Below are 57671 nucleotides of genomic sequence, written 5' to 3'. Positions count from 1 at the left end.
CCGGTTTCTTCAAAACGGATACCTGAAAGATCGAGCTGGCTGAGTGCCGCCAAATGAGCGGCTCTTTTTACATCCAGCCCCAAATGCCGCAGAACCGTCAAATAAAGGGGTTCACTGATGCCGTTTTCCCGCAGCAGATTGGTCTGCAAAATCTCATCAGGACTGCCATCAAAAAGAACCTGACCGTCATTGATCAGCACAATTTTATCAACAGGGCGGTAGAGAACATCTTCCAGCCGGTGTTCAATAATAATCGTGGTCGTTCCTTCTTCTTGGTGAATCCGATCGATCAAATCAATGGTGTCCTGGCCGGACTTTGGATCGAGGTTAGCCAAGGGCTCATCAAAGAGCAAAATCGGGCTTTCATCAATTAATACACCGGCTAGACTGACACGCTGCCTTTGCCCGCCAGAGAGGTCCTGAGGCCGATGATCAAGCAAATCCGTCAGTTCTAAACGCTCAGCCCAGGTATTGACCTTTTCAACCATCGTCTGATGGTCTGCGCAGTCATTTTCCAGTGCAAAGGCCAAATCCTCAGCCACTGTCAAGCCGATAAACTGACCGTCCGGATCCTGTAGCACAGTTGAGACAAGATGTGACTTTTCATATACAGACAGATTAAAGGAATCCTTGCCGCCAATAGTCAGGCTGCCGCTCATCTGTCCCTTGTAAATATTGGGAATAATGCCGTTTAGACAATGGCCTAAAGTTGATTTGCCGCAGCCGGAAGGGCCGACAATCAGCACTTTTTCTCCCTTTTTCACTGATAAATTGATATGTTTCAGGGTAGGTTCTGCCTGAGCATCATATTTAAAGGAAAAATCTTTAAATTCAATAAATGGTTCCATAAGATATTATCCCTGATTTTCAAAAAGGTCAGTCTTTGGACAGGCTTCCTGACTGTGTCCGTGTTTTAGCATAGACAGCTAACAAAATAGTAGCACCGATACAAATTGTCAAAGCGTTGGCTACGCTGGCCAGCAAGCCCTGAACAAATACCTTGCTGGCAGGCTCATTGAAAATAATAATATCCCCTAAAGGAGCCACAATTCCCCAAGCAATAACATTGATAATAATCTGTACAATGTTAAAAGTCAGCGCATCCTTAGTCGTAAAAAGCCCTTTTTCGACACGAAGACGATTTTTCAAAAAGCCGATGCCCAGACCAACCAGACCGCTTGGAATCACCCATGACCACCAGATTCCGTAGCCGGCAAACATATCTTTAACCATGTGCCCGATAAGGCCGGTAAAAAAGCCGACCGCAGGACCGAAAAGAACAGCCAGAAAGGCCTGAACCGCATACTGCAGCTGAATACTGGTATTGGCAAAAAGAGGAATATTGATAAAAATACCGATAATAACAAACAAAGCTGCACCGATACCGGTTGCGACAACCGCTTTAATAGAATTATTTTTCATGTCTTCTCCTTAATGAATTTTTTTAATTTCAATGCGCCATTGCGGCCCAACCCCGACGTTGTAGGCCTTGGCAAAGGAACCCTGATTGATGGCAACCCCTACACGGTAGAGAGAATTGATATAGATGATGGGCTGACCGACACGGACGGCCGCAAATGACTTGCCGTAAGTGACCTGATTTTGGTAAACCAGCATGTCATTGTTGTAAATGGTCAGCTCAAAGCGATCATCAAATTCGGGCGCAAGCGTATAAAATTCTTCGCGGGTAATCGAGGTCCATAAAGAGCCAAACTGCACATCCAAAATATCCACAGCTCCGCGGACAAGATCTTTCTCAATAACCGTTGTCACCGTCGGCAGCTCTACAATAGCCTCAACAGGCAACTCAGGCCCTACATCTTCAAAGGCAAGGTGACCGCTTGCTAATTTTGCTCCTGTAAAGGCATAGACATCACGTCCATGAAAGGTATAGGACAGTTCTGTATTACGCCGGCGGTTTTCAATTTCCGAAATTTCCCGAACAGCTTTAATGCCGATGTGCTTTTTGATATAGGACAGGGTGCCGTTATCAGGTGTTACGATATACTGATTTTTCTCAGTCAGAGCCACAACACTTTTTCGGTCAGAACCGACTCCCGGATCCACAACCGACACAAATGTCGTGCCTTCAGGCCAATATTCCACCGTTTGAAAGAGACGGTAGGAACCCTCAAAAATATTATAGGGAGTGATTTCATGGGTCAAATTATGAATGCCGAGTGTCGGCTCTTCCTGCAGTGCCACACCAATCATAGCTGATACCGCACCGTCAACCAAACCAAAATCTGACTGCAAAACTAATAAATTATTGCTCATTGAACTGACTCGCCTTCCTTTCAATTCCTATTTTATCACAAGACGGACTTTTGCGGCGCATTCCATTAAAAAAAGATTAAAACAGCTTTGCCTCAGCCTTACGCTCCCGCAAGAAAGCGATTTCTATTATTCCATGCTAAAAACAGGCAACAGATAAGCATCTCTGCCGCTGAACAGCATAGGAGAAAAGTAACTTTTATGATCTTTAGCCTTTTAACCCTCGTAAAGCTCCGGCCTGCGATCGGCAAAAACAGGAATCTGTCCTCGCACCTCCTGAACCTGCTGCACATCAATTTGGCTGCTGAAAATGCCTTCCCTGTCATCCGTTTCCAGCAAAATATTCCCCAAAGGATCAATCACAAGCGAATGTCCGTTAAAGCAATCTTGTGCTCCCCGGCCGATACGGTTGACAGCAATGACAAAGGCTTGATTTTCGACAGCCCGCGCCTGTAGCAGAATCCGCCACTGCGAAATTCTGCCGGCAGGCCATTGGGCAGATACAAATAGAAGCTCTGCTCCCTGACTCATTAATTTGCGGGTCCACTCCGGGAAGCGAATGTCATAGCAGATGACATGGACGGCTTTGACCTTGCCAAGCTCAAAGTGGCTTTCTTTTTGCCCTGCAGTCAAAAAACGATCTTCTGCCATTGGACCAAAAAGATGCACCTTGTCATAGGCATTGACCAGTTTGCCATCTGCAGCAAAGGTATAGGCAGTATTGTAAAATTTACCCTGCCGCTTGACAGCGACAGAGCCTGCCACCAAGGTTACCTGATGCTCCCCAGCAAACTGGCTGAGCCAGGCGATGCTGTCTTTTCCATTTTCATCAGCAGTCTCTTCCAGCTCGTCCAAAGCATAGCCGGTATTCCATAATTCCGGCAGAACCATGACATCAGGATTTTCCGCAAGCGCTTCTTGCAGGAGTTTCTGAACCTTTTCTTTATTGAGCTGGGGTTGGCCGTCTCTGACATCAAACTGTATAAGACTTACCTTCAAAAAATCACCTCCAAAATCATCACAGCCACTTTTAGCTAAAACACAGCCGCTTTATCAGCGGTGGCTGACTTTTCTTGTCAGCGTATCGCCGATAAACTGAATACTAAAAATAAGCAGCAGGATGATGAGAGTTGCAACCCAGGTCACATCATTGTTAAACCGATTATAACCGTAAGAAATGGCAACATTTCCAAGTCCTCCGGCTCCGATAGCTCCCGCCATAGCCGTTTCACCAACTAGTGAAATCAAGGTCACTGTTGACACACGGATCAAGTCCGGAAAACCTTCACTGAGATAAACCTTGACAATATCCCAAAAAGTAGCACCCGAAGCCTGAGCCGCTTCAATCACACCGCGGTCCAACTCAGAAAAGACAACCTGAACCTGACGGGCAAAGAAAGGAAAGGTCGCAAAGGACAAAGGAACCAAGGCTGCTGTCGCCCCCAGATTTGTCTGCATCAAAAGCATGGTCAAAGGTGCCAGTACAGCAATTAAAATGACGAAGGGAATGGCTCGAAAAACAGATGTTATCTTATCAATAATCCAGCAGACTGTCTTGTTTTCAATCACACCGTCAGGCCCCATCAGCACTAAAAGAAGGCCAAAAATCAGACCGACACCGCCGCCGATAATAAAAGGAACAACGGTCATATACAGCGTATTTAAAAGAGCTGTCAGCCAGCCTGCATCTCCTGTCAGACCAAGCTCATAAACATTTGGTAAATAAGTTTGAATTACATGCATTCCTTAAGCTCCCCTCTTTAAAACAGTCACTGCTAAATCTAATGATTTTAAATTATCAAGCGCCTGCTTGATATTAGTCGCATCCCCCTCTAAAATGACAATCATTTCTCCGACAGGTGTGGCTTCTAAAATCTCGATATTGCCGTAAAGAATATTGGCAGTTACCTGATAATGCTTATAAAGATTGTTTAAAATCGGCTCATCTGTGGCTGTACCGGCATATTTCAGCTGCAGTAAGACCGCGTCTGCCGGTAAGTTCTGGACAATATCCTGCTGCTTGATCTTAAGCAGGGCTTCTTCAATACCAGTCGCTGTTTCAATAAAGTCCTTGGTCAGCTCTTCTTTAGGATTAGAAAAAATATCCAAGATCGAACCTTCTTCAATCAGCGCTCCAGCCTGCATGACAGCCACACGGTTGCAGATATCCTTGACAATCTGCATTTCATGGGTAATCATGACGATCGTCAGGCCTAATTTTTTGTTTAAATCCTGCAGGAGTGCCAAAATCTGCTTGGTCGTTTTAGGATCCAAGGCAGACGTTGCTTCATCCGAAATTAAAATCTTAGGATCATTAGCCAGCGCACGCGCAATAGCCACACGCTGCTTTTGCCCGCCTGACAGCTGAGCGGGATAATTATCTGCACGGTCAGACAAACCTACTAAGTCCAGCAGTTCTGCGACTTTTTTGTCTTTTTCCGCAGCGCTTAAGTCTGAATGCCGCAAAGCAAAGGCAACATTCTGCCTAGCAGTCTTTTGTGCCATGAGATTGAAATGCTGAAAGATCATGCCAATTTCATGCCGTTTCTGCCGCAGTTCCTGACTGGACAGCTGAATTTTCCCCTTATCAAAGGTGACATCGTCATCAACCGTGACCTTTCCGGCCGTCGGTATCTGCAAAAGATTGATAACACGCACAAGCGTAGACTTACCGGCACCGGAATAGCCGACAATGCCGTAGATATCGCCCTGATTAATATGCACACTGACATCCTTAACCGCCTCTATTTGGCGCTTTTTTTGATGAAAGGTGATATCAATATGATCGAGTTGTATAATCGCCTTACTCATAACTTCTGATTAGCTCCTTAATTAATTCAATGTGGGTGTAGTAGTCGGCTAGGTTGACATTTTCATCGCCGCCATGATCCCGGCTGTTTGGATTGCCGATGCCAAAAGCCACCATAGGAACGCCTAAAGCTTCATAGACTGTGTGCATAGGCCCCGTGCCTGCTGCGGTTGGCAAAACGGAGACCCCCGCTTCATAAAACTGCTTGCTTAATTCTACAATATTCAAAATGGCCGGAGCACTCATATCGCTGCGGTAGGATTCTTCTCCCAAGGTATAGGTTACTTTGACATGTTCAAATCCCAGTTTTCTCAGGTGGCTGTTGATTTTTTCAAAAACATATTGAGGACTGAGCCCAGGCACCAGACGCATTTCCATCTTAGCACTGGCAGCTGCCGGAAGGATAGTCTTCACTCCCTGACCCTGATAGCCCGAGGAAAGCCCTTCGATAGACAGAGCCGGTTCAAAAAAGTAGGTCTTCAGAAAATCCTGACGCTCTTTTTTCAAAGCCGGAAGTTTCAGGCCGTAAACCCTGCGCAGCCCTTCGCTGTTTTCAAGGGCAAAGCGCTCCACCAAATCCAGCTCGCGCTCATTGGGCTCTAATACCTGATCATAAATACCATCAATCAAAATCCGGCCGTCATCGGCCCGCATGCTGGAAATGGCATTCAGCAGATACCAGGTTGCAGACTCAACAACTGCTCCGTACTTGGAATGAATGTCCACTTCGGCACTGGAAACTGAAAGATTAAAAGTGATAATTCCCTTATTTCCGCCTGTCAGCTCTAACTGTCCAAGGCTGTTTTTAACACCCTGCTCCCAGATCAAGACATCAGCCGGCAGCAGACTGTCCGCATACTTGGACAAATACTTATCAAGGTCTGTCGAGGCTGATTCTTCGGCTCCTTCTACGATAAAGGTAATATTAACAGGAAGATCGCCCACCTCACGCATATATTTTCGGACAGCTGTCAGGCGAGCCGTGATGTGTCCTTTATCATCATCAACACCGCGGCCGTACATATAACCTTTTCTCACGGTCAGCTTAAATGGATCGTCTGTCCAGACCTGATCATCGTCAGCCGGTACAGTGTCGTAATGATTGTAAAAAATAATCGTCTTGGCCTGCGGGTTGGGACTTTTAAATTTAGCAATGACAAAAGGAGCCGTATAGGTCTCATCAATCGTCACCTCCGCACCAACATTGGCAAAAATTTCTCCCAGATAGCCGGCAACATCCTGAAGACCTGTTTGCTGGGCAAATATCGACTTTTTAGAAATCAAGGTTCGCAAAACTTCAAAATAATGCTGAGCAACTTCATCCTGCCAAAACTTAGCAATTTGTTCTTTTTCGCTTGAAACTACCATTGTTCTCCTTTATACGACAAGAGGCTGGGACCGTGTCTCAACCTCTCGCTTTCAGTAATCTGCATTTGACATGTCTAAGGCAGCAATGACTTAAAGAAATGAAGAGCCCTTTAAGACTTTTTCAGCTTGCAAACAAGAAACCTCCGGTCTCAAATACTGTTCCCCACTCATCTGCCCCGCCTTGGCAGGGGCAAAAGCTCCGAAAAATAGTTACGGAGCCCTGCTTTGTCATTTGCTTGCCTTTTTCCTGCTATCACTTACCAGACAGGTTGGTCAACATTTTTTGATGTCTTTTCGATAACTTTCTTAACGGCATCTGTATGATAAACCTTGATTAATTTCTTAATAGCAGCTGCCTTATCTGATTTTTTCCAGTTCTTTTGTGCGGCAATGATGTTAATCCATTGCTTAGAACCGGCATTGACTTTTTCTTTGTAAAGAGACGTTTTAAAATCAATTTTAGCCGGAACAGCGTAACTGTTATTGACAATCGCAGCATCTACAGAAGTCAGGTTTCTGGCTGTTTGGCTGGCATCAACTTCTTTAATATCAAGATCCTTAGAATTGGACTTGATATCTTTGATGGTTGCCAGCGTATCGCCTGATACATCTAACTTAATAAGACCGGCATCCTGAAGGACGTAAAGGGCACGGCTTTCGTTGGTAGGATCGTTAGGAACAGCAATCTGAGCACCATTTGGCAGCTCTTTAACGCTCTTGTATTTGGCTTTGCCGTTTTCAGTTCCTGAGAAGAGATTAACAGGGCTGATATAAGTTTCAGCAACAACCACCAAATCTCCCTTGTTTTCCTTATTCCAGTCATTTAAGAAATTGTAATGCTGGAAGGCGTTGATGTCGACTTCTCCGTTTTTCAGAGCCTTATTGGGCTGAGAATAGTCCGTAAATTCCTTAAACTTAAGTTTGACATTGTCCTCTTTAAGGAGTTCTTCAATCTTGTCCCAACGCGCCTTGTCAGAATCCGTCATGGTCATCACACCGACAGTCAGGGTATTTTTATCGCTTTTTTGACCGCAGGCTGCAAGCAGAAATACTGCTGCCAGGGTCAAACCTAAAACACTTAATGCTTTTTTCAAATTCATTGTCAATCCACCTTTTCTATTAAAGTACACTTATTTTCTCATAATTGCTTATAGCTATCAAATTGTTATTTCAAGCGTTTTCTTATAGTTTTAAACTATATCTATTGTTTGACCGATTCCCTTCTGCTGATAAAAAGGAGCTGAACTTCTCCAGCTTTACATTCGGTCAGTTCGCTCCCTTGTGCCTTATTTAATATCTTTTTTGTCCGGAAGGTAGCTGCCGCCCAGATATTTTTGAGAAATTTTCTCCAGGGTTCCGTTTTCGTAGAGTTTTTTAATCCGCTTGTTCACAAACTTCTGCAGATCCTCTTGGCCCTGTGCAAAAATGAAATAGACATACGGTTTTTGGTCTGCCGGAAGCTCAATGACTTTCAGGTTGTTAAGTCCTTGATCTTTAATAATAGTTTCAGCGGAAATTTTTTCAAAGATCTTAAAGTCATATTTACCATCGCTGAGATTGCGGATCTGATTGGCAATATCTTCCTTGGTAAAGTTTATGTCAACCTGATTGTCTTTGTGTTTTTTATTGAATTCTTGCAGCATAGACACCGTTGTGTTTCCTTGAACCACTTGGGTGCTGTGTCCGGCAATATCATCATAAGACTTAATATCACTGTCCTTAGGCACAACGAGCACTAACGGATTGGAAGCTGTCGGATTGGAATACAAATATTTGTTGGCACGTTCTTTCGTGTAGCTGATGTTGTTCGCACCAATTTGGTATTTGTCACTGTCAAGTCCTGAGAAAATGCTGGTCCATTCAGTCTTTTGGTATTTGACCTTGTATTTATCTGTTCCCTTAAAGACAGCCTTTGCAACTTCAATGTCATAACCTGTCAGTTTGCCGTCTTTTTCATAAGAAAAAGGATTCGTTGTTCCAACAGTTGCCAGCGTTACCGTTTCTTTTGATGATTTCGAACCGGAGCCGCAGGCTGCCAGCAAGAAAAGCGAAGCAGCGGCAAGTACACCTGCTTTAGCAATAGTTTTCAATTTCATAAGTTTCCTCCAAGAATACTGATTGCTTCTATCTTATCACTAATTGAGAACCTTGCCTATTATATTATTTCTATCACGGTGATAAGATATTTCTATCACTGCTCTTTGGCTTTTTTAACGTTAAAAGGCAAATCAGCTTTTATCTGATCTGCCTTGAATTGTCTTTTATTTCACAACAATATTAACCAGCTTATTAGGAACTGCAATGATCTTGATGATATCTTTGCCGGCAATTTCAGCCTGAATCTTATCGTTGGCAAGGGCAATCTTTTCCAGCTCCTCACGGCTGGAATCCTTAGGAACAACAGCCTTAGCCCGAACTTTTCCTTTGATTTGAAGCACAATTTCAATGTCATCTTCAACCAGCTTACTTGCGTCGTAAGTCGGCCAAGCTACATAAGAAATTGACTCTCCGCTTTGTGTCAGCGTTTGCCAGAGCTCCTCAGCTAAATGCGGAGCAAACGGCGCTAATAATTGAACAAAGCCTTTGGCATAATCAGCAAAGAGTTCCTCTTCTTTATTGGCAGCATTGACAAAGATCATGAGCTGAGAGATAGCCGTGTTAAAGCGCATAGCTTCAAGATGTTCTGTCACCGTTTTGACCGCTTCATTGTAAACCTTATCTAAATGACCGTTGTTGTGTTCAACAATATCTTTTGACGTCAGCAGGCGGTAAACACGGTCAAGAAACTTGCGTGACCCTTCAAGACCTTCTTCGCTCCAAGCAATAGAAGCATCCAGAGGCCCCATAAACATCTCATAAACACGCAAGGTATCTGCGCCATACTGTTCAATAACATCATCCGGATTGACAACATTTTTGAGCGATTTAGACATCTTGGCGGGCGCTTGTTCCAGCTCTTCTCCTGTCTCAATGTTGAAGAAAGAACCGTCACGTTTTTCGACTTTATCAGTGGCTACCAGGGCTCCGCGGTGGTCACGGTAGCTTGTTCCCAAAATCATTCCCTGATTAAAGAGTTTTTGGAAGGGTTCCTTGGTCGGTACAACGCCGAGATCATAGAGAAATTTATGCCAGAAACGCGCATACAGCAGGTGAAGCACCGCATGTTCGGCCCCGCCGACATAGATGTCAACCGGCAGCCATTGCTTAAGCAGGTCTTCGTCGGCTAATTTTTGATCATTGTGCGGATCAACATAACGCAGGAAATACCAGCTTGAACCGGCCCACTGCGGCATGGTATTGGTTTCGCGGCGGCCTTTAACACCGTCCTCGCGAGTGACTTGCAGCCAGTCTGTCAAGTTAGCCAGCGGTGACTCTCCTGTTCCTGAAGGCCGGATGTCTTTGGTTACCGGCAAAACAAGGGGCAATTCATTTTCTGGAACTGCAGTTGAGGTGCCGTCTTCCCAATGGATAATCGGAATTGGTTCACCCCAATAGCGCTGACGGCTAAAGAGCCAGTCGCGCAGACGGTAAGTCACTTTCTTATTGCCAACACCTTTTTCTTCCAGCCAGGCGACCATCTGATCAATAGCGGCAGCCTTATCAAGACCATCTAAAAATTCGGAATTGATATGAGGACCGTCTTCGGTGAAAGCAGCTTCTGCAACATTGCCCCCCTCAAGAACCGGAATAATCTCAAGATCAAACTGTTTGGCAAATTCCCAGTCACGCTCATCGTGAGCCGGAACAGCCATGATAGCCCCCGTACCGTAGCTTGCAAGTACATAGTCAGCAATCCAAATAGGAATTTCTTTGCCATTGACAGGGTTGACGGCATAGCTGCCCGTCCAGACACCGGTCTTTTCCTTGGCCAGGTCTGTACGCGCAAGATCAGACTTGAGGCTGGCCTGATGTTTATAGTCAGCAACAGCTTCTGCCTGAGCCTCACTTGTAATCGCATCAACCAGCTCATGTTCAGGCGCCAAAACGGCATAAGTTGCCCCAAACAAGGTGTCAGGACGGGTCGTAAAGACGGTAAAGTCCTTGTCTGTGTCCTTGATCTTAAAGGTCACATTGGCACCGGTTGACTTGCCAATCCAGTTGCGCTGCATGTCTTTGATCGATTCGGGCCAGTCAAGGTCTTCTAAATCCTCCAGCAAACGCTCTGCATAGGCCGTAATTTTCAGCATCCATTGGCGCATAGGCTTGCGGACAACAGGATAGCCGCCGCGTTCTGAGGTGCCATCAGGCAGGACTTCTTCGTTGGCAATGGCTGTGCCCAATTCTTCAACCCAGTTGACAGGGACTTCTGCTTCATAGGCCAAGCCTTTTTCATACAATTTAGTGAAAATCCACTGGGTCCACTTGTAGTAATTAGGATCAGTCGTATTGATTTCACGATCCCAGTCATAAGAGAAACCAAGCGAATTGATCTGCCGTTTAAAGGTTTCAATATTTTTAGCGGTAAATTCAGCAGGACCATGGCCCGTATCCATGGCATACTGCTCAGCCGGCAGGCCAAAAGCATCCCAGCCCATTGGGTGCAGGACATTATAGCCTTGCGCACGCTTGAAACGGCTGAGAATATCCGTTGCCGTATAGCCTTCCGGGTGTCCTACATGGAGCCCTGCTCCGGATGGATAAGGAAACATGTCCAGCGCATAAAATTTAGGTTTTGAGGCATCCGTCCCGGTTTTGAAAGTCTTATTTTCAGCCCAGAAGGTCTGCCATTTCTTTTCAATTGCTTTGTGATTATAGTAAACCATAATATTCTCCAAAAAATATAGTCTTCATTATTATAGCACGAAATGACTAAAGAAAAAAGGCGAAAAAAGAGCTCCTTCTCCGCCTTTTCGGTTGCTAATAGGTAAGACTGCGCGGCTTCAGCAAGCAGCTGCGAGCCGCTCTGTAATATCTGCAGCGAATAAATCCACTGTGGGTACTATCAAGCGATTTCTTCACTATTGCACTTTTTACAGCTGCTGTGTCAGCCAGTTTTGGGCCCCGATCAGCTCAATCAAATCAAGCTGGGCCTCTGTCCAAAGCATGTCTTCTTCTTCATCTTTGTAATAATCTTTCAAAAGATCATAAGTGGCATAGTCTGTCTTAAAATCTTCAAAAAGACCGTTCGCTTTTAGGGAAGCAAGCCCCTCTTTTGAAACGTCAAGGTCATGTTTCAAATAATCAATAGGATTTTGAAAAAGCGGTTCTGACTCTCCTGCTTCCATCTTCAGTTCTCCGCCCAAGTCCAAGATACGGTTGATGAATTGATTCATAAAATCGCGTTCTTCTTTGGCGTGGCCGTCATATTTTGTTTCCAGTTTGCTAAAACCGAGCGCTCCAAAAATTCTGGCTTGCATCTGATGGTGGGTTGCCTGCGTATTCATCGCTGTTACAAGATTTTGCAAATATGAAACTGCTTCTTTTGTCATAAAAAACTCCTTTCAAATTGACCATATACACTTTACGTCTTAAATTTTATCACTTTAATTTTTTAAATCAATTTTTTGTTTTTCCTGCTTTTGCCCTGTTCACTCGAGCACCATTACATCAGATGTGAGCCATCAGTAACTGTGAACACATACAATCAAGCAAATGGTAAGATTTACAGCCTTCTTTATTTCGCTAAGTAGCTCTGCAGCTGGTCCATAGCAGCTTGAGTGTCCGCCAGTCCTAACTGGTATATCTCATCAAATTTATCAGGATTTTTCTCCAGACGGCCGATTTCAACCGTACGGCTGGGACGAAGAGCGAAGAGCTCCCCGCCTTTTTCCAGATCAATGATATGCTCGACTGTCGCATTATAGTGCTCAGGACGCTTAGAAGCTGCCTTGACAAAATCAGGGTATTTACGATAAAGGAGCTTGTACACTCGGCCGCTGGATGGTTTTTTGCGGTAGTCAATCGGGCGCGTTAAAACTACAATCAGCTTATCAAAACCCAGACTTCTGGCAAAATCAACCGGAATAGAATCAGACAGCCCGCCGTCCAAATACTTTTTGCCATTCCATTCGACAATTTTCGATGCTACCGGCAAGGCAGAGCTGGCTCTCAGAGCTTCCATTTGTTCAAAAACATTATCAATCTTAATATAGTCGGGCTTACCGGTTTCGATATTTGTCGCTACTGCATAAAAAGGAATATCGGCCTGCTCAAAAGTTTTTTCGTCAAAAACATCCAGCTCCATGGGAATCTTATAATAGGTGAAGTCCTTATTAACCACATTGCCGGTTGTCAGCCAGGAGCGCAGGCCCATATAATTAGGATAAGAGATGTATTTTTTGTTGTAACGCAAGGCACGGCCGCGCTGTCCTGATACATAATTAACCCCAAAAAGAGCACCGGCGGACACTGAAACAATACCGTCAACCCTAATTTTTGCATCTAAAAAGGCATCCAGCACCCCAGCCGTATACAGACCGCGCATGCCGCCGCCTTCCAAAACCAAACCAACAGACATCTAATCCCTTCTTTCACGAATCAATGTCTTTATTATAACAAAAGATGGCAAGAAAATGTTGTGCCGGGGCTTGATGGAACCTCATCTGTCAGCAAAAATACCGGGCTAAACGATTTTTCTTTGCTGAAAGAATGAAACCAAAAACAGGACCAATGGCCTAATTTTTTTCTGGAGCGCCTGCTGGCCTTAATATGAAAAGAAGCTGAAACAAACGTTCCAGCTTCATCTTGCTTACAGTTCTGCAATCTGATACAATTCCAGTTCGGCCTGTGTTTCTGAACCAAACATGTTAATCATGATTTTAACCTTGTTGTTTTCAATTTCAACAACACGGCCTTCCTGCCCCATAAAGGCACCATCAATGATTTGAACCACATCGCCTTCTTTGATATTGGTATCAATGACATCCACTGTTTGCCCCATAGACAGCAAGATTGAACGAATTTCTTCTTCAAGCAATGGCGTCGGTTTGGAACGGTTCCCGTGCGACCCCACAAAACCGGTGACATTTGGTGTATTACGCACCACAAACCAAGCCTCATCTGTCATAACCATTTCAACCAGAACATAGCCCGGAAAACGGTTTTCTTCGATTTCTTTGGTTTTTCCGTTTTTTTCAACATTGACCGTCTGTGTGGGAATTTCCACGCGCAGGATATTATCCAGCATGTTGTAGGTCTGCGCCCGCTGCAGGAGATTTTCCTTAACCTTATTTTCATAGCCTGAATAGGTCTGCAGAACAAACCAGCCCTTATCAAATGAATCTATCATAATAATTTCCTCCATTATAAAAAAGCCTGTGCGGCTTTTGGAACTTTTACTGTATTATACCATAAAGGGCCTAAAAACGACAGGTTTTTTTGTATTCCCGGCAATAAAAACAAAAGCGCAGCCGCTTGACTGCGCTTTTTCCGCAAAGTAAACAGTCAGATCTTCCAATAGTCGGAAGAAGTCACCCTATCTTCTGCTTAAAATAGTTTCATTTCCTCTGATTAAAAACGATTCAATAAATCTGTTAAACCAAGGTTCAGCAGCTTATCAAACAAAAAGATAACTAAGGCAAAAAATGCCGAGTACTCAAGGATTGAAATAAAATCATGCCAAGACTGCTTGCGTGTCGGCCAAGTAGTATGTTTTAGAACCGAAAAGACGCCTCCGATAAATTTCATCGCTGTTTCTCCTAACGTGTTTCTTTGTGCAGTGTGTATTTCTTACAATATTTACAAAATTTATTAACTTCCAGCCGATTGGGTTTGGGGTTGCTGCTCACTCCGATCGAGTAGTTGCGCGAACCGCATTCCACACAGGCCAGACTTGCTTTTTTCTGTGCCATAATGCCTCCATAGCCTTTTTATTTTAACATGGTTCTATTATTCTTGCAAGTTTACTCAAAATAATCGACTACCTTATCCCAAAGGTTTTTAGCCTTATCTGTCAGATTGGCATCATCCACTTGCTTCTTGATTGAATCTGTAGCATTTTGCGCTTTCTCCCGGATGCTGTCAATAATGTCCTGTGAATCTGTATTTGTTTGGTCAGAAGCATCATCCGGATCGTAAGTTGACTGAATACCGTCTTGGAAATAGGCGTTTTTAACCTTAAATTCCGTTCCTTTCGTATAAGGCAAAATATAACTTGCCTGCGTGCTAAAGATATTCGATGCCGTTCCTGAACTGGAATCACTCAGGTAGTGCTTTTCGTCAGTTTCGTTGAAGCCCAGCCACTGGCTGATAACAACATCAGGTGTATAGCCGATGACCCATTGATCACTGGCAAGGTTGGCATCAAAATTAGTTTCAGTTGTCCCTGTTTTACCGGCTAAGGTATAGCCATAAACATTGGCATTAACCCCGGTACCGTTTGAAAAGGTTCCAAGCATCATACTGGTCATCTTATCGGCGACAGATTTACTGATAACACGCTTGTCGTTCGGTGTAAATTTCTTCAGAATTTCCCCGCTGGCCGTTTCAATGCGAGTAATCAGATGGGCTGTCGGCATAACGCCGCCATTGGCAAAAGCCGAATACGCCTGAGCCATCTCAAGCGGATTGGTCGTAACACTGCCGCCCAAGGCAACGCCTAATTCTCTTTTGGCATCATCCATATTTAAACCAAACTTCTTACCGTAAGAGAAGGCTTTATTAATGCCTAATTTATCAAGCGTATAGACCGCAGGGATATTATAAGAATTAGCCAGAGCCTGATACATGGGAACATCTTCTGTTTCAATATTGCCGTAGTTATTCGGCTTATAGCCGTCAAAATCCCTGGCTCTGTTTGGCAGGAGCTTATCCATAGACCAGCCTGAAGCAATGGCCGGAGCATAAACCGTCAAAGGCTTAATCGTTGAACCCGGACTTCTGCTGGATTGTGTGGCATAGTTATAGCTTCTAAAGGTCACATCCTTGGTACTGTTAACCCGGCCGACCATGCCTCTGACGCCGCCGGTTTTAGGATCAAGAGCCACACTGGCAGCCTGAGCGCTGCTGTTATCATAGGGCGAAACAGGAAAGAGACTGTCCTCATCAAAAGTCTGCTGCATACCGGTCTGGTAGTTCTGATCTAGTTCCGTATAAATTTTGTAGCCGTTATTGACAATATCTTTTTCACTGATGCCGTAAACAGAGCTGGCTTCACTGATAACAGCATCAAAATAAGACGGGTACTCATAGTAATCTGTTTTAGCTACATAGGTATCGCTCAAGCGATTGCCCATACCGACACTTTGCGCTTCGCTAGCCTGATTTTGAGAAATTTTTCCGGCAGCTACCATATTTTGTAAAACGGTGTCGCGCCGGTTGGTCGCATTTTCAACCGAATAAAGCGGGTTATAGATGCCGGGTCCCTTAAGCATTCCTGCCAGAGTTGCCGCCTCATCCAGCGTCAGCTGAGCAGCGGTTGTCCCAAAATACTTCTGGCTGGCATCTTCAACCCCCCAGACGCCGTTGCCGAAATAAGCATTGTTGAGATACATGGTCAGGATTTCTTTTTTACTGTATTTTTTAGTCAGTTCCAAAGCCAGGAAAAATTCCCGTGCTTTTCTTTTGACCGTTTGTTCCTGAGTCAAAAAGGCATTTTTAGCCAGCTGCTGAGTAATGGTGGATCCGCCTCCGGAATACCCTAAAGTGAGCACCGCCAGAAACATCCGCTTGTAATTAATACCGCTGTTCTCATAAAAACTTCTGTCCTCGGTTGCAATCACCGCATTTTCTAAATCGTCAGAAATAGCATCCAGTTCAACATACGTTCCTTTTTGGCCATAAAGCGAGCCGGCCTGCTTTTCATTTTTGTCATAGATGACCGTCGTTGCTTTTAAGGCCTGCTGCAAGTTAGAAACATTGGTCGTTTTAGCCAAGTAAAAGAGGTAAGAGCCCGTCAAAAGAACAAAGGTTCCCAGCGCAATCAGCAAAATTTTTCCGACGTGATAACGCCGCCAGTATCTGCGCACCAAGCCGTTTTTAGCCAGACCGATCTTAGCTAAAAAGGCATTGACTTTCCCCGTGTCCGCTTTTTGGCCGTAGCTGCGGTGATAGCCGCTGTCAGCGTCTTCCTGCTCTTCCTTTAGAGCTGCAGCTTTCTCCTCTTTGCGGCGTTCTTGTTCAGCCTGATATTGTTTAGGAAAAAATTTCTTTTTTAACAATTCTAATATACTCATGCACCTATTATATCAATTTTGGCGAAAATGATATAATAAAATTATGACTTTTACCGTAAAAATTACCAATCCCTATCCCAAGGGGACTGTGAAAGAACTTTTAGAAGAACGTTTGCTGATTCCAAGGAAAATCAGACATTTTCTAAGAACCAAGAAGCATGTTTTTATCAATGGCGAAATGATCAATTGGCAAAGCCCTGTTAACACAGGAGACCTGATTGAGTTAATCTTTGATGACAGCGACTATCCGACTAAAACGATTCCCATGGGAAACAAAGATTTAATAGACTGTCTTTACGAAGATGAGCACCTGATTATCGTCAATAAGCCTGAGGGGATGAAAGTACACGGCAATGAACCTAAAGAAATAGCTCTGTTAAACCATGTGTCCAGCTACACAGGACAGACCTGCTATGTGGTCCACAGGCTGGATATGGAGACCAGCGGAGCTGTCCTGTTTGCTAAGAATCCGTTTATCCTGCCCATCGTCAACCGCCTGCTGGAAAACAAACACATTCAGCGTGAGTACTTAGCTCTAACGTCCGGGCAATTCCCCGAAAAAAGCCTTGTTTTTAAAGAACGAATCGGGCGCGACCGCCATGACCGGCGTAAGCGGGTAGTTGACCAAAAACACGGTCAAGCAGCCATCACTCAGGTTTCGCTTGTAAAACACTGTGCTAATCATACCAGCCTGATCAAATGCCGGCTTCAAACAGGCCGTACCCACCAAATTCGCGTCCATCTGGCCTATCACGGCTATCCGCTCATAGGAGATCCTTTGTACAGTCATCAAACGGCAAACAGGCTCATGCTGCACGCTCACCAATTAAGTTTTACACATCCTCTAACGCTCAAGAAAATTAAAGTCCAAGCACGATCAGACAGTTTTGAAAAAGAGCTTCCAAAACTAAATTCTCTCTAAAATTTCATCATAGAATAATATCACTTTTCATTTTTGTAAAATGATATAGAAACGATCAAAGCCTAACCTGATACTTTCCGATGTAGCAAAAGAGGCAGAAATATTGAGTTTCTGCCTCTCGGAGATTTTGAGACCTAGGCTCAAAATCTAGGTATGGAATTCCGAAGGAAGTCGCTACCGTCCGTGCTACCTAAGGAAAGTATCATAACAAAATATTACTTTTTGAGAAATTAGACTTTTTCTACTTTTGACTGGGCATAGAAATCAAACCGGCCGGGCTTTTCAAATACAGCTAAATTCAAAAGCGTCCAGTTTCTATTTTTTGGTTAAACTGATGCCTGTTTTAGGAGCACCGCTGGTGTCATCACTTTCCCAATAAACCGTTGTAATACTTGTGCCGTTGATTTTGACACCATAGGTATAGTGATCATTGGCACCGATATCATCTAAAACCGTAAAGGCTGCTTTATCGCCGGATTGATAGTAATAGCGATAAGTACCGTCTGAAGTTTCATCAGTTTTTTCAACCTTGGCCGTTTTGGTTGTATCTTCTTTCTTATCATCCTTATAGTCAGTCTTTTTCGTCACAGTTCCGTCTTCCGAGAAGGTCATCGTCACTGTCTTATCATCTTCCTTAGTCTCCCAAGTTCCAATCAGTTCCTCCGGCAGCGGTGTCGGACTTTTCACCTGATTATCTTCACCGACCATTGTCGGGCCGCTGATTGATTTAATGACGCTATAGCCTTTTGCTGTTCTTTTGACCTTGATCTGACCGGTAAAGCTTTGAAGCAGGTGACCTGAGGTTTTCTTTTCTGGATCCGTTGCTTCATCATAGTAATAGTCATAGGTAGCTGCATAAGACAGATTATAAGTTTTGACACCTGTTTGGTGCAGGTCACTCAGCGTCGCAGAAGTAATAGCAAAACTGGATGGTTTCCGGCTGTCTGTCAGCATTTTTTGCTTAATGCTGTCTTTTAAAGCACTGTAAAATTGATTTTCTGCACCTTTTTCAAAAACAGTATTTAAATCCACAGGATCCTGACCGCTGGTAGCGTAGGCCGAAAATTTCTCAAAAGCAGACTTGAGCAAATTCTGAGCAGTCGCATCATCCAGCTGATCCGCAACATCCAGCTGAACGGTGCTGCCGTCAGCAATATCAAGGAGCGACTGCTTCTTGGATTTTATTTCCCCGTCTGAAAAGGTCTTTTTAACATAGACAGGCTTGGTTCCCATGACAGGATAGTCACTGACTGCATATTCTCCATTGGAAAGTGAGGAGACCTTCTTTTTGCCGAAATAGAGGTCACCGTTTGCCAGATTGCTTTTGACCGTGAAATTCTTAAAGGCCAAAGTCATATCAACTGTCTTATGCTTGCCATCATAGTCTTTGCTGAATTCAACTTCTTTGCCATTATGCAGACCATTAAGGGTAAAGCGGTAATCCCCAACCGGTAAATGGCTAAGCGTCAGATGGTACTGATCAGAATTGCTGGTTGCAACTTTTTTATCATTCAAAAGGACATCCAAGTCTGATACATTTGTCTTCAGCTTTAATTTTAGCGGCTTCATTGCCAGCCGATAGTCTGGAAAAAAGAAGAAACGGCGCCCGATACGTTTGAGATAGACCGTATCAGAACTGTCAGCCGTCAATAATTTTCTGCGCAGGCTGCGTTGGGAAGCTTTCGTTTTTAAAGGTAAAAATTTGGTATACTGTGCTTCATCATTAGTAATCAGCTCATTGGTGTCATCCCAGACCATGTATTCCTTGATATTTTCAAAAGTTTTGCCCGAAGCGCTCCGAGCCCTGATATAACGATCCAGCGTAGCTGTTTTAGAATAATGAAGACTTCCCCATAAACCGAAGATGACTAAAAGAACCCCAATAATCACGAGAGTGGTACGTATGGGCTTTTTTTGGAGCAGCCTTTTGACTGCCTTCTGGATTTTTTCAAAAAGCGGCCCCAGCAGATTCGTTGCCTTTTGCAAGAATTGCTGCCATTCTTTCTTCAATTTTTCCATCTTTTACTCCTCACAAATACTGACTGACCAATTGATTTTTACCATCTGAGCTTCTTTTTTTCAGCACTGGAAAGAAATGCAGATAAACCTATTGAGTCTGCAAACAGATATCAAGACAGCGCTGTTCTTTTCATCTGTTCTCGCATTATACTTTTTTTCTTTTTTTAAATTATAACAAAATGATAACAAAACAATCAAAATCAACTGTTTTTTAAAGCAAATATCTTAACTGTCTCTTATGGAAGGCTCACTTACAAACGGCCGGACAGGTATTTGCTCCGGCTTCCCCCTTTCGCAGTAAAAGAGCTTGGGCTGTTTTAATCTCATAAATTAACGATCTTACAAGGCAGTCAAATCCTCTCTCGATCAATATCAATAAAACAAACAAAGCCGCAAAATCAATAAGATTCTGCAGCTCAATTTTTTATTTCATTTTAAATTACATCATACCGCCCATCATGCCCGGATCCATGGCTGGAGCAGAAGCAGGAGCTTCCGGTGCCGGATGATCAGCAACAACTGCTTCTGTGGTCAAAATGAGACTTGCCACTGAAGCGGCATTTTGCAGAGCTGAACGCGTCACTTTAACCGGATCAATGATACCTTCTTTGATCATATCAACCCACTCGCCGTTAGCGGCATTAAAGCCTGTTCCTACAGGGCTGTTCTTCAATTTGTCAATAACAACTGAACCTTCGTAGCCGGCATTTTTAGCGATTTGACGTACCGGTTCTTCCAAGGCACGCAGGACAATGTTGCGGCCTGTTGCAGCATCGTCTTCCAAATCAAGGGCAGCAACTTTTTCAATCACATTGATCAGGGCTGTACCGCCTCCCGAAACAATGCCTTCTTCAACCGCAGCGCGTGTCGCATTCAGAGCGTCTTCAATACGAAGTTTCATCTCTTTTAATTCTGTTTCAGTAGCTGCGCCGACTTTAATGACAGCAACACCGCCTGATAATTTAGCTAAACGTTCTTGCAGTTTTTCACGGTCAAAATCTGACGTTGTTGTTTCAATTTGCGATTTAATCAGCGCAACACGGTTTTCAATCGCTTCTTTGCTGCCTGAACCTTCAACGATAACTGTTGAATCCTTATCAACTGTTATGCGGGCTGCTTGACCGAGAGCATCCATTGTAGCATTTTTAAGCTCGAGGCCGAGATCTTCAGTGATGACCGTACCGCCTGTCAGAATAGCAATATCTTCCAGCATAGCCTTACGGCGGTCACCGAATCCCGGAGCCTTAACGGCTACAACGTTGAAAGTACCGCGAATCTTATTCAGAACTAAGGTTGGAAGGGCTTCACCATCCACATCGTCAGCAATAATCAAAAGCGGACGGTTGGTTTTAAGCACTTCTTCAAGCAATGGCAGGATATCTTGAATATTTGAGATTTTCTTATCAGTAATTAAAATATAAGGATTTTCAAGATCGGCAACCATTTTTTCATTATCAGTTACCATGTATTGAGACAGGTAGCCGCGGTCAAACTGCATACCTTCAACAACTTCAAGTTCTGTTTCCATACCGCGTGACTCTTCGATGGTGATAACACCGTCATTGCCAACTTTTTCCATGGCTTCAGAGATATATTCCCCAACTTTTTCAGAGCGTGATGATACAGCTGCAACCTGAGCAATAGCGTCCTTGCCGGAAACAGGCTGAGCAATGGCTTGTAAACCTTCAACTGCTGTTGCAACCGCAGTTTCGATTCCCCGGCGGATACCGATTGGGTTGGCACCGGCAGTGACATTTTTGAGACCTTCGCGAACAATCGCCTGTGTCAAAACAGTTGCCGTTGTCGTACCGTCACCGGCAATATCATTGGTTTTTGAGGCAACTTCTGAAACCAGCTTAGCTCCCATATTTTCAAAATGATCTTCTAATTCGATTTCCTTAGCGATAGTTACCCCATCGTTGGTAATCAAAGGGGAGCCAAATGACTTTTCAAGAACCACATTGCGCCCTTTAGGGCCTAAGGTCACTTTAACGGTATCTGCCAAAGTATCCACACCGCGCACCATTGCAGAACGGGCATCTGCTGAAAATTTAATATCTTTTGCCATAATCTAATCCTCTTTATCTAAATCTAATAGTCTGTCTTTCTCATAAGACGCTTTTACTGTCAAAACGTTAAAAACGCCATCATCAAGCATCTAAGTATATGTTACAGTCTTTCTGATTAGTCCTGAATGACAGCTAAAACATCTGCTTCACGAATAATCAGATAGTCTTTGTCACCATCTTTAACGGGCGTTCCAACATGATTTTCAAGCAGAACAATATCGCCCTGAGCTATGCTTGGAGCAACCAAGTCACCGCTCAATGTACGAATCCCTTCCCCAACTGCTGCTACCGTTGCTTTTTGCGTTTTATCTTGGCCAGCACCGGCAAGGACAAAACCGCCGACTGTTTTTTCTTCTTCTTTCATTACTTGTACGACCACTCGGTCTCCTAAGGGTTTTAACATAACATACCTCCATAGAATTTTTAGCACTCTATTTCATCGAGTGCTAATTACAATTATTATTTTATCACTTGGTCAGAAATAGTCAAGAAAAAAACTCTACCTTTCGGTAAAGTTTTTTTAGCTTATTTAGACTCAGAAAGTTTCAGCTTTTCCTCAAAATCATCAACAACCTTCTGAACATTGATCCGACCCTTATAGATACCATAACCAAAAACCAACATGGCTAAGATGCCCAAAACTGTCAGCACAATGCCAATAATAAGCCCGATCAGATTAGCTGAAAAGGAATAAATCAAAACGACTCCGATACTGGCAATGATAAACATAAGCGTAAACCAACGTCCCAGATTTTCAATCATGTGCTTTTGGTAAGCTATTTCTTTTTCATAGCCTTTGATAAATTCTTCTTTTGTCAGCATAATCTCTCCTTTTTAACTTAGTATTTCAATCCTGGATCGAAGAATCCTGTCAAGACACCAACAAGAGCAAGGACAACTAACAGCAGCATTACTTTGATTGGTGACATATTCTTCTTGGCCATCAGCCACCAGCAAAATACAGTGACTAAAGCTGTCAGCAATCCCGGATAAACGCCGTCCAGCTGATCTTGGAGCACCAAGAAAGCTTTGCCGGAAGAATTTTTCAATTCAAAGGCTGTCTTAATAGGCACCCAAGTTGCTGCTACCGCACCGACGACCATACCGCCGACGATAGCTACGGCTTTACGGATAGCTTGCCCTTGAGGGCCAACCAGCACTTCAACCGCCTTATCACCCAGTTCATAACCTTTGAAGTAGGCAAAACGCATACCGAAGTAAGCCAAAAGGTTCCAGACAACGATATAAAAGATTGCACCGACCGGTGAACCGCCCGTTGACAAACCAAGAGCAATCCCCAAAATAATCGGAATCAAAGTACCGACAACCAGAGAATCTCCGATACCGGCAACCGGTCCCATCAGACCGGCACGCAGACCGTTGATCGTTTCATCATCAACACCATCAGCACCGTTGGCACGCGCTTCTTCGAGACCTGCAGTAACACCGACAATCAGGGAACCCAATTGCGGTTCAGTGTTAAAGAAGGCTGTATAGGTTTGCATGGAGCGAGCCTTGTCGTCTTCATTGTCATAAAGTTCTTCTACGATTGGCAGCATAGAAGTCAAGTAACCGAACGTCTGCATATGTTCTTGTGAGAAGCAGGTCAGGTTACCATAGTACCAATGATGGAAGGACTTAGTTAGGGTTTTCTTTGAAATTTTCTTTTGAGCCATCTTAGATATCCTCCTCATCGTCATCAAAGTCTAAGCCATCTGCACCAGCCACAGCTGTAGCCTTAGCATTTTTAGCCATTTCCAATTCATAGAACAATACCGCAAAAATCAGGGAAATGACTGCACATGATACCAGGTTTAATCCCAGTGAAGCTGCCAAAGTAAATCCAACAAAGAATGGGACAAAGTCAACAGCTTTTTCAACAATTTGTTTCAAAAGGATGGCAATCCCTACACATGGAAGAAGAGAACCAACAGTAAAGAGGGTCTTCATTGGAATACCATCCAATGGCAGTGCTTCTTTCAAAGCGGTAACTGCACTTGCTCCTAATTTACACATAATCAGAGTAGGGATGAATGAGAAGATGATATGGGAAACCCAAGGAAGTCCCCAGTCCACTGTGTAGAGGCGTTTAAACTGACGCTGTTCAACCGCTTTCCAACCAATGTGCTGCCAAACCAGGTTCATAGTAGCTGTACCGTAGAAAAGCACGGTACCGATAGTTCCTACCAGAGTACCCATTGATTTTGCAAGGTTAGCTGCATCAGCTGAATCAGCTGAGAGCCCTTGTGAGTGAATAGCAACCATTGCCAAAGGAATACCGATATAAGATACGGCACGGACATCGGCTGATACCGTACCACCAGGTGTTACCAGAGCAATGTAAACCAACTGCATGGCAACCCCGCAAACGATACCTGTCTTAACATCTCCAAGAACCAGGCCGCAGACCAAACCGCCGACTAAGGGACGGCCCAAAGTGTAGTTACCAATGGTCGTACCGCCCAGGCCGGGCATTGAAGACAAACAGGCAAACAGACCAAGAATGGCTGCTTGTAACCAAGAAATTGTCATAATATTTCTCCTTTATTTAAGATACAAAGGGCGTGAAGAAAGCGAGAAGAAAATAGGAGCCTCGCGCCATGCGCTTTTGCGCATTAGGCAGGCTATCTTTTTCTCGACGCTTTTAGCCCGTGTTCGATTATCAAGATACGGCAGAGGATTGTTATCTAAGTGCTCCTCACTTGATAACAAACGCCAATCACCATAATGAATTGACTGCCATAGTTTACGACACGAAGTCACATCAGTAGTATCGACTGATTTGACGAAGTTAGTAAGGCCGATAGGCAGAGCGCCATAGCGGCTGCCGTAGTTTATTAGGTGCTTTAGTACCTAATAAACTTTCTGCCTTAATAACCAAATTTAGATTTGAAATCTGACCAATAACCGATTGAAACATCCGGCAAAAGCTGGAATTTTACTTTGTATCCGGCTTTTTCGATAGCTTCAATAGCATCTGCTTCTTCCTGAGTAATTGACTGGTTGTTGCCGAGTTTAACAGCTCCCGGACGGTCGTTGGCAGGACCGACGATAATTTCTTTAATATCTCCCGGAACAAAGCCTTGATCAACCAAAATTTCTTTCATGTCGATAGGGTTTTTAGTAATCAGGAAGTAGCGGCTGTCTGACTCTGCTACTTTTTGCGATTTTTGAGCAAAGGCTTCCTTGGTCCAAACAAAGGTTTTCTTGTCTGAAGCACCCTTATAGGCTTGGATCAGCACCTTATTTTTAGCTGCAGCATCATTAACAGCAATAAGTCCGTCACAAGGGTATTCTTTTGCCCAGCGTGTTACCGTTTGACCGTGAATCATACGGTCATCAATTCTTACAAACGATACAGTCATTTTCTTCTCCTTTTTTAGATATCATCGTCATCATCATCTTCTTCATCAGAAGTGACCTTGAATTCCTGCAAAGCACTTGTCGCTTCACCTAAAACAGTTGTTACAAAATCCTGACCTTCAAGAACATCTTTCATAACCACTGCATTGACTGCCATTGGCAGATTCATGCCGCCTAAAATAACAGCATCATCCAGCTTGCCTAATTCCGCCAAAACGCTGCAGGCTGTCGTTAAAGGACTGCCGCCAACAATATCAGCCAAAACGACAACTGAATCTTCTTCTTTGAGCTCTGAAAGAGCCTCTTTGAAGGATTGAGCAAAATCATCTACAGATTTGCCGTTTTCCAAACCGACAGCTATCACTTGGTCAACCTTATCCTCAGCAAACATGGCTAAAGAGGTTTTCAAGCCCTGCGCAAAGCCGCCGTGACTCACAAGTATTAGGTATTTCATGACTACCCCCTACCTTCTTTTAATTTCATTCTTATTTTATAATTTTTGAAAACGCTTTTGCAGTGTCATTTGTCATCTTTAACCACCTGACAAATGTCATATAGAAAATGACATTTGTCAGATTTTGCCCATGTTTAAAAATAATAAGAACTGCCCGAGCGCCAAAATACAATTAATTTAGCGTAAAAGAATTATAATAGCAGCAAAAAACGAACAGCTGATCCTCGCAAAATTTGCTGTCGGCTGTTCGTTAGGCTGGCTGCTATGCTGCAAACGGTTTTTCACTTCAGTTCATCTTCAATATCTTTTTGGATATCTGATAAATCGCTTTCAACGGTATCTTCCTCCAAAGACTTGGTGATAAGATAGCCCGCTTTTTCATAAATGGTATTGTAGGACTTAAACCTGGGGGTTGTTGTCGCTTTTTTCAGCATACTGTCAAGTGTGCTTACTGTCAGAGCCTTGGCACCAAAGCTGTCATTTTGCAGAAGATTTTTGCTTTCCTGACTGTTCATTACCGATTTTAAAACAGAGGCTCCTTGTGAGTCTTCAAACAGCTCCTGCTGGGTTTTCTTATCGGCACATAAAAGCTTCAGAAATTCCCAGGCCAGTTTAGAATGGGACGTTTTAGCAGACATGGCATACAAAGATGTGCCGGATTGGGTCCTTGCCGTAGAAGATTGCCGAGAAGGCATTTCAACGCAGCTCCAAGAAAAGGACGAATATTTTGATACATGATAAGGATAAGGCTTGTAAGTCCGATACTGAGCCAAGGTCATGGGAAAAAAGGCTACCCTGCCTTCGTCGAAATCTTTCAGTGTTACACGGTAATTGCCGTTTAGATTCTTTAACTTGGTAACTAGGGACAGGGCTGAGCGAACTTTTTTCGTGTTGAAATACGCTTCTGTTCCTGTACTGTTAAACAGTTTGATATTATAAGCCGCCAAAGCCTCCTCCCAGCCGTAGCCAAAACTGCCGTACTGGTCAATCACGCCGTCGCCGTCAGTATCCCTGGTGACTTTTTTACAAATATTATAAAAATCTGCTACTGTCCAATTTGAAGCAGGCAGTTTGATCCCTTCTTTTTTTAATAAATCAATATTGATGCACATCATAACCGGATTGCTTTCAAAAGGAAGTGCAAACTGATTTTTGCCAAAGTGGCCGGCATTATAAGCTGAAGGATAAAACTGAGAGGTTTTCAGTTCTTTTTTAATGCGGCTGTCTAAATTTGCCAGAGCCCCTGTAGAGGCCAAAAGATTAAAGTCGTTCTCAGGAACCATGAAAACATCCGGCTGCTTTCCCTCAACAATCTTTCCGGACAGCCAGGAAGAGTAATCTTCTTTTAAAATCCCGCTTTCATAGCGAACTTCGACATCAGGATGCTTTTTTTCAAAACGGCTGATTGCTTTATCTAAAAACTGGTATTCTTTACCGCTGGGAACATCCCAGCTGCTGCCGGCATAGACTCCTAAGCGCAAAATTTTCTTTTGCCTTGATTGAACGGCAAAAAAGCTCAGCACTGCTGTTAAAAGCACTAAACCGCCAATCACAAAAAATCTGTAACGCCGAATCCATTGTTTAATCATTATCATCTCCGAAATACCTGGTGGTAACACCTGTCTGCACTGCCCAAATGGCTAACTGCGTCCGATCACGCAGATTTAGCTTAGACAGAATGGTCGACAGATAATTGCGAATGGTTCCTTCCGACAGAAACAGCTTGGCCGCAATTTCTTTATTGGAAAGACCAAAACCAATTTGCTGGATAATTTTCCACTCCGCCTTGGAGATATTGTCAACGCTGCTTTCCTGAACCTGAATAGCCGAGTTTGACTGAGCCATCTGGGAAAACAGTTTGACAACTTTCGTTGCGACATCCGGATTAATCATAGCATTGCCCTTATTGACTGTAACAATGGCCTGATGCAGATCTTCCATCGAAATTCCCTTTAAAATATAGCCTGAAGCGCCGTACTGGAGGGCTTTAAAAATGAAATCATCATCGTCAAAAGTTGTCAGAATAATGATTTTTACATGAGGATAATTTTCTTTGACTTCCTTCGTGCACAGTACCCCGTCCATCTTTGGCATGCGGATATCCATCAGGATAATGTCAGGCTGCGTTTTTTTCAGGCTTTCTAAAACCTCAAAACCATCATCAACGGCACCGACAACTTCAATATCCTTATAAGATGACAGCACAATTTTCAGCGATTCTCGAATAAGTTCCTGATCGTCAGCAATAAGTACTTTAATCACTTTTCTTCTCCTTTTTTCTTGGGAATAATGACAGTGGTTTGAAAACCATCCTTACTTTCAAAGCTGGCGCGTCCGCCAATAATAGCCAGACGTTCTTGCATTTGTGTCAGTCCATACCCTGGCTTGATTTCCTTGCAGCCTACACCGTCGTCCTTGATTTTAATAATGTAGGAATCGGTATTCAGCATTTCAATCCTGACGTGGCGCGCATGCCCGTGACGCAAAGAATTGGTGATTGTTTCTTGGATAAGGCGGAAAATAATATCTTCTTTCGTGATGTCTAAATCCACATTATCCCAATTATAATCGAGACTGACCTGTAATTTGGACAAATTCTCATAATCAGCAATCATCTTCAAAAGGGCTTCCCTCAAACTTCCCTTTTCAAGCGCACCGGGTCTCATCTTTTCCAAGGACCGTCTGACATCCTGAATCCCCTCTCTGACAACATCAGAAACATTTTTCAGCTGGCTTTTGGCATGACTGGGATTCAGATCCACCAAAACGGTAACCGCATCAATTCCTGCCGAGATCCCTGTCAGAGCATGCCCCAGCGTATCATGAATTTCCCTAGCAATGCGCTTACGCTCTTTGTCCTCAGCAATTTTTTCAGCCAGCGAGACATAGTCATTTAATTCTGTATTAGCACGCGCAGCCATGCGCAGCTCTTCTTCAATCTTGTGGTTCTCAGCAATGGAATACATAATATAGGTTACCAGTGACACGATAAAAACAATGATATTCAAAGAGTAAAGAAAATTTTTAATAAAGAGAACGATCAAGCGGCTGGTACTGGGGAAAAAGCTGATGTAAACATCCAGCGAAGGAAGCTTCATAACCAGAGACAACAGGTCAAAATTCGATATCAGCAGCATGCCGAATCCCAGAAAAATAAAGAGCAGCCAATACTTTTGTTCCTTGACATTGTAAAAATTCGCATAGCTGTAAAAAACATCTGCAAAAACCAAAAGAAAGAGACCGTTGTAAGAAAACTGCAGGGAAATAAAGGTAAAGATAATCAGCATAACTTCCGCAGCAATCAGCCAGTCATTGATTTCTTCTTTTTTATTAAGGATGCTTTCACGATAAAACATGACTGCCAAAAACATGGCAAAAAAGAACATGGTCGAAAAAAAGATACTGTCAGGTGCTGTCGGAACAACATCCAAATGATCCAAAAGGACGTGGCTTAAGTTTTTAGCAACGATATATTTACTGGCAAAGAGATAAACAAAAGCATAGTAAACAACCGCAAGTAAATTGATAAAAATTAACGCCTGCTTGGCATATTGACTGTATTTTAAGTATTTATAGCTATTCATTACTGCCACCCTGTCAGATCAGCTTCTCCGATATTTTTTTTTGTCAGCAGCTGAACCGGAACAATAATCTCTTGGGGATAAGCCTGATTCTTTGACAGTTTGGTGCTTGCTTTGATAACTTCCTGCCCCATGGTATAAGGCGACTGAGCCACCGTCGCTTGCATTTCCGGTGCCGTAGCAAGCAAACTCTTCATGTCAGGAGAACCATCAATACCGTAAATCTGTATGTCATCCAACTGCTCCCCCTTGATAGCAGCTAAAGCTCCAATAGCTGCTCGGTCATTAAGCGCCATCACCGTATCAAAGTCAAGTCCGTCCTGAATCAGCTTTTTAACCTTAGGCATGGCAATCTCAGTCTGTCCCAAGCTGTCAAGCCGTGATACAATTCGGTAAGCGCTGTGCGTTTTGATAGTATCAAGGAAACCCTGAATTCTGCTCGTTGCAGACAGAGCATCTCTGTGCTCTAAAAGTAAAATATCCGCCTTCTTTTTCGTTTTCATCAGCTGCTCAGCACATAAGACCCCAGCTTTATAGTTATCTGAGACAATCGTCGTATTAACGGCTGAGCTGTCTTTAAACTGGCTGTCCACCGCTATAACTTTAATCCCCTCTTTTTTAGCCTTTTTAAGGCTGGCAATCAGCTGACTGCTGTTGCCGTCGACCGGATTAATGATGATGACATCAACTTTTTCCCTGATAAAAAAACGAACCTGCTCAACCTGCTTTTTAATACTGAGAGCCGGATCACGCGTGTAGAGCTGATCGTGGTGCTCATTAACACTCTTTTCAACTTCAGCATTCAGATACTTATAAAAATCATTATTCATAGTCATATAGGTAGCACCGATTTTTGTTTGCTGAGGAAAAACAGGTGCTTCTTTATAATGGAAAAATAAGACACAAACCACTGCTGTTACTAAAAGACAAGCCAAAAGTCTGGTGAGCTGCTTGTATTTCATATCTTCCCCCTGTCTTTAAAATCATCACAAAAATAATCTTATTCAGCAGATTAAAGCAAAAATTTTTTTGCAAAAAATCATTCTTTAACCATTTATACCGTCTTGTCTATTACTTTAGTTTAACACTTTACCTTAGCCATGGCAAACCCATCAGATGCCGTAAAAACAAGCTGCTTTTGACACCGGCCAAAACGCTCTGATCAGCTACCTTTCTTAGACCGACTGCTAGTATCTAAACCATGATTATTCCTTCAGTCAGTGGTTATGTTTATCTCTTTTTTCCTAAGAATTCAAAAGAAAGTAAAAATGATAAACCAAAAAAGCTCGCTCAGGATAAAAATCCTAAGAGAGCCGCAAATACATGATATTATCGCAAATCAGGCCATTTGTAAGTAAGCAGGGCAGTTCTGATAAAACCTCGAAAATAAGGCGTTTTCCCTATCGCCTGCCAGCAGCTGTATTGATTCATCTTTCCAGCAAGATTCATACCTTTAAAACGGCAGCTCCTCTTCTTCAAGAACCAAATCGGCCAAGTCATTTTCAGCATTGTTTTCACGCATGGCCCGCTGAGCCCGGCTTTCAAGCAGCTGAAAAGAATGTCCCAAGACCTCAGTCACAAAATGAGTGACGCCGTCTTTTTCATACCTTCGAGTACGCAATTCGCCATCAAGTGACAGCAGGCTTCCCTTGCTGCTGTATGAGGCCAAGGTTTCAGCCGATTTTCCCCAAAAAACAGCCTGAATAAAATCCGCCTGCCTCTCACCATCCTGCCCTTTAAAACGACGGTTGACGGCCAAAGTTACGCGCGCAACGGTCTTGTCATTGGACGTTTTGACCGCTTCTGGTGTTGCTGTTAGACGGCCGATCAAGATAACTTTATTGTACATCATTTTTCCTCCTGCTTTCTTATTCGAAAAAAGTCAGAAAAAACGACAGTAGGTACAAAAATAATATACAGTCACTGACATTGGCACCCAGCACAGCTGCTTTTAGGATAAAATCTCTTATTTATATCCGGCAGCAGTCAGGTGATGTTTTAATTTCTTAAATTCCATAACTCGTTGATGTCTGTCAGAACAATCAGTCACTCTAGATAAAAATAAGGAGTAAAGCACTTGTCAGCTAAACTCCTGAAACAATAATATCCGCGTTATCATCTGCTTTTTGTGTCTTACATTATCCTTGCCAATGTTTCTTAGCATCGAAAGCTTCCCCTACTGCCGCATTTGCGGCAAGCTCAATAATGCCGCGTTTTTGCGGGGCATTTGGCAAAGCAAGTTCCCGCGGAGAACACATCATGCCAAAACTCTTTTCACCTCTTAAACTTCCCGGAAAAATCAGACTGCCGTTTGGCATCATAGCTCCCGGCAAAGCCACAATCGTTTTTAAACCAAGAGCTGCGTTGGGAGCTCCGGCAACGATTTGAACAATTTTATCAGCTGCTATCTTGACTTGACAAATATTGAGATGGTCACTGTCCGGATGAGGAACCATTTCAACAATCTCGCCGACCACGAATTTAGGATCGGAATCATTTTCCAGACTTTCCCGAAAACCTTCTTTAGCCAATTCCGCATTTAAAACACTTACCTGTTCGTCTGTCAGCGCCAGCTGACCAACCCCTTCAAGAGCAATCAGGTCAGACACTTCAAAAATATTCCAGGCAACCGTTTCATTGCTTTCCTGCAAGAAGATACGGGCAATGTTCCCTTTCCGTTCAAAGGACAGTTTGCCGCCCTTGCTGTCTTTGACAATAACCATTAAAACGTCACCGACATACTGCTTATTATAAGTAAAAATCATTTCTATTCCTTTCAATTATTTCAATTTTTACATGAATTTTAAAGCTGGTCCCTAAGATTTATGAACCTTCAGTTCTGCCAAAAAAGCATTGACTTGAGCTTTTGTTTTGCGCTGTTTATTAACAAAACGGCCGATTTCTGTCCCATTTTCTGCCACGATAAAGCTTGGGATGCCAAAAACATTCCATCTTTGAGCCAGCTCTATAAAAGCATCACGATCTACACGCACAAAGGTAAAGTCGGAATTTTCCGCTTCAATCTCCGGCATAAGCGGATAGATGAACTGACAGTCCGGGCACCAGTCCGCAGCGAAAAAGAAAACAACTCTTTCCTTTTGTTCCAGATAGGCTGCTAATTCCTCATAAGACTGCGGAGCAATCATCTTTTTTCCTCCTTATAGTCAATAGTGCTGTTTTGATGCGTAAATTGATAGACAGTATCATCTTTCATGACCACACCGCCGCAGAGCTTTTTCTTATCTGATTCAAATTCGTTGATATAAAGGACAGCAATCTCACCAAATTGGCTGAAAAACTGCCGAATCTCCTTTTTAATCCTGTCGCGTTTGCGATCTGCCAAACGCCTTTGAGCAATCAGGCCGGCAAGAATAGCACCGCTTATTCCCGCAAGACCGGCAGACACCAGTGTGATTTTTTTATTTTTCATAACCTTTATTTTATCATAAAACATGCTAAAATATAAAGTATAGGATTAAACAGGGATTTAAGAAATGCAACTGGCAGCTTAGTTTAATACATTATCCCTTTGTAGTTATGAGAGGTTAAAATGACGGATTTATTCGATAAGATCAAAACAGTCACCGAATTAGACGGTATTGCCGGCTATGAAAGCAATATTCGTGATTTTCTGCGGTCTAAAATCACACCTTTGACAGACGAAGTCCAGACAGATGGCTTGGGCGGTATTTTCGGCATCAAACACAGTTCTGCTGAAAATGCTCCTCGTGTTATGGTCGCAGCCCACATGGATGAAGTCGGTTTTATGGTTAGCCAGATCAAAGAAGACGGAACTCTGCGTGCTTTAGCTATCGGCGGCTGGAATCCTTTGGTGATCAGCTCTCAGCGTTTTACCCTTTATACGCGTAACAATCAAATGATTCCTCTGATTTCCGGATCTGTCCCGCCGCATTTTCTGCGTCACAGCAATGGCTCTCCTTCACTGCCAAACGTTGAAGACATTGTCTTTGATGCAGGCTTTGCTGATAAGGCAGAAGCTGAACGCTACGGTATCTCCCCGGGCGATATTATCGTTCCGCAAACAGAAGCTATTTTGACAGCTAATCAGCAAAATGTCATTTCTAAAGCTTGGGATAACCGCTACGGCCTTCTTATGGTTACAGAATTATTAGAAAACCTTAAAAATCAGCAGATGAACAGTACCCTCATTGCCGGCGCCAACGTTCAGGAAGAGGTAGGCCTGCGCGGTGCCCATGTTTCAACTACTAAATTTGACCCGGAAATCTTCTTTGCAGTTGACTGCTCGCCTGCCGGCGATGTTTACGGCGATCAAGGAAAAATCGGAGAAGGTACCCTGATTCGCTTCTACGATCCGGGACACCTGATGCTTAAAAATATGCGGGACTTCCTGCTGACAACAGCTGAAGAAGCTGGCATTAAGTACCAATATTATGCTGCTAAAGGCGGAACAGATGCCGGTGCAGCTCATCTTCAAAACAGCGGGATTCCTTCAACAACCATCGGTGTTTGTGCCCGCTATATTCACTCGCATCAAACACTTTACTCCTTGGATGATTTCCTGCAGGCGCAGCATTTCCTTCAAGCCATTATAAAAAAACTCGACCGCTCAACTGTTAATCTTATAAAAAACTATTAGAAAGGATGAGACGGGCAAATGCTTCATGCTCTATGTTTGCTAAATCAGCTTCATTAGCATCTTGCATCTCCTAAGTCTTCTGCTTCCCTATGATTATTGGATTTATCGGCGTTGGCAAAATGGCCAGCGCCATCATTACCGGACTGAAAAAAACAGCATTCAAAGTGATTATCGCTGACAGCACTCTTGAAAAAAGCAAGGCCAAGGCTGACGCGCTGGAAGTTGATTTTGCAGCTTCTCAGCAAGAGATTATTGATAAAGCCGACCTTGTTGTTTTGGGAGTTAAACCGCAGGTCCTGCCGGATGTTCTAGCAGGCCTGACTGTTAATAAACCTGTTCTTTCAATGGCCGCCGGAACAAGCTTGAGCCGTCTGGCCCAACTGACCCAAGCTGACCTTCCTATCATCCGCATTATGCCTAATCTCAATGCACAGCTGCTTAAAAGCAGCACTGCTATTTGCCGCAATGATAAGGTTTCTGACCAGCTCTTTGAAACAGCCAAGCAAATGACCGACTCATTTGGCACAACCTTTGAAATTGCTGAAAAAGACTTTGATGCTTTCACTGCTCTGGCAGGCTCCAGCCCCGCTTATATTGCACTCTTTATTGAAGCTCTGGCTAAAGCCGGCTTGAAATACGGTTTTCCCAAAGATTTGGCCCTTGATATTGTCAGCCAGACCGTTCTGGCTACCAGCCAGAACCTTCTCTTGAGCGGTGTCAGCCCCAACGATTTTATTGATAAAGTTTCAAGTCCGGGCGGTACAACTATTGCAGGACTCTTAGACTTGGAAAAGACAGGATTCACTGCCAGTGCCATCTCGGCTATTGATACAACTATCGAAAAAGCTAAAAACATGTAAAAGAAAAATGCTTGTAAAGACTTACCATTTGGCTTTGCAAGCATTTATTTTTTAATGATATTTGAAAATCTCCAGACAAGTTGTTTCCCGCAGCAAATAAAAACTAAAAGTTATTTGTTCATCAGATTAGTCACAAGTATGGCAACAAAGCCCATAGCATTGTTGAGACCATGTATCCAAATACTGTATTCCAGATGCTTAAATTTATAGCAAACAATGGCTAAAACAATTCCCATACCAACATATAAGACAAAACTGCCAATGTCACTGGGCCCGTGAAGCAGACCGAAAAGCAAGGCACCAACAGCAAAGCCGAAACCTTCAAATCGTTTTGAGAATAATTTAGGAATAAGACCTCTAAAAATAATTTCTTCCGTCAAGGGAGCTATCACAACAATAAACAGGAACATAATCAAAAGCGAGGAGTTTTCAAACAGCTGATCAATGGTTGCCTGATTGTTCGTCGTGGTTTTGCCTTCCAGGGTTAAAATAATACCGCCAATGAGTTTAACAATGAATAATGCGATAAATCCCAGCGAAACAACCCCAAAAGTTTTCCAACTCAGCCACTGCTTAACACCAGAGTCAATCAACCCTTTTCTCCTAGCCAGCACATAAAAACCAACGATTATAAGGATTTGCATAGCAATAATCGTTAAGGTTTGCCACACATTAAGAGTTGAACTCTCCTTTTTCCAAATTATCATGACTAAATCAGGCAGCTGACTCACAACAAATAGACTAGCGATAGCGACTGCAGCCGCGCCTTTTTTTAAAATTCCTTTCATATCTCTCCTTTAACTAATCTGTGCTTTTCACAGTCTTACAGCAAAAGGCCAAGTTCCATACTTTTTACCAAGTAACATTAAGAACTGGCTGTTCAAATCAGCGCCGCAGATAATTTTTAGCATAACTGGGCTTTCCTAACAAAAAAGTTGATAGGTAATATCTATCAGCTTTTTCGGTCTTATCATAAAATGTGATAACTTATTTAACTTTCAGACGCTCAACATCACGCGCAATGACAAGCTCTTCGTCGGTTGGAATAACCAGTACTTTAACCTTGGCATCATCTGATGATACCACACCGTAGGCTGGATGAGCGTTATTTTTTTCTGCAACAATATCCGCACCAATCCAAGAAAAATGCTTGATAATTTCATCACGAATATGAGCATCATTTTCACCAATACCTGCTGTAAAGACAATAGCATCGACACCATTCATTACCGCTGCATAGGCACCAATATGTTTCACAATACGGTCAACAAACATGGCATAAGCCAAGGATGCATCTTTATCGCCATTTTTCGTTGCTGTCTCAATCTCACGCATATCATTAGATAATTCTGAAATGCCAAGCAGACCGGACTCATGGTTGAAAATACGGCGGATATCTTCCGGTGTTTTGAAATCATCTGTATTATCCATCAGATAAGGAATAATGGCAGGATCAAGATCTCCCGTACGTGTTCCCATCATAACACCGCCCAGCGGAGTGAATCCCATGGAGGTATCTACTGATTTGCCGCCATCAACTGCTGTGAGAGAAACACCATTCCCCATATGAGCCGTAATAAGTTTGAGCTCTTCAATAGGCTTCCCTAAAACTTTAGCTGCTTCATGAGCGACATAATAATGGCTGGTACCGTGCGCACCGTATTTACGAACTTTATTTTCTGTGAAGTATTTATTCGGCAGCGGATAGCGATAAGCAACCTCCGGCATGGTTGTGTGGAAAGCCGTGTCAAAAACGACAACACTGGTAATGTCTGGCAGAATTTCTTTAAATGCCCGTATTCCCGCAGCATTGGCTTTGTTATGCAGGGGAGCCAGAAGGGCCAGTTCCTCAACTTTTTCAATAACCTCTTCACTGTCTACCAGAACAGATTCATTAAAATAAGTACCGCCTGCAACCACACGATGCCCCACACCTGTAATTTCATCATAAGATTTGATAATTCCTAAGTGAATTAAATCATCCAAAAGAATTTTTACAGCAGCTGTATGGTCTTTAATCGCCAAAGTTTCAGAAACATTTTGACCATCAAATTTTACTGTCGAAATCGCATCATCTTTACCAATACGTTCAATTAAACCCTTAGCTAATACCTGTTCTTCAGGCATTTGATAAAGCTGCCATTTCAGGCTTGAAGACCCTGCATTAATAGAAATTGTTTTTGACATAATATACCCCTTCATGAAATCGTTTACGATTATATAAGATTATTATAGCAAATTATCACTTAAATGGCATTATCTTCCTTCCATTTTTTGAAATTTTTCATAAAACTTCGTAAAATGTCAGGGTTCTGTAAATCCGTTAAGGGGTAAACAAAAGTTTCGAAATCTTGCTTAATCTGCTTCTTCAAAACAAAAATAGATTTCATATTGTTTTTATGACTGAAGACTGTCTCCGGTAAAGAAATGACCGATAAAACAGCGGCTTTTTCTTGCAGCCAAGCCTTTAATAAAGGACTCTGTTCGCTGGTCAGCAAATCAACAGGTGCCAAAAAAATGGCCAGTCCATTTTTCTTTAAGTACTTAAGCGACTGCTCCATTAAAAGATGATGAGCGTAGGTATGCCCCTCTTTTGCTGCAACTTTATAGCGCATCGCAATATCATCATTAGGATAAAAACCAACAGGTAAATCGCTGATAATAACATCACTTTCCTTTAAAATTTGCGGCCGCACTGCATCTTCTTGAATAAAATGAACAGGAGAATCTAAAACATCCGCAACACTTGCTGACAGATCAATCAAAAGATCATCAACCTCAATCCCCATATAGTCGAGCTGTTTCGAGCTGTTATTAACCAGTGTTTCTGCGAGATTTCCTGTTCCCGATCCGATTTCAAGAATATCTAACTGGTCACTGTCAGTCAATTCTTCCAATAAATAGAGAATGATAAAACCGATACTGTCCGGGGTAAACTGGTGGTTTGCCTGCAGCTGATGCTCTTGGGCTGCCTTAATAAACAGAAACTGAAAAGCTCTGCGCCACTCTTCTTTGCTGAGATTCAGCTGCTGTAATTTATAATTATTCTGAGTGATTATATCACCGGCTCCATCAGCTCCCAGATAATAAGCATTTTGCTCGATTAGAGCATCATAAAGATTTGTCCGAAGCCTTGTTTCCAGTTGCTGACAATTCTCCAACAGTAAATTATAGGCTGTTTCTATTTTTCCAAAATCCATAATTTCCTCCAGCACCTATCATATCAAAAATAGATTCAACTGGCAAAATCAGTAGTTTTTAGATTGAGAACTCCTATTTTCTTTTGATTCCTCAAGATTTGCTTTATCTTTTTCAGAATTTCTTTTAGCCGCCTTCTCCGCAGTTCTTTTATCCTCTTCCTTAAAATGATAGTGATAAGATTGACCGCTTTTCAAATGCACGTCAATCAAAATCTGCTGATTCTCCTTTTGATAACTTGAATGACCGTAGTTAAAGGTAAACTGCCCCTTGTTATCTTCAGCTAAATCCTGAGTTAATTCTGCCATAAGGTGGGCTTGGCTGGCTGATAATTGTGCTTGGCTCTGCCTTTCCATTGCCAGAACACGGTTAAGGTAAAACTGCAATAAAAGACTGAATATCGCTGCCATTAGAAGGGCATATAAAAGAACACCTGCCTTAACCTTTCTCATCGAACGCATAGATGAAAGTCCTCTCTAATCCATTATCAAAAGTAATATCCAGCTTCACAACTTCCCCTGATTGTTTAAAATAGGCTGTCTTTACTCCTGTCAGCATCGGCTGATAACCGCGCCCGTCAGCATTAGTCTTCCTAAAATCTGTCGCCTTTGATTTGCCAAAAGCCAAATTCTGTCCGTCTTTACTGATATAAAGTTTATGACCTTCTAGTTTCTGAAAACTTGTCCCCTCAAGTTCTGCGCGAAATTGCTGGCAGAAGAGCAGCCATTTATCCTGTTGATTTTTTGATAAATAGTGAACGTTGCTGCTGATTACTTTAGTGAGACCGCTGTAAACGGATATGCTGCCGGCAATAACAAGCAGGGCGACCAGACACTCCAGAAGTGTAAAAGCCCTTAATTTACTCTTTAACAAGGCTTATAACCTCCTTTTGACCATTGTAAACAGTAATTGCTGTTTCATCTTTGACAACTCTCACACTGACACCATTAAGGCTCAGGTTATCTTGCTTAGTCTGAACAGCCATTGTCGCCAGATTCATCATCTCCTGCCTTTGTAAATTGTCAGCAAGCCTTTTTTGATCGTGATTCATCTGCTGAAGAATCAAAGATGTGATTGTTACCAAAAGTCCCAAAGCAATTAGACTTTCAAGGAGAATATAAGCTTTCATTTTCTGTCTTTTTATATTGACCACTCCCTATATATAATTGATAAGTTACTGTCTTTTTTGGAGTCCGGAAACTAAATTTAGCCAGCGATGAGTTGCCGCCTGCCTGATCAAAATGCAGCGCCATGGTTTTTTCTAATTTTATATTCTCAGGAACATCAAGCGTCTCAACACCATTAGAAATCTCTCCCTTGTCTAAAGTTAAAGTCATTTCCTGCTTAGATAGAGAACTGAGCTTCTGTGTATCACGATAAAGATGTTCAAACGACAGAAAAAAGAGCTGCTCTTCCACACTGGCAAAAGTCTGACTGATCCCTCCAGACAGAATTAGGATTAAAAAAGCTGTTATAGCCAGAGTTATCAGGCTCTCTAAAAGTGTAAAAGCTTTAATTCGCCACATGACGTGCCTTTTCAGGATGTTTCGCATAATAGGCTTTATAAGAATCCGCCTGTTCCTGAGTAATGTTGCCGCCGGCTACTAATTTTGAAAGAGTCGCCGATCCTGTCTGATCCAATTCATAGAGTTCAGCCTGGCTTTCAACGACTTTGACAACGGCTGAATTCCCCGTGTCTTTTACCTTGTCTTTTTGTTTTGCCAAATTAGGCACAAATAAAAGCAGCAAAACACTGATAATCAGCAAAACGACTAACATTTCAATCAGGGTAAAACCTTTTACGGTCACTTTCTTTAACTTTTTCATTATAAATGAACCTCCATATTTTGATAAATCGGCAGCAGCATTGCTGCATAAATCATTACGATAACCAACGCTACCAGGACAAAGACAAGAGGCTGGATGAACTGCATTGCTTTGTTGATCTTACTAAAGAAACGCTCCCAGCTCTCCTCAGCATAAATTTCAAGCTCACTGCCCAGTTTTGACTTTACTTCTCCATATTCAATCATCAGACTGAGTTCTCTTAAAAAGAAAGGATAATCTAAGACCTTCTGGTGAAATTCCTGACCAGATATAAGTGCCCTTTCCATATCATCGCCAATTTCTCTAAAGAGCCTCGACTTTTGCTCCTGCATCAGTCGAACAATCTGGGCCATCTCTACTCCCTGTCCTATAAGATTGCCCCATTCCCGTGCATAATAAGCCGTCAAATACAGCCGAAAATAACGACCTATAAATGGTATCTGACTGTAAATCGTCATTAAGCGTGTCCGACTCACTCTTCTTGAAAAAAGATAAAAAAATCCTGCTAAAAGTATGAAAAAACCGCATCCTAAGAGAAAAATAGCCGGAAAATGCGAAATAAGCTCCGTCGCAAAATTCCCATTTTCAAGCTGAGGCAGCAGGTAATTTTTTAATCCCAGCATAATAAGAATAAGAAAGATAATGAGAATAACAGGATAGGTGGTTACTTCCACCAGCTTCTTTCTGACAATAATGAGATTGTTTAAGTAGGCCTCGATTTTTAAGAGACTTTTCTGAGTATTCCCATGAATTTCAGAAAGTGCTAACTGTGTAACTACATTGTCAGAAAAGCCTAAGGAACCCATTATTTCTGCTAAATTCAAACCGTTTAGGAGCCCCTGACGCATACTGTCTGTATAAACTTTTGCCAGTAAGCGGCTGCGCTCTAAAAAATCTACAATTTCAGTCAGGTTGAAGCCGCTGGCAAAAAGATTATTAAACAATTGAATGACTTTTCTTTGTTTTTCAGTCCTTAATCTTTTCTGCCTCTGCTTCTTCCTGAGTGATATGTCCTTCTGCAAAAAGGCTGTCAATTTGTTTATTCCACTTTTGCGCTGAATGCTTTTGGTAGTCTCCTTGGGCAAAATCAATGACACCTCCTCCCTTAATTAAACGTTGGTAAGCAATCCCGCGTAAAGCATTTTCCAGCTCTTCCCGACTGACCCCCAATTCCAAAAGCCTGGCATAGACTCCGGGAATACTCTTAGCATGAATAGTTGAAAAAACAACTGCTCCGGTCAGACTTGCTCTGATAACGGCCCTTGCAGTCTCTTTATCTCTGATCTCCCCAATAATCAGAATGTCAGGACGATGCCTGAGAGACAGTTTAATTAAATTATCGTAAGTCATCTCAATGCTCTCATTTAACTGCAGCTGCAGCATATCGTCCTGTTTAATTTCCACTGGATCTTCAATAGTAATCACCTGCCTGCGGCTAAACTTCTCTTTGACTAACTGGTACATAAGTGTTGTTTTGCCGCTGCCGACCGGGCCTGAAAAGAGATAAAGTCCCCTCCCTTTAATTTCCTTTAAAATGAGATTCATGCCATTAAACCAAAATTTTAAATCATGGCGGCCGTCAAACAAGAGACGAATGACCAGACTCTCATAACTGCGGTAATCGCCGACACTTGAGAGCCGCAAAGAGATTGACTTATCTTCGTCGTAAGAATAATCGCAGGCTCCTAACTGGCTTCGTCTTTTTTCTCCAACGTTCATTCCTGCGACAAATTTGAAATGGCTGATAAGATTTGCCATAAACTGGTGCTCATAATCATCAATAAACCTTCTTTCATCTCCGATTCTCATATAGAGCTCATAAAAATCTTTTTTAGGAATAATATAAATATCCTGCGCTCTGTTTTGAACGGCTTCTGCAATAATTTTCTTTCCTAACTCTTGAACCATAAACCCTCCTACTTTATTCATTCGTAAAGAAAGAAAATTTTGAATAAAATCTTATTAATTTTGTTTTTAAAGCAAAAAAAATAAACCGCAGGCTATACTTGCGGTTTATTTTTCTTGAGAGAGCAGGCCCTGTGGCGAGGTCTGTCGCTTCGTCTGTCATAGCCCGGGCGATACATTTCCTCAGGAATTTCCTGCCAATCGGTTAAAAGAGCTAAGGAATAGTACTGCTGTACATATTCATCGCATTCTTCACACCAGCGCTGGTCTTCAACATCCCAAAACGCTGTCATAATACTGCTGCGGCTGTTAAAGCCTGAATGAGAACCATGTAAGTTCAGCCATTCCTTTTTATAATATTTTAGAGCTTCATAATAATGGTCAAATTCATAAACCTGAACGATGTCATCTTTCCAGCCATCCAAGAACCACCAAGGTTCCATATCGCCGTACATTTTTACTACCTGATACATAAACTTTACTTCCTTAATATCCTCATTATATAGGAAAAGTCTCAATTTTAAAAAAGTTCTGCTCATTTATGAGAAAGATTAGAATTATTATAAAAAAGCCCTGCTAAGCTGAGCTGCCTCCCAAAAGTTAGACATAAAATCTAACGATCGAAAAGCAGCTCAAAGCAGGACTCTTTTTATTCTGTTACAGGTGTTTCATCGATTTCAGTGTCTTCAATGAGTTCGACTTCATTAACAGCCTGCGGCTCAATGTTGCGGTAGCGAGCCATACCAGTACCGGCCGGAATAATCTTACCGATAATAACATTTTCCTTAAGACCAAGCAAGTGATCTTTCTTACCGCGAATAGCAGCATCTGTCAGAACACGGGTTGTTTCTTGGAAAGAAGCAGCTGATAAGAAGGAGTTGGTTTCAAGGGAAGCTTTCGTAATTCCCATAAGAACCGGACGGCTTGTGGCTGGAATACCGCCGGCAATAACAATATCCTTGTTGGCATCTGTAAAGTCAGCAATATCCATCAAAACGCCTGGAAGAAGATCTGTATCTCCCGGATCCATAACACGTACTTTGCGAAGCATTTGGCGAACCATAACTTCAACGTGCTTATCTCCGATTTCTACCCCTTGGCTGCGATACACTTTTTGAACTTCAGAAAGAAGGTAAATTTCAACAGATAAGGTGTCACGGACTTCCAGCAAGTGTTTTGGCTGGATAGAACCTTCTGTCAGCGGTGCTCCGCGGTGAACTTCATCGCCCACTTCAACTTTCATGCGAGCTGTAAATGGTACTGTGTACTCACCTTCTCCTGTTGCACCTTTGACGTAAACCTTTTTAGTGCGGGTAGCAGCGTCTTCTTCAATGTCTGTGACTTGTCCCTTAACCTCTGTGATAACGGCCTCACCTTTAGGGTTGCGGGCTTCAAAGATTTCTTGGATACGAGGAAGACCCTGTGTAATGTCGGCATTTGAAGCAACACCGCCTGTGTGGAAGGTACGCATAGTAAGCTGTGTACCTGGTTCACCGATGGATTGGGCAGCAATCGTACCAACTGCCTCACCAACTTCAACAGCATCACCTGTTGCTAAGTTGATACCATAACAATGACGGCAGACTCCATGACGCGTATTACATGTAAAGACTGAACGGATAGTCACCTCAGTAACACCAGCATCTACAATCTTACGAGCCATGTCTTCAGTAATCAACTCATCAGCTCCAACGAGAACCTGATTTGTTTCCGGATGTCTGACGGTCTTCTTAGTGTAACGGCCGACAAGACGCTCTTCAAGCGTTTCTGTTACTTCCTTACCATCGGTGATGGCTGTAATCGTCAGGCCGCGGTCAGTGTGACAGTCGTCTTCACGAATAATAACATCTTGGGCAACGTCAACCAAACGGCGGGTAAGATAGCCGGAATCGGCAGTCTTAAGCGCTGTATCGGTCATCCCTTTACGGGCACCGTGGGTTGAGAAGAACATTTCCAAAACAGACAGACCTTCACGGAAGTTTGAAAGGATCGGCAGTTCCATGATGCGTCCGTTAGGAGCAGCCATCAAGCCGCGCATACCGGCAAGCTGGGAGAAGTTAGAGATGTTACCACGCGCTCCGGAGTCCATCATCATAACGATCGGATTCTTAGAATCCTGTGTTTCAACCAAACGCTCTTCCAGTTTTTCCTTAGCATCACGCCAAGTTGCCGTAACAGCTTCATAGCGATCCTCGTCTGTCATGAGACCGCGACGGAAAGCTTTGGAAATATCTTCAACACGATGGTGAGCTGCATCTATAATTTCCTGCTTGTTATCAATAACTGGAATGTCAGCGATACCTACTGTTAAACCGGCCAAGGTTGAATGATAATAACCAAGGTCTTTCAAACGGTCAAGAAAGGCTGAAGTTTCAGTTGTACGGAAACGTTTAAAGATTTCAGCGATAATGTTACCAAGATTTTTCTTCTTAAATGGAATATTTAAGTCAAGATTTTTGATAACTTCCTTGATATCAGAGCCGGGCGTTAAGAAATACTTATCAGGCGTTTTGTCTGTTAAGTTGGCATTGTTTGGCTCCTGAAGGTAAGGAAGGTCTGCCGGCATAATATCATTGAAGAGAATTTTACCAACAGTTGTAATCATGATTTTGTGCTTTTGCTCATCTGTCCATGGTTTGTCAGACATGCTGTCGACAGCAATACCGACACGGCTGTGGAGATGAACATAGCCGTTGCGATAGGCCATAACAGCTTCATCACGGTCTTTGAAGACCATTCCTTCACCCTCACGGCCGGCATCTTCCATGGTTAGATAGTAGTTACCAAGAACCATATCTTGAGATGGGGTAACGACTGGTTTACCGTCTTTAGGATTAAGAATGTGTTCAGCAGCCAGCATCAAGAGACGAGCTTCTGCTTGAGCCTCTTCAGACAGCGGCACGTGAATAGCCATTTGGTCCCCGTCAAAGTCGGCGTTGTAAGCTTCACAGGCCAGCGGATGGAGCCGCAAAGCCTTACCGTCAATCAAAACGGGTTCAAAAGCTTGAATACCCAAGCGGTGAAGAGTCGGTGCGCGATTAAGAAGAACCGGATGCTCTTTAATGACTTCTTCAAGAATATCCCAAATGCGGTCATCGCCGCGCTCAATCAAGCGTTTTGCTGCCTTGACATTTTGTACGATGTCTCGCGCTACAATCTCGCGCATGACAAACGGTTTAAAGAGCTCAATCGCCATTTCACGCGGCACACCGCATTGGTACATCTTAAGTGTCGGACCGACAGCAATAACCGAACGTCCTGAGAAGTCGACACGTTTACCAAGGAGGTTTTGACGAAAACGGCCTTGCTTACCTTTAAGCATGTGGCTCAATGATTTCAATGGACGGCTGCCGGGTCCGGTAATCGGACGGCCGCGGCGGCCATTATCAATCAGAGCATCCACCGCTTCCTGCAGCATCCGTTTTTCATTTTGCACAATAATGCCGGGAGCATTCAGCTCGAGCAAACGCGCCAAACGGTTGTTACGGTTAATAACACGGCGGTAGAGATCGTTAAGGTCAGAAGTTGTAAAGCGGCCGCCGTCCAATTGCAGCATCGGACGAAGATCAGGCGGAATAACCGGCAGGATGTTAAGTACCATCCACTCAGGTTTATTGCCAGATTTTTGGAAAGCATCAAGAACATCCAAACGACGGACAGCTTTCACCCGTTTTTGTCCGGAAACTGTTTTTAATTCTGCTTTCAGCTCTGCAATTTCTGCATCTAAATCAACACGTTTCAAGAGGTCTTGGATCGCTTCTGCACCCATTTTGGCAACAAATGATCCCGGACCGTATTCTTGAAGTTTTTCACGGTATTCGCGCTCAGTCAAAAGAGATTTTGGCTCAAGCGGTGTATCCTTAGGATCGATCACCACATAAGCTGCAAAGTAAATAACTTCTTCTAAAGCGCGTGGGCTCATATCAAGAGTGAGACCCATACGAGAAGGGATACCTTTAAAGTACCAGATATGAGAAACAGGCGCTTTCAATTCGATATGCCCCATGCGTTCACGGCGAACTCTGGTACGAGTCACCTCAACGCCGCAGCGGTCACAAATAATCCCTTTGTAGCGAATACGCTTGTATTTGCCGCAGGCACATTCCCAATCCTTAGTAGGACCGAAAATAACCTCATCAAACAGACCGTCACGTTCTGGTTTTAAGGTCCGATAGTTGATTGTTTCAGGTTTTTTAACCTCACCGTAAGACCATGAACGGACCTTATTAGGTGAAGCTAATGTGATTTGCATACTTTTAAAACGATTTACGTCAACCACTAATTTTACCTTTCTTATGATTATCAGCAGCTAGACTGCCTAAACTATAGGTTAAGCAGCCAGCAGTTTGTTTATCTGTTATTTTTCATCACCATTTGCAAATTCGGCAGCTTCAATGACTTGTTTTTCACGCGCTTTTTCAAGATCATCAACGTGCATAACTTCTTCATCTTCGCCTTCATCGAGATCACGAAGTTCAACTTCTCTGTCATCTTCATCAAGGACGCGCATATCAAGTCCCAGTGACTGCAGTTCCTTCACAAGAACGCGGAATGACTCCGGCACACCTGGTTTTGGAATCGGATTGCCCTTGGTAATGGCTTCATAAGCTTTGAGACGGCCTGTGATATCATCAGACTTGTAAGTCAAGATTTCTTGCAGAACATTTGACGCACCGTAAGCTTCCAGTGCCCAAACTTCCATTTCACCAAACCGCTGTCCTCCAAACTGAGCTTTACCTCCCAGCGGCTGCTGAGTGATAGTTGAGTAAGGACCGACAGAACGGGCATGGAGCTTATCGTCAACCATGTGGTGGAGCTTGATCATGTACATGACACCGACAGATACACGGTTATCAAATGGTTCACCAGTCCGGCCATCATAGAGAACAGTTTTGGCATCAGAAGCCATACCGGCTTCTTTGACCGTTTCCCAAAGATCATCGGACGTTGCACCGTCAAAGACCGGAGTTGCGATATGAATGCCTAAGCTGCGGGCAGCCATACCAAGGTGGAGTTCCATAACCTGTCCGATATTCATCCGTGATGGCACCCCGAGAGGGTTCAGCATAATATCAACAGGAGTTCCGTCCGGAAGATACGGCATGTCCTCAACAGGAACAATACGTGAAACGACACCCTTGTTCCCGTGACGTCCGGCCATTTTATCCCCGACTTTGATCTTACGTTTTTGAGCGATATAAACACGAACAAGCGTATTAACTCCTGATTGAAGTTCGTCACCGTTGGCACGGGTAAAGATTTTCACATCACAGACAACACCGTCTCCGCCGTGAGGAACACGGAGCGACGTATCACGCACTTCACGTGATTTGTCACCAAAGATAGCGTGCAGGAGACGCTCTTCAGCAGTGAGATCTTTTTCACCTTTAGGCGTTACTTTTCCGACAAGAATGTCCCCTTCTTTTACTTCGGCACCAATGCGGATGATGCCCATTTCATCGAGATCTTTGAGGGCTTCTTCTCCCACATTTGGAACTTCACGCGTGATTTCTTCAGGGCCGAGTTTTGTGTCGCGGGTTTCAGATTCAAATTCTTCTAAGTGAACAGATGTGTAAACATCGTCTTTAACCAGGCGTTCACTCATAATGACAGCATCTTCAAAGTTATAGCCTTCCCATGTCATATAGGCAACAATAGGGTTTTGCCCAAGCGCCATTTCACCTTTTTCCATAGAAGGACCGTCAGCAATAAAGTCACCCTTTTCCACACTGTCTCCTACCTTGACAAGTGTACGTTGGTTATAGGCAGTTCCTGAGTTAGAACGGCGGAATTTTGTGATATTGTACACGTCAAGAGAGCCATCTTCGCGGCGGACTTCGACCTTGTCTGCATCAGAGTAAACGACCTTACCGTTATTTTGAGCAATAATGGCAGCTCCTGAATCGTGGGCAGCCTGATATTCCATACCTGTTCCGACAAGCGGAGCTTTAGGATCAATCAGAGGCACAGCCTGACGCTGCATGTTGGCACCCATAAGGGCACGGTTGGAGTCATCGTTTTCAAGGAATGGAATACAAGCTGTCGCAACCGCAACTACCTGTTTAGGAGAAACATCCATGTATTCGACTGAACTTGCCGGAAATTCCTGGTTATTCCCTTGGTGGCGTCCCATGACGATTTCTTCGGCAAAGGTACCGTCTTCATTGAGTTTTGAGTTGGCCTGAGCAACAGTGTATTCATCTTCTTCATCCGCAGTCAGCCATTCAATCTCATTGGTAACCACGCCTGTGCTGCGATCAACCTTGCGGTAAGGTGTTTGGATGAAACCGTATTTGTTGAGGTGTCCGTATGAAGACAAGTTGTTGATCAAACCGATGTTTGGTCCTTCAGGCGTTTCAATCGGACACATACGGCCGTAATGAGTGTAGTGCACATCACGCACTTCATAACCTGCACGGTCACGTGTCAAACCTCCAGGTCCCAAGGCTGACAAACGGCGCTTGTGAGACAGCTCAGACAGCGGATTGTGCTGATCCATAAACTGTGATAATTGAGAAGAGCCAAAGAATTCTTTGATAGCAGCGGTCACCGGACGGATATTGATGATTTGCTGCGGTGTGAGAACCTCATTGTCCTGGACAGACATCCGTTCACGAACATTTCTTTCCATACGAGCCAGACCGATACGGAATTGGTTGGCCAGCAATTCACCGACGGCACGGATACGGCGGTTCCCTAAGTGGTCAATATCGTCAACCTTGCCGAGACCTTCAGCTAAATTAAGGAAATAAGACATTTCAGCTAAGATATCAGCAGGTGTCAGGTGACGTACCTTATCATCCGGATTAGCATTGCCGACAATGGTCACAACACGATCCGGATCATTAGGAGCTACGACTTTGAATTTTTGCAGAATAACAGGTTCTGTCAAAACAGCATACTCATTTGGTGTATAGACAATCTTGTTAAGATCGCCTTCCAGATAATCAGAAATAGAATCAATGACGCTGCGAGTCATTTCAGTTCCTGATTCAACCAGAATTTCACCTGTTTCAGGGTCCACCAGATTTTCAGCAATAACCTGATTCAAAAGACGGGTTTTGATATTTAATTTTTTGTTAATCTTATAACGGCCGACAGCTGCTAAATCGTAGCGGCGCGCATCAAAGAAACGCGCAATCAAAAGGCTGCGTGAACTGTCAGCTGTCTTAGGCTCACCCGGACGCAGGCGTTCGTAAATTTCTTTAAGAGCCTCATCAGTTCTGGAATCATTCGGATTTTTGTGGATATCTTTCTCGATAGTATTGCGCACCAGGTCGCTCTCACCGAAAATATCAAGAATTTCATCATCACCGGAAAATCCAAGAGCCCGCACCAGCGTTGTAAATGGAATTTTACGCGTCCGGTCAATCCGTGTATAGGCAATATCCTTAGAGTCAGTCTCAAGTTCAAGCCAGGCACCGCGGTTAGGAATAACCGTAGAACCATAGCCGACTTTACCGTTTTTATCAACCTTATCATTAAAGTAAACACCTGGTGAGCGAACTAACTGGGAAACAATAATCCGCTCAGCACCATTGATGATAAACGTTCCCATTTCAGTCATAAGCGGAAAATCGCCAAAGAAGACTTCCTGGGTTTTGATTTCACCGGTTTCTTTATTAATCAGGCGGAAGGTTACAAAAATCGGCGCTGAATAATGTGCATCATGAGCGCTTGCTTCTTCCAAAGTATACTTAGGCTCCTTGATTTCATACCCTACAAACTCGAGTTCCATGGTTTCCGTAAAGTTTGAAATAGGAAAAACATCTTCAAAAACTTCCTTAAGACCGGTATCCAAAAAGTCTTTGAACGAATCCGTCTGAATCTCAATCAAATTTGGTAAATCAAGAACTTCTTTGATTCTTGAAAAACTGCGACGCGTACGGTGCTTACCGTATTGAACTTCATGTCCTGCCAAGTTTTAACTCCTTCTTCTTTCCAGACCTCTGCCCGAGGCCAAAACGTTAGCAAATTTGCCGTTTCCACTAATTTTCAGAAAGTTTAAATATCTATTACAAAATAGAGCTATACCGAAAATTAAGCACAAAAAGAGCAGCTAAATCTGACTCATTAAAGTTTGATTTAACTGCTGTAAGCTCTGATTGGACAATATTTCAACCAAAGCAGACGACAAATAGTTACGTATATTATATACTATCTCCCTGAGCTTGTCAAGAAATGCTATCTGCCTCCAATCTTTGACCAAGCCTTTTGGTAATCGCTGTCTGTACCGCCTATAGCAAATTTATAGACCGTATTGCCGGGACCGTTTTTAGCCCAGTAGCTGCTAGTTGTTGCACCGCCGACAGAAATAGCCTTTCCATTAACATTGACCGTCGCCGGTTTCAGACCTGTTGATTTCAGAACATTAGCTTTAATAACGCTGGAATCAAGACCGAAACGCTGGTTGGCTCCCCAAACATTTGGATCGGCCTGATTGATGGCATTGACCAAGTGCGCCATATATTGGGCGTTGTTGTTATAGCCTGTCATAGATTTTAAAGAAGTGTTATCATCATGGCCTGCCCAGCCTCCAAGCGTTGTCTTGGGTGTAGACAGCATCAGCCAAACATCTGTATAATCATCGGTTGTCCCTGTTTTTCCTGTCCAGTCAGCACCGGCCAAGCCTGAATTAAGAGCTTTCAGTCTATTTTTAAACGTTGTGGTTTTACCCGAACTAATGGGACCTCTGAGCATCTCATTCAAGATGCTGGCTGTCGCTTTCGAATAGACCCGAACCGGCTTAGAAGCATGCTGATAAACGACTTTGCCCTGGCTGTCAGTAATCTTTTCAACCATATATTGTTTTTGATAGACACCGCCGTTAGCGAGCGTTTGATAGCCATTTGTCTGCTGAGCAACCGTTGTTTCAACCCCGCCGCCTAAAGGAAGGCTTTCGATATAATATTCAGGAATGTGATAGCCCATTTTTTCCATATAATCGGGAACATCTACACCCTTTTGCAGCAAGGTCTGATAGGTCCAGTAAGCCGGAATATTCCAGGAAACGTCCAAGGCTTCCTGCAGATTGACCATCGCCGTTCCTTCATCTCCGGAGTGCATAATTTTTTGTCCGCTGGCAAAAGTTGTCGGATAATTTGAAAGCATGCTTGAGCTGCCCATAAGCCCTTGATCAATAGCAGGGCCGTAAGCCAGTAATGGCTTGATGCTGGATCCGGGTGATCTTGCCGTATCAAAAGCATGGTTATTTTGATTGCTCTTGTAATCACGTCCCCCTACAAATCCAAGAACAGCTCCGCTGGAATTATCCATCAAAACATTGCCGACTTCAACTTTCCCCGTCCCGTCATCAAGAGAGCCGCCATGCTGAGCAACAGCTGTCTGCATAGCTTTATAAACCTTTTTATTGATAGTTGTTGTGACCGTGTAGCCGCCTAAGCGCAGCTCCTGCAGAGCTTTTTCCTTGTAGGCTTCTTTGGTTTTATCATTTTTTAAATCCTGTGCAGACACCTTATCCCTTTTGACAAGATAGTCATACATAGCATCCCGGGCTTCTTCAAACACAGAATAGTATAAATAATCATGAGAATCTGTCTGAGCCGCCTGAGGTTTTCTAAAATCTTTTTTCAGATCGTATTTCTTATAGCTTTCATAGTCAGCTTTTGATAGGACACCTGTGCGGTACATATTGTATAACACGTTTTGTGAGCGCTTCAGGCCCAGCTTCATATCTTCGGCTGACTTGAGTTTTCCTGATGCTGTGTAAGGCGAATACGTAATAGGACTTTGCGGCAAACCGGCTAAAAATGCTGCCTGAGGAATGGTCAGATCTTTAGCGGCAACACCAAAAATTCCCCGAGCCGCTTCCTCAATTCCGGCAATATTTTGCCCTTTATTATTGCGTCCAAATGGAGAGACATTCAGATAATTGGTCAGAATCCTGTCCTTGTCCTCATAACGTTCAAGCGCAAGAGCGTAAACGATCTCCTTAGTTTTACGTTTGAAAGTAGGATCATCCCCCAGAACCTGCTGTTTTAAGAGCTGCTGCGTCAGTGTTGAACCGCCGCTGCTTTCACCCAGTCCCAAAACCGAACCCAGTGCTGCTCGGAACACAGCTTTGGGAACAACCCCATGGTGCTCTTTAAAATTCTCATCTTCCGTTGCAATAACAGCCTTTTTCACATTTTCCGAGATATCTTTGCCATCCACAGGTGTTCTTAAAAGGTCTGTGTCAATTGTTGAAATCAGCGACTTATCTGAATAGGTCATTTTAGAAATTCTGGTTAATGTATTGACCTGAGTAACCAAGTCTGTCTTAGCAGGAACCTTTACGGTTTCTACCTGACTGGCCAGATAACCAAAACCCACACCAAGGCCTAAGAAAACAAATAAAAGAAGAAGAATATAAGCAAAATCGGACAATAGTTTCAAGGTGCGCAAAAAAACGGAGCCGAAATCCAGATAATCTGTCCGCTTTAATTCTTTTAACTTTAAATTTTTAAACCAGTTTACAAAGTCGATTTTACTAAAATCAGGCTTTTTAGCAGTTATTTCTTTGAACTTTCTTTTTATTTTTTCCAGCAGGGACATAACAATACCTCAATTTATATTATACCAAATTTATCATGTTTAATATAGCCGCTAAATGAAGGAGTTCTTTTCTTACTCTCTCATAAGAACTTGCACAGGCCCTGTTGTTTTTGATATAATGCTTTGTAATGTTATAAGAATATGGAGAAAAGCAATGACAATTTTTGAAGAACTTAAAGCACGCGGCTTAGTCTTTCAAACTACTGATGAAGAGGCCCTGAAAAAAGCATTGGATGAAGGCTCTGTGTCTTTTTATTCAGGCTATGATCCGACAGCAGACAGCCTCCATCTGGGTCATCTGGTACCGATTTTGGTCATGAAGCACCTGCAATTAGCTGGACATAAACCCTACCCGCTTGTCGGAGGAGCTACCGGACTGATTGGCGACCCTTCCTTTAAGGATGATGAGCGCAGCCTTCAGACCAAAGAAACCGTCAAAGGCTGGGTAGCAAGTATCCGCAGTCAGCTGGAGCGTTTTATTGAGTTTGAAAACGGTGATAACAAAGCTCAGATGGTCAATAACTATGACTGGTTCGAATCTGTCAACTTTATTGATTTCCTGCGGGATGTCGGTAAATATTTCACCGTCAACTACATGATGAGCAAGGAATCCGTGAAAAAACGCATTGAAACTGGGATTTCATATACTGAATTTGCCTACCAAATTATGCAGGCCTATGATTTTTATGTTCTCAATCAAAAATACGGTGTTACCTTACAAATCGGCGGCTCCGATCAATGGGGCAATATGACTGCCGGTACTGAGCTGCTCCGCCGCAAGGCTGATAAACAAGGGCATGTGATTACCGTTCCCTTAATTACGGATGCTACCGGCAAAAAGTTCGGTAAATCAGAAGGCAACGCTGTCTGGCTCGATGCCGATAAAACATCTCCTTATGAAATGTATCAATTCTGGCTGAATGTCATGGATGCCGATGCTGTTCGTTTTCTTAAAATCTTTACTTTCCTGTCTCTGGATGAAATTGAAGATATCCGTGTAAAATTCGAAGCGGCTCCTCATGAACGTTTAGCACAGAAAACACTGGCAAAAGAAGTTGTCACCTTTGTCCACGGCGAAGAAGCCTATAAAGAAGCTGTTAAGATTACCGAGCAGCTCTTTGCAGGGAATATCAAGAGCCTTTCTGCCAAAGAACTTAAGCAAGGTCTCAGCAATGTTCCCAACTATCCTGTAAAATCAGAGGACAGCCTTAATATCGTTGATATTTTAGTCACTGCGGGTATTGTCAATTCTAAACGTCAGGCTCGTGAAGATGTGCAAAACGGTGCTGTTTATATCAACGGCGAACGCGTTCAGGACTTGGATTATCAATTATCTGACCAAGATAAGGTTGATGACGAGCTGACTGTTATCCGCCGCGGCAAGAAAAAATATTTTGTCTTAACGTATTAATCGCATGACAAAGAAAGTGAAGTCAATCGATCTCTAAAGGATTTCGATTGACTTCACTTTTTTCTTTGCAGGTATAAATTTTCTGAATCTCAGATTGATTTAATCTTTTATCAGCTGGTTGAGCAGACCGACAAATAGGAAAATTCCAATAAAAATCATCGTGATTGTCGCACTGGCAGGTGTTTCAGCCAGATAAGAAATAAAAATACCAGATACCATTCCGATAAAACCAATCAAGATGCCCAAGGCAATAACCGTTTTAAAGTTGTTTCCCAGCCGCATTGCAATACTTGCAGGCAACACCATAATCGTTGATACCAAAAGTGCCCCTGCTGCCGGAATAGTAAGAGCAATAGCCACTCCTGTAACAACATTGAACAAAATGGACATAAGCCGAACAGGCAAACCATCTACAAAGGCCGTTTCTTCATCAAAAGTCAAAATATACATAGGACGGATAAAGCAAAATGTAAGAATTAAAACGATAGCTGCAATCGCAAACAAAGCAATGACCTGTTCACGGCTAATAGTAATAATAGAACCAAAGAGGTACTGTTCAAGGCTGACGTTGCTAGCGTCACCTGCCTTGCTCATAACAATTAAAGAAAGAGCCAAACCCATGGACATCAAAATAGCAGTGGCAATTTCCATATAATGACGGTAAACAGTACGCAAATATTCAAGAACCACAGCAGCTAAAGTAACCACTAAAAGGGTGGTCCATGTAGGCGAAATTCCCAGCAAAACTCCGAAAGCAACACCTGCTAAGGAGACGTGGCTAAGCGTATCACTCATCAGACTCTGACGGCGCAAAATAAGAAACAAACCCAAAATCGGAGCAAAAACACTGATAGCGACAACTGCCAGCAAAGCCCGCTGCATGAAATCATAAGCCAATATATCACTTAACATCATCTTTTCCTCCTTCATCTTTTCCATGGATATTAAAGCAGCGCCAAGGCAAGTCTTGATTTCTCACCAAATGAATATTTCGGTCCGCATATTCCTTAACCTCTTCAGGATCATGTGTAATCATCAGAACTGCTTTGCTGTGCTGATGAGCGCTGTGGTGCATCAGCTCATAAAAGGTCTCTGTTGTTCCTGCATCCATCCCGGTTGTCGGCTCATCTAGCACAAAAATATCAGGATCACTGGCAAACATTCTGGCGATAACCGCACGCTGCTTCTGACCTCCTGAAAGACTGCCGATAGGTTTATGACGGTTTTCCCACATACCGACCGACTCTAAGCTGGCCCTGATATGCTCTTCATCATGCTTGGTCAGCCGTCTGAACCAGCCGTTTCTTGGGTAGCGGCCCGATTTAACAAATTCGTAGACTGTACTTGGAAAACCGGCATTAAAACTGGCAATCTGCTGAGGCAGATAGGCCAGCCGCAATTTTTTGCCAGCCACGTTCGTTTTGGAAAATTCCACAGAACCGACTTTCGGTTTTAAAATACCCAGAGTTGCCTTGATTAAAGTTGACTTGGCAGCCCCGTTTTCCCCCGTCAGTGTCACAAATTCACCGCTGTCTAAATGGTAGTTAATTCCTTCTAAAACAGGTTCTGAGTCATATTGATAAGATAGATTTTTTACAGTAATATATCGCACAGCTACTCCTTTAATTCCTTGCTTAAAGCAGTTAAAAAGCGACTGATAACAGCCTGCTCCTCTTTTGAAAAGGTGTCCAAGAGATGATCATAAACCGACAGTGTCAAAGCATGGTGGTGTTCATGCTCCCGGGCAATAGGCTTAGCCAAATCGGTCAGACGAAAATACGCAACCCTTGCATCCGTCTTGTCTTTTATGGACTCAAGCATCTCTTGTTTTACAAGGGATTTGACCGCTTTTGTCACCGCTGCCTGGCTGACCTTTAAGCGCTTAGCCAAGTCTGAATTTGTCAGATTTTCCTGTGCCAGCAGCATCAAAATATGCTCCTGGGTGTTGGTCAGTTTGATCTCACTTTGGCAAGAACCAATCAGCAGCTCATGTTGATTTTCAGCCTTTAAAAGAATTTGATTGATCAAGTGATCAATGTCCTGTCCCAATGCCATAGCCCCCTCCTTTTAATTAACTGGTTAATTATTTGTCGCTTAATCTTACCATAAATAAAAAAAAGAATCAAATGAATTCGATTCTTTTTATAATATTCTCACCTTATAAACTTCCCTGCAAAAGCCCTTCATGCTGTTAACAACGCGATTAGCGCGCTTTTCTGTCCGGCAGAGTGCAAAAACTGTCGGTCCGCTGCCCGTCATCAAAGATATATCAGCCCCGCATTTATCCATACGATCTTTAATTTTTTGAATAAAAGGTTTTCTGGCAATGGTGATATCCTCAAGCGAATTCCCCATGGCCTGCAGCACCTCTTCATAAGAATCTGTCAAAATAGCTTCCTTTAAGGCATCAATATTGACTCGAGAAATCGTGTCAGTATCAATCTCCTTAAAAATTGTTCTTGTTGAAATGCCAAAGTCAGGCTTAACCAAAACGACCCAGGCCGACAGAGAATTTGGCAGATTTTCAACAATTTCTCCCTTACCCGAAATAAGGGCACAGCCGCCTTTGATGCAATAAGGAACATCACTGCCAATTTCAAAGCCAATTTCAATCAGTTCTTCTTCTGATAAGTTAAGATTCCATAAACGATTGAGAGCACGCAAGGTTGCAGCCGCATCGCTGGATCCTCCTCCCAAACCCGCACATATAGGAATCGATTTTTGCAGCGATATTTCAAGCCCGGTGCGAATCTCATACCGCTCCTTCAAAAGCTGAGCCGCCTTGCAAACATCATTTTTACTGTTCAGCGGCAGCTTGCAGCTGTTTGATTTGACGACAATCTGATCCTCTGCAGTCTCTGTAATCGTAATATAATCATTTAAATCCACACTGACCATAATCATTGACAGTTCGTGAAAACCATCCTGACGCTTGCCGGCAATATCAAGACCAAGATTGATTTTAGCAGGAGCTTTCTCAACAATTTCCATATCGTGCCTTTCTTGTGAATGATTATATTAATTATACCAAAAACTTCTCTTCTGTGGTTTGCCAAACCGTATAAAAACCAACTTTTCCCAGGTCAAAAGCAGCCAAAGAACATATAAAAAAGCCGAAGCAAAAAGCCTCAGCTCCATTATATAAACGTGTAATACAGGTGATCAAATATAAGATTGACTGTACCAGCGGTAATTCCCTTTTTCTTACCTGCTGGTTCTTTCAAGAAAACCATTCACCAAAATTCTCTTTTATTTTGCTTTTACCTGATTAACTTTTTTGATAGCTCTGTGTTGATAAGCCAATCGAAATCAAAATAAGCAAGATATTTTTACCTAATGTTCTCTTAAACTTGTGTCATCAAAGTCACTTAATTTTTTCTTGAGATCTTTAAGCATTTTTTGCCTGCCTAAAAATCGCTCACCAGCCACCAAACGTTCAAACTGCTCTTTTTGATTCTCGTTCAGCCCTTTCTTATAAGCTGTCAAACGATCATAAAACAAAACATATTCATCCAGCTGCATACCTGCAGCCGAAACACAGTGAGCCACCTCACTAATTTCATCATAAGGCATTTTATTAAAACGTCGTTTTTGACTTTCCTGCTGGCGCAAAACATCTTTAATATAATTAGAGAATCTTGTTTTAAAATAAACATACAGCTTTGAATCATCCTCAGTCAGTTCAGGATGTTCCTTTAATAACTGATGCAAAACCAGCATTCCCTCTTGTTGCCAGTCTTCCCGAGTCCATAATTTAATAAAGTAATAGCGCTGCAGTTTAAATATAATCGGCTTAACTTTATTAAAAGCAATTTCAAAATCTTCTTCCATCTTCACGATGCCCTCCTTTATATGATGACATCATTATAAAGCTAAAGCAATTTTAAGAACAGGACATAAATGTCCTGTTTTCTCATGACACCACAAAAAAACACCCCCTGATGAGGTGTTTAAAGAAGCTATTACTCCGGCAGTAGGACTCGAACCTACGACATCATGATTAACAGTCATGCGCTACTACCAACTGAGCTATGCCGGAATATCGCTAAGCGACTACCCTATCTCACAGGGGGCAACCCCCAACTACTTCAGGCGTGCTAGGACTTAACTGCTGTGTTCGGCATGGGTACAGGTGTCTCTCCTAGGCTATCGTCACTTAACTGCTGAATGAGGTAGCTCACTCATAATTGAATAGCGCTTGAAACCACTGCTGTTGCTTCAGTAATTGTACTTTATTTGGATAAGTCCTCGAGCGATTAGTATTGGTCCGCTTCATATGTCACCATACGTCCACTCCCAACCTATCTACCTGTTCTTCTCTCAGGGC

At 43.0% G+C, this 57671-nt stretch carries 55 protein-coding genes, 1 tRNA gene and 2 rRNA genes (1 of these 58 running past the window's edge); 4 read left to right on the top strand and 54 right to left on the bottom strand.

Annotation, left to right across the window (positions count from 1 at the left end; genetic code table 11):
- From AC4HAN_RS07760 to pbp2a, 16 genes are all read right to left on the bottom strand, one after another.
- On the bottom strand, nt 1-848 hold the 5' portion of the coding sequence (locus AC4HAN_RS07760) for an ABC transporter ATP-binding protein (RefSeq protein ID WP_491092008.1). It extends 829 nt beyond the left edge of the window; only the first 848 of its 1677 coding nucleotides appear in the window; its start codon is at nt 846-848; its stop codon lies off the left edge, out of view.
- Between the two features lie 28 nt (nt 849-876).
- Entirely contained in the window at nt 877-1422 is a 546-nt protein-coding gene (locus tag AC4HAN_RS07755) for an ECF-type riboflavin transporter substrate-binding protein (RefSeq protein ID WP_491092007.1), read from the bottom strand.
- A gap of 9 nt (nt 1423-1431) precedes the next feature.
- Nucleotides 1432-2277, bottom strand: a complete 846-nt coding sequence (locus AC4HAN_RS07750; protein ID WP_491092006.1) for an SAM hydrolase/SAM-dependent halogenase family protein — start codon at nt 2275-2277, stop codon at nt 1432-1434.
- A 213-nt stretch (nt 2278-2490) separates the two neighbouring features.
- On the bottom strand, nt 2491-3273 hold the full coding sequence (locus AC4HAN_RS07745; RefSeq protein ID WP_491092005.1) for a carbon-nitrogen family hydrolase: 783 nt from the start codon (nt 3271-3273) through the stop codon (nt 2491-2493).
- A gap of 54 nt (nt 3274-3327) precedes the next feature.
- Nucleotides 3328-4017, bottom strand: coding sequence for a methionine ABC transporter permease (locus AC4HAN_RS07740; RefSeq protein WP_491092004.1), 690 nt, complete (start codon nt 4015-4017; stop codon nt 3328-3330).
- Nucleotides 4018-4020: 3 nt separating this feature from the next.
- Nucleotides 4021-5085 (bottom strand): methionine ABC transporter ATP-binding protein, encoded by a 1065-nt coding sequence (locus AC4HAN_RS07735; protein WP_491092003.1) that lies wholly within the window; start codon nt 5083-5085, stop codon nt 4021-4023.
- Nucleotides 5078-6451 (bottom strand): M20/M25/M40 family metallo-hydrolase, encoded by a 1374-nt coding sequence (locus AC4HAN_RS07730; protein WP_491092002.1) that lies wholly within the window; start codon nt 6449-6451, stop codon nt 5078-5080. The genes AC4HAN_RS07735 and AC4HAN_RS07730 overlap by 8 nt, the downstream gene beginning before the upstream one ends.
- Nucleotides 6452-6708: 257 nt before the next feature.
- Nucleotides 6709-7551 (bottom strand): MetQ/NlpA family ABC transporter substrate-binding protein, encoded by an 843-nt coding sequence (locus AC4HAN_RS07725; RefSeq protein ID WP_491092001.1) that lies wholly within the window; start codon nt 7549-7551, stop codon nt 6709-6711.
- Nucleotides 7552-7737: 186 nt separating this feature from the next.
- The gene (locus AC4HAN_RS07720; protein ID WP_491092000.1) at nt 7738-8547 is read right to left on the bottom strand and encodes an amino acid ABC transporter substrate-binding protein; all 810 of its coding nucleotides are present in this window, start codon (nt 8545-8547) and stop codon (nt 7738-7740) included.
- 165 nt (nt 8548-8712) lie between these two features.
- Nucleotides 8713-11214, bottom strand: coding sequence for a leucine--tRNA ligase (leuS, locus tag AC4HAN_RS07715; RefSeq protein WP_491091999.1), 2502 nt, complete (start codon nt 11212-11214; stop codon nt 8713-8715).
- Nucleotides 11215-11421: 207 nt separating this feature from the next.
- Entirely contained in the window at nt 11422-11880 is a 459-nt protein-coding gene (locus tag AC4HAN_RS07710; RefSeq protein WP_491091998.1) for a ferritin-like domain-containing protein, read from the bottom strand.
- 185 nt (nt 11881-12065) lie between these two features.
- Nucleotides 12066-12908, bottom strand: coding sequence for a patatin-like phospholipase family protein (locus AC4HAN_RS07705; RefSeq protein WP_491091997.1), 843 nt, complete (start codon nt 12906-12908; stop codon nt 12066-12068).
- 231 nt (nt 12909-13139) lie between these two features.
- Nucleotides 13140-13679, bottom strand: a complete 540-nt coding sequence (gene nusG, locus AC4HAN_RS07700; protein WP_491091996.1) for a transcription termination/antitermination protein NusG — start codon at nt 13677-13679, stop codon at nt 13140-13142.
- A gap of 221 nt (nt 13680-13900) precedes the next feature.
- Nucleotides 13901-14077 carry a preprotein translocase subunit SecE gene (gene secE, locus AC4HAN_RS07695; protein ID WP_491091995.1) on the bottom strand — a complete coding sequence of 59 codons (177 nt, stop codon included), beginning with the start codon at nt 14075-14077 and terminating at the stop codon, nt 13901-13903.
- A gap of 11 nt (nt 14078-14088) precedes the next feature.
- Entirely contained in the window at nt 14089-14241 is a 153-nt protein-coding gene (gene rpmG / locus AC4HAN_RS07690) for a 50S ribosomal protein L33 (protein WP_486388101.1), read from the bottom strand.
- A gap of 51 nt (nt 14242-14292) precedes the next feature.
- Nucleotides 14293-16563, bottom strand: a complete 2271-nt coding sequence (gene pbp2a, locus AC4HAN_RS07685; RefSeq protein ID WP_491091994.1) for a penicillin-binding protein PBP2A — start codon at nt 16561-16563, stop codon at nt 14293-14295.
- Nucleotides 16564-16606: 43 nt separating this feature from the next.
- On the opposite strand from pbp2a, the gene AC4HAN_RS07680 reads away from it, so the two are divergent.
- On the top strand, nt 16607-17485 hold the full coding sequence (locus tag AC4HAN_RS07680; protein WP_491091993.1) for an RluA family pseudouridine synthase: 879 nt from the start codon (nt 16607-16609) through the stop codon (nt 17483-17485).
- A 315-nt stretch (nt 17486-17800) separates the two neighbouring features.
- Here AC4HAN_RS07680 and AC4HAN_RS07675 read toward each other — a convergent pair whose 3' ends face one another.
- From AC4HAN_RS07675 to AC4HAN_RS07600, 16 genes are all read right to left on the bottom strand, one after another.
- Entirely contained in the window at nt 17801-19504 is a 1704-nt protein-coding gene (locus AC4HAN_RS07675) for a zinc ribbon domain-containing protein (RefSeq protein WP_491091992.1), read from the bottom strand.
- A gap of 439 nt (nt 19505-19943) precedes the next feature.
- Nucleotides 19944-21572, bottom strand: a complete 1629-nt coding sequence (gene groL, locus AC4HAN_RS07670; protein ID WP_491091991.1) for a chaperonin GroEL — start codon at nt 21570-21572, stop codon at nt 19944-19946.
- Between the two features lie 116 nt (nt 21573-21688).
- Nucleotides 21689-21976 (bottom strand): co-chaperone GroES, encoded by a 288-nt coding sequence (gene groES, locus AC4HAN_RS07665; protein ID WP_491091990.1) that lies wholly within the window; start codon nt 21974-21976, stop codon nt 21689-21691.
- Between the two features lie 122 nt (nt 21977-22098).
- Nucleotides 22099-22395 (bottom strand): DUF202 domain-containing protein, encoded by a 297-nt coding sequence (locus tag AC4HAN_RS07660; protein ID WP_491091989.1) that lies wholly within the window; start codon nt 22393-22395, stop codon nt 22099-22101.
- 17 nt (nt 22396-22412) lie between these two features.
- Entirely contained in the window at nt 22413-23249 is an 837-nt protein-coding gene (locus AC4HAN_RS07655; protein WP_491091988.1) for a PTS system mannose/fructose/sorbose family transporter subunit IID, read from the bottom strand.
- A gap of 1 nt (nt 23250) precedes the next feature.
- A complete protein-coding gene (locus tag AC4HAN_RS07650; protein WP_491091987.1) occupies nt 23251-24105 on the bottom strand; it encodes a PTS mannose/fructose/sorbose/N-acetylgalactosamine transporter subunit IIC in 855 nt (284 codons plus the stop codon).
- A gap of 338 nt (nt 24106-24443) precedes the next feature.
- Complete coding sequence (locus AC4HAN_RS07645) at nt 24444-24938, bottom strand: PTS sugar transporter subunit IIB (RefSeq protein WP_027975295.1); 495 nt, start codon at nt 24936-24938, stop codon at nt 24444-24446.
- Between the two features lie 14 nt (nt 24939-24952).
- Nucleotides 24953-25390, bottom strand: coding sequence for a PTS sugar transporter subunit IIA (locus tag AC4HAN_RS07640; RefSeq protein WP_491091986.1), 438 nt, complete (start codon nt 25388-25390; stop codon nt 24953-24955).
- A 281-nt stretch (nt 25391-25671) separates the two neighbouring features.
- On the bottom strand, nt 25672-26979 hold the full coding sequence (locus AC4HAN_RS07635; protein ID WP_491091985.1) for an ABC transporter substrate-binding protein: 1308 nt from the start codon (nt 26977-26979) through the stop codon (nt 25672-25674).
- The gene (locus AC4HAN_RS07630) at nt 26972-27652 is read right to left on the bottom strand and encodes a response regulator (protein ID WP_491091984.1); all 681 of its coding nucleotides are present in this window, start codon (nt 27650-27652) and stop codon (nt 26972-26974) included. The genes AC4HAN_RS07635 and AC4HAN_RS07630 overlap by 8 nt, the downstream gene beginning before the upstream one ends.
- Entirely contained in the window at nt 27649-28974 is a 1326-nt protein-coding gene (locus AC4HAN_RS07625) for an ATP-binding protein (RefSeq protein ID WP_491091982.1), read from the bottom strand. The genes AC4HAN_RS07630 and AC4HAN_RS07625 overlap by 4 nt, the downstream gene beginning before the upstream one ends.
- Nucleotides 28974-29933, bottom strand: a complete 960-nt coding sequence (locus AC4HAN_RS07620; protein ID WP_491091981.1) for a sugar ABC transporter substrate-binding protein — start codon at nt 29931-29933, stop codon at nt 28974-28976. Before AC4HAN_RS07620 ends, AC4HAN_RS07625 begins: the two co-directional genes overlap by 1 nt.
- 491 nt (nt 29934-30424) lie before the next feature.
- Nucleotides 30425-30820: a single-stranded DNA-binding protein gene (locus AC4HAN_RS07615; protein WP_491092088.1), complete on the bottom strand. Its 396-nt coding sequence runs from the start codon at nt 30818-30820 to the stop codon at nt 30425-30427.
- Nucleotides 30821-31109: 289 nt separating this feature from the next.
- Nucleotides 31110-31736: a YtpR family tRNA-binding protein gene (ytpR, locus tag AC4HAN_RS07610; protein WP_491091980.1), complete on the bottom strand. Its 627-nt coding sequence runs from the start codon at nt 31734-31736 to the stop codon at nt 31110-31112.
- A gap of 51 nt (nt 31737-31787) precedes the next feature.
- Complete coding sequence (locus AC4HAN_RS07605) at nt 31788-32117, bottom strand: thioredoxin family protein (protein ID WP_491091979.1); 330 nt, start codon at nt 32115-32117, stop codon at nt 31788-31790.
- Entirely contained in the window at nt 32114-32401 is a 288-nt protein-coding gene (locus AC4HAN_RS07600) for a DUF4651 domain-containing protein (RefSeq protein ID WP_491091978.1), read from the bottom strand. The genes AC4HAN_RS07605 and AC4HAN_RS07600 overlap by 4 nt, the downstream gene beginning before the upstream one ends.
- Nucleotides 32402-32521: 120 nt before the next feature.
- Between AC4HAN_RS07600 and pepA the strand changes: the two genes are divergently transcribed.
- Nucleotides 32522-33589: a glutamyl aminopeptidase gene (gene pepA, locus AC4HAN_RS07595; protein WP_491091977.1), complete on the top strand. Its 1068-nt coding sequence runs from the start codon at nt 32522-32524 to the stop codon at nt 33587-33589.
- Between the two features lie 89 nt (nt 33590-33678).
- Nucleotides 33679-34449, top strand: coding sequence for a pyrroline-5-carboxylate reductase (gene proC, locus AC4HAN_RS07590; protein ID WP_491091976.1), 771 nt, complete (start codon nt 33679-33681; stop codon nt 34447-34449).
- A gap of 110 nt (nt 34450-34559) precedes the next feature.
- Here the strand turns inward: proC and AC4HAN_RS07585 are convergent, their stop codons facing one another.
- The 14 genes from AC4HAN_RS07585 to pbp1b form a co-directional block, all read right to left on the bottom strand.
- Nucleotides 34560-35237 carry a CPBP family intramembrane glutamic endopeptidase gene (locus AC4HAN_RS07585; protein WP_491091974.1) on the bottom strand — a complete coding sequence of 226 codons (678 nt, stop codon included), beginning with the start codon at nt 35235-35237 and terminating at the stop codon, nt 34560-34562.
- A 199-nt stretch (nt 35238-35436) separates the two neighbouring features.
- Nucleotides 35437-36636: an acetate kinase gene (locus AC4HAN_RS07580; RefSeq protein WP_491091973.1), complete on the bottom strand. Its 1200-nt coding sequence runs from the start codon at nt 36634-36636 to the stop codon at nt 35437-35439.
- Nucleotides 36637-36695: 59 nt separating this feature from the next.
- Entirely contained in the window at nt 36696-37649 is a 954-nt protein-coding gene (locus tag AC4HAN_RS07575; protein ID WP_491091972.1) for a class I SAM-dependent methyltransferase, read from the bottom strand.
- Between the two features lie 48 nt (nt 37650-37697).
- Nucleotides 37698-38108, bottom strand: coding sequence for a competence type IV pilus minor pilin ComGG (gene comGG, locus AC4HAN_RS07570; protein WP_491091971.1), 411 nt, complete (start codon nt 38106-38108; stop codon nt 37698-37700).
- On the bottom strand, nt 38086-38520 hold the full coding sequence (gene comGF / locus AC4HAN_RS07565; protein WP_491091969.1) for a competence type IV pilus minor pilin ComGF: 435 nt from the start codon (nt 38518-38520) through the stop codon (nt 38086-38088). The genes comGG and comGF overlap by 23 nt, the downstream gene beginning before the upstream one ends.
- Nucleotides 38507-38800: a competence type IV pilus minor pilin ComGE gene (gene comGE, locus AC4HAN_RS07560; protein WP_491091968.1), complete on the bottom strand. Its 294-nt coding sequence runs from the start codon at nt 38798-38800 to the stop codon at nt 38507-38509. Before comGE ends, comGF begins: the two co-directional genes overlap by 14 nt.
- Nucleotides 38754-39173, bottom strand: a complete 420-nt coding sequence (comGD, locus tag AC4HAN_RS07555) for a competence type IV pilus minor pilin ComGD (RefSeq protein WP_491091967.1) — start codon at nt 39171-39173, stop codon at nt 38754-38756. The genes comGE and comGD overlap by 47 nt, the downstream gene beginning before the upstream one ends.
- Nucleotides 39160-39474 (bottom strand): competence type IV pilus major pilin ComGC, encoded by a 315-nt coding sequence (gene comGC, locus AC4HAN_RS07550; protein ID WP_491091966.1) that lies wholly within the window; start codon nt 39472-39474, stop codon nt 39160-39162. The genes comGD and comGC overlap by 14 nt, the downstream gene beginning before the upstream one ends.
- On the bottom strand, nt 39474-40508 hold the full coding sequence (comGB, locus tag AC4HAN_RS07545; protein WP_491091965.1) for a competence type IV pilus assembly protein ComGB: 1035 nt from the start codon (nt 40506-40508) through the stop codon (nt 39474-39476). Before comGB ends, comGC begins: the two co-directional genes overlap by 1 nt.
- Complete coding sequence (gene comGA, locus AC4HAN_RS07540) at nt 40441-41382, bottom strand: competence type IV pilus ATPase ComGA (protein WP_491091964.1); 942 nt, start codon at nt 41380-41382, stop codon at nt 40441-40443. The genes comGB and comGA overlap by 68 nt, the downstream gene beginning before the upstream one ends.
- 92 nt (nt 41383-41474) lie before the next feature.
- Nucleotides 41475-41852, bottom strand: coding sequence for a DUF1033 family protein (locus AC4HAN_RS07535; RefSeq protein ID WP_491091963.1), 378 nt, complete (start codon nt 41850-41852; stop codon nt 41475-41477).
- Between the two features lie 176 nt (nt 41853-42028).
- A complete protein-coding gene (rpoC, locus tag AC4HAN_RS07530) occupies nt 42029-45658 on the bottom strand; it encodes a DNA-directed RNA polymerase subunit beta' (RefSeq protein ID WP_491091962.1) in 3630 nt (1209 codons plus the stop codon).
- A 78-nt stretch (nt 45659-45736) separates the two neighbouring features.
- Nucleotides 45737-49300, bottom strand: a complete 3564-nt coding sequence (gene rpoB, locus AC4HAN_RS07525) for a DNA-directed RNA polymerase subunit beta (protein ID WP_491091961.1) — start codon at nt 49298-49300, stop codon at nt 45737-45739.
- Between the two features lie 263 nt (nt 49301-49563).
- Entirely contained in the window at nt 49564-51933 is a 2370-nt protein-coding gene (gene pbp1b, locus AC4HAN_RS07520) for a penicillin-binding protein PBP1B (protein ID WP_491091960.1), read from the bottom strand.
- A gap of 154 nt (nt 51934-52087) precedes the next feature.
- Here pbp1b and tyrS point away from each other — a divergent pair, with 154 nt between their 5' ends.
- Nucleotides 52088-53344, top strand: coding sequence for a tyrosine--tRNA ligase (gene tyrS, locus AC4HAN_RS07515; RefSeq protein ID WP_491091959.1), 1257 nt, complete (start codon nt 52088-52090; stop codon nt 53342-53344).
- Between the two features lie 99 nt (nt 53345-53443).
- Here the strand turns inward: tyrS and AC4HAN_RS07510 are convergent, their stop codons facing one another.
- The 8 genes from AC4HAN_RS07510 to AC4HAN_RS07475 all read right to left on the bottom strand — a co-directional run.
- On the bottom strand, nt 53444-54256 hold the full coding sequence (locus AC4HAN_RS07510; protein WP_491092087.1) for a metal ABC transporter permease: 813 nt from the start codon (nt 54254-54256) through the stop codon (nt 53444-53446).
- On the bottom strand, nt 54246-54956 hold the full coding sequence (locus AC4HAN_RS07505; protein ID WP_491091958.1) for a metal ABC transporter ATP-binding protein: 711 nt from the start codon (nt 54954-54956) through the stop codon (nt 54246-54248). Before AC4HAN_RS07505 ends, AC4HAN_RS07510 begins: the two co-directional genes overlap by 11 nt.
- Nucleotides 54957-54958: 2 nt before the next feature.
- Entirely contained in the window at nt 54959-55399 is a 441-nt protein-coding gene (locus tag AC4HAN_RS07500; protein WP_491091957.1) for a zinc-dependent MarR family transcriptional regulator, read from the bottom strand.
- Nucleotides 55400-55486: 87 nt separating this feature from the next.
- Complete coding sequence (ispE, locus tag AC4HAN_RS07495) at nt 55487-56335, bottom strand: 4-(cytidine 5'-diphospho)-2-C-methyl-D-erythritol kinase (protein ID WP_491091956.1); 849 nt, start codon at nt 56333-56335, stop codon at nt 55487-55489.
- 342 nt (nt 56336-56677) lie between these two features.
- Nucleotides 56678-57175: a sigma-70 RNA polymerase sigma factor region 4 domain-containing protein gene (locus AC4HAN_RS07490; RefSeq protein ID WP_491091955.1), complete on the bottom strand. Its 498-nt coding sequence runs from the start codon at nt 57173-57175 to the stop codon at nt 56678-56680.
- A gap of 134 nt (nt 57176-57309) precedes the next feature.
- Nucleotides 57310-57383: transfer RNA gene (locus AC4HAN_RS07485), tRNA-Asn, on the bottom strand.
- A gap of 5 nt (nt 57384-57388) precedes the next feature.
- Nucleotides 57389-57504: ribosomal RNA gene (rrf, locus tag AC4HAN_RS07480) — 5S ribosomal RNA — on the bottom strand.
- 76 nt (nt 57505-57580) lie between these two features.
- Nucleotides 57581-57671, bottom strand: a 23S ribosomal RNA gene (locus AC4HAN_RS07475); the annotation flags it as partial.

This window comes from Streptococcus sp. ELY_86 (genome assembly GCF_058314495.1).
Note: the sequence above shows the minus strand (reverse complement) of the source record. Positions and strands in the feature narration are given on the sequence as shown.

Bases quoted from the DNA above. Each gene is read 5' to 3' on its own strand.
- AC4HAN_RS07755 (WP_491092007.1), bottom strand. From the start codon at position 1,422: ATGAAAAATAATTCTATTAAAGCGGTTGTCGCAACCGGTATCGGTGCA.
- AC4HAN_RS07750 (WP_491092006.1), bottom strand. From the start codon at position 2,277: ATGAGCAATAATTTATTAGTTTTGCAGTCAGATTTTGGTTTGGTTGAC.
- AC4HAN_RS07740 (WP_491092004.1), bottom strand. From the start codon at position 4,017: ATGCATGTAATTCAAACTTATTTACCAAATGTTTATGAGCTTGGTCTG.
- AC4HAN_RS07735 (WP_491092003.1), bottom strand. From the start codon at position 5,085: ATGAGTAAGGCGATTATACAACTCGATCATATTGATATCACCTTTCAT.
- AC4HAN_RS07730 (WP_491092002.1), bottom strand. From the start codon at position 6,451: ATGGTAGTTTCAAGCGAAAAAGAACAAATTGCTAAGTTTTGGCAGGAT.
- AC4HAN_RS07725 (WP_491092001.1), bottom strand. From the start codon at position 7,551: ATGAATTTGAAAAAAGCATTAAGTGTTTTAGGTTTGACCCTGGCAGCA.
- AC4HAN_RS07720 (WP_491092000.1), bottom strand. From the start codon at position 8,547: ATGAAATTGAAAACTATTGCTAAAGCAGGTGTACTTGCCGCTGCTTCG.
- leuS (WP_491091999.1), bottom strand. From the start codon at position 11,214: ATGGTTTACTATAATCACAAAGCAATTGAAAAGAAATGGCAGACCTTC.
- AC4HAN_RS07710 (WP_491091998.1), bottom strand. From the start codon at position 11,880: ATGACAAAAGAAGCAGTTTCATATTTGCAAAATCTTGTAACAGCGATG.
- AC4HAN_RS07705 (WP_491091997.1), bottom strand. From the start codon at position 12,908: ATGTCTGTTGGTTTGGTTTTGGAAGGCGGCGGCATGCGCGGTCTGTAT.
- nusG (WP_491091996.1), bottom strand. From the start codon at position 13,679: ATGATAGATTCATTTGATAAGGGCTGGTTTGTTCTGCAGACCTATTCA.
- secE (WP_491091995.1), bottom strand. From the start codon at position 14,077: ATGAAATTTATCGGAGGCGTCTTTTCGGTTCTAAAACATACTACTTGG.
- rpmG (WP_486388101.1), bottom strand. From the start codon at position 14,241: ATGGCACAGAAAAAAGCAAGTCTGGCCTGTGTGGAATGCGGTTCGCGC.
- pbp2a (WP_491091994.1), bottom strand. From the start codon at position 16,563: ATGAGTATATTAGAATTGTTAAAAAAGAAATTTTTTCCTAAACAATAT.
- AC4HAN_RS07680 (WP_491091993.1), top strand. From the start codon at position 16,607: ATGACTTTTACCGTAAAAATTACCAATCCCTATCCCAAGGGGACTGTG.
- AC4HAN_RS07675 (WP_491091992.1), bottom strand. From the start codon at position 19,504: ATGGAAAAATTGAAGAAAGAATGGCAGCAATTCTTGCAAAAGGCAACG.
- groL (WP_491091991.1), bottom strand. From the start codon at position 21,572: ATGGCAAAAGATATTAAATTTTCAGCAGATGCCCGTTCTGCAATGGTG.
- groES (WP_491091990.1), bottom strand. From the start codon at position 21,976: ATGTTAAAACCCTTAGGAGACCGAGTGGTCGTACAAGTAATGAAAGAA.
- AC4HAN_RS07660 (WP_491091989.1), bottom strand. From the start codon at position 22,395: ATGCTGACAAAAGAAGAATTTATCAAAGGCTATGAAAAAGAAATAGCT.
- AC4HAN_RS07655 (WP_491091988.1), bottom strand. From the start codon at position 23,249: ATGGCTCAAAAGAAAATTTCAAAGAAAACCCTAACTAAGTCCTTCCAT.
- AC4HAN_RS07650 (WP_491091987.1), bottom strand. From the start codon at position 24,105: ATGACAATTTCTTGGTTACAAGCAGCCATTCTTGGTCTGTTTGCCTGT.
- AC4HAN_RS07645 (WP_027975295.1), bottom strand. From the start codon at position 24,938: ATGACTGTATCGTTTGTAAGAATTGATGACCGTATGATTCACGGTCAA.
- AC4HAN_RS07640 (WP_491091986.1), bottom strand. From the start codon at position 25,390: ATGAAATACCTAATACTTGTGAGTCACGGCGGCTTTGCGCAGGGCTTG.
- AC4HAN_RS07635 (WP_491091985.1), bottom strand. From the start codon at position 26,979: ATGATTAAACAATGGATTCGGCGTTACAGATTTTTTGTGATTGGCGGT.
- AC4HAN_RS07625 (WP_491091982.1), bottom strand. From the start codon at position 28,974: ATGAATAGCTATAAATACTTAAAATACAGTCAATATGCCAAGCAGGCG.
- AC4HAN_RS07620 (WP_491091981.1), bottom strand. From the start codon at position 29,933: ATGAAATACAAGCAGCTCACCAGACTTTTGGCTTGTCTTTTAGTAACA.
- AC4HAN_RS07615 (WP_491092088.1), bottom strand. From the start codon at position 30,820: ATGTACAATAAAGTTATCTTGATCGGCCGTCTAACAGCAACACCAGAA.
- ytpR (WP_491091980.1), bottom strand. From the start codon at position 31,736: ATGATTTTTACTTATAATAAGCAGTATGTCGGTGACGTTTTAATGGTT.
- AC4HAN_RS07605 (WP_491091979.1), bottom strand. From the start codon at position 32,117: ATGATTGCTCCGCAGTCTTATGAGGAATTAGCAGCCTATCTGGAACAA.
- AC4HAN_RS07600 (WP_491091978.1), bottom strand. From the start codon at position 32,401: ATGAAAAATAAAAAAATCACACTGGTGTCTGCCGGTCTTGCGGGAATA.
- pepA (WP_491091977.1), top strand. From the start codon at position 32,522: ATGACGGATTTATTCGATAAGATCAAAACAGTCACCGAATTAGACGGT.
- proC (WP_491091976.1), top strand. From the start codon at position 33,679: ATGATTATTGGATTTATCGGCGTTGGCAAAATGGCCAGCGCCATCATT.
- AC4HAN_RS07585 (WP_491091974.1), bottom strand. From the start codon at position 35,237: ATGAAAGGAATTTTAAAAAAAGGCGCGGCTGCAGTCGCTATCGCTAGT.
- AC4HAN_RS07580 (WP_491091973.1), bottom strand. From the start codon at position 36,636: ATGTCAAAAACAATTTCTATTAATGCAGGGTCTTCAAGCCTGAAATGG.
- AC4HAN_RS07575 (WP_491091972.1), bottom strand. From the start codon at position 37,649: ATGGATTTTGGAAAAATAGAAACAGCCTATAATTTACTGTTGGAGAAT.
- comGG (WP_491091971.1), bottom strand. From the start codon at position 38,108: ATGCGTTCGATGAGAAAGGTTAAGGCAGGTGTTCTTTTATATGCCCTT.
- comGD (WP_491091967.1), bottom strand. From the start codon at position 39,173: ATGTGGCGAATTAAAGCTTTTACACTTTTAGAGAGCCTGATAACTCTG.
- comGC (WP_491091966.1), bottom strand. From the start codon at position 39,474: ATGAAAAAGTTAAAGAAAGTGACCGTAAAAGGTTTTACCCTGATTGAA.
- comGA (WP_491091964.1), bottom strand. From the start codon at position 41,382: ATGGTTCAAGAGTTAGGAAAGAAAATTATTGCAGAAGCCGTTCAAAAC.
- AC4HAN_RS07535 (WP_491091963.1), bottom strand. From the start codon at position 41,852: ATGTATCAGGTAGTAAAAATGTACGGCGATATGGAACCTTGGTGGTTC.
- pbp1b (WP_491091960.1), bottom strand. From the start codon at position 51,933: ATGTCCCTGCTGGAAAAAATAAAAAGAAAGTTCAAAGAAATAACTGCT.
- tyrS (WP_491091959.1), top strand. From the start codon at position 52,088: ATGACAATTTTTGAAGAACTTAAAGCACGCGGCTTAGTCTTTCAAACT.
- AC4HAN_RS07510 (WP_491092087.1), bottom strand. From the start codon at position 54,256: ATGTTAAGTGATATATTGGCTTATGATTTCATGCAGCGGGCTTTGCTG.
- AC4HAN_RS07500 (WP_491091957.1), bottom strand. From the start codon at position 55,399: ATGGCATTGGGACAGGACATTGATCACTTGATCAATCAAATTCTTTTA.
- ispE (WP_491091956.1), bottom strand. From the start codon at position 56,335: ATGGAAATTGTTGAGAAAGCTCCTGCTAAAATCAATCTTGGTCTTGAT.
- AC4HAN_RS07490 (WP_491091955.1), bottom strand. From the start codon at position 57,175: ATGGAAGAAGATTTTGAAATTGCTTTTAATAAAGTTAAGCCGATTATA.